General features: G+C 61.4%; 50 protein-coding genes, 8 pseudogenes and 1 other annotated feature (2 of these 59 running past the window's edge). Of the genes and pseudogenes, 26 read left to right on the forward strand and 32 right to left on the reverse strand.

Features of this window, described 5'->3' with window-relative positions:
* The 3 genes in view from NCS58_RS21950 to NCS58_RS21960 are tightly spaced (at most 39 nt apart) and all read right to left on the reverse strand, a layout consistent with a single transcriptional unit that may run on beyond the window.
* Nucleotides 1–705, reverse strand: partial view of an acetamidase/formamidase family protein gene (locus NCS58_RS21950; RefSeq protein ID WP_061119064.1) — the 5' portion only. Its footprint begins 546 nt before the window's first position; only the first 705 of its 1,251 coding nucleotides appear in the window; it begins with the start codon at nt 703–705; its stop codon lies off the left edge, out of view.
* Between the two features lie 39 nt (nt 706–744).
* Nucleotides 745–2,325: an amino acid ABC transporter permease/ATP-binding protein gene (locus NCS58_RS21955; protein WP_061119063.1), complete on the reverse strand. Its 1,581-nt coding sequence runs from the start codon at nt 2,323–2,325 to the stop codon at nt 745–747.
* Between the two features lie 17 nt (nt 2,326–2,342).
* A complete protein-coding gene (locus tag NCS58_RS21960; protein ID WP_061119099.1) occupies nt 2,343–3,224 on the reverse strand; it encodes an ABC transporter substrate-binding protein in 882 nt (293 codons plus the stop codon).
* A gap of 290 nt (nt 3,225–3,514) precedes the next feature.
* Here NCS58_RS21960 and NCS58_RS21965 point away from each other — a divergent pair, with 290 nt between their 5' ends.
* Nucleotides 3,515–5,872, forward strand: a complete 2,358-nt coding sequence (locus NCS58_RS21965; protein ID WP_061119098.1) for an acetamidase/formamidase family protein — start codon at nt 3,515–3,517, stop codon at nt 5,870–5,872.
* A gap of 79 nt (nt 5,873–5,951) precedes the next feature.
* On the opposite strand, the pseudogene NCS58_RS21970 reads toward NCS58_RS21965, so the two are convergent.
* The 3 genes and pseudogenes from NCS58_RS21970 to NCS58_RS21980 all read right to left on the reverse strand — a co-directional run.
* A pseudogene (locus NCS58_RS21970) lies at nt 5,952–6,091 on the reverse strand (diguanylate cyclase); the annotation flags it as partial.
* Between the two features lie 719 nt (nt 6,092–6,810).
* Nucleotides 6,811–7,460, reverse strand: a pseudogene (locus tag NCS58_RS21975) (fumarylacetoacetate hydrolase family protein); the annotation flags it as partial.
* A 286-nt stretch (nt 7,461–7,746) separates the two neighbouring features.
* On the reverse strand, nt 7,747–8,652 hold the full coding sequence (locus NCS58_RS21980; protein WP_061119097.1) for a LysR family transcriptional regulator: 906 nt from the start codon (nt 8,650–8,652) through the stop codon (nt 7,747–7,749).
* 219 nt (nt 8,653–8,871) lie between these two features.
* Here NCS58_RS21980 and NCS58_RS21985 point away from each other — a divergent pair, with 219 nt between their 5' ends.
* The 3 genes and pseudogenes from NCS58_RS21985 to NCS58_RS21995 all read left to right on the forward strand — a co-directional run bounded on the left by NCS58_RS21985 (nt 8,872) and on the right by NCS58_RS21995 (nt 10,817).
* A complete protein-coding gene (locus tag NCS58_RS21985; RefSeq protein WP_061119096.1) occupies nt 8,872–10,272 on the forward strand; it encodes an MFS transporter in 1,401 nt (466 codons plus the stop codon).
* Between the two features lie 49 nt (nt 10,273–10,321).
* Nucleotides 10,322–10,570: pseudogene (locus NCS58_RS21990) on the forward strand (shikimate dehydrogenase); the annotation flags it as partial.
* A 64-nt stretch (nt 10,571–10,634) separates the two neighbouring features.
* Nucleotides 10,635–10,817, forward strand: coding sequence for a hypothetical protein (locus tag NCS58_RS21995; protein WP_061119061.1), 183 nt, complete (start codon nt 10,635–10,637; stop codon nt 10,815–10,817).
* Between the two features lie 130 nt (nt 10,818–10,947).
* Here NCS58_RS21995 and NCS58_RS22000 read toward each other — a convergent pair whose 3' ends face one another.
* The 11 genes and pseudogenes from NCS58_RS22000 to NCS58_RS22050 form a co-directional block, all read right to left on the reverse strand.
* Entirely contained in the window at nt 10,948–11,055 is a 108-nt protein-coding gene (locus NCS58_RS22000) for a tautomerase family protein (protein ID WP_250477566.1), read from the reverse strand.
* 16 nt (nt 11,056–11,071) lie between these two features.
* The gene (locus NCS58_RS22005) at nt 11,072–11,275 is read right to left on the reverse strand and encodes a hypothetical protein (protein ID WP_061119059.1); all 204 of its coding nucleotides are present in this window, start codon (nt 11,273–11,275) and stop codon (nt 11,072–11,074) included.
* Between the two features lie 200 nt (nt 11,276–11,475).
* Complete coding sequence (gene aroQ / locus NCS58_RS22010) at nt 11,476–11,913, reverse strand: type II 3-dehydroquinate dehydratase (protein WP_061119058.1); 438 nt, start codon at nt 11,911–11,913, stop codon at nt 11,476–11,478.
* A gap of 35 nt (nt 11,914–11,948) precedes the next feature.
* A pseudogene (locus tag NCS58_RS22015) lies at nt 11,949–12,377 on the reverse strand (Gfo/Idh/MocA family oxidoreductase); the annotation flags it as partial.
* 59 nt (nt 12,378–12,436) lie between these two features.
* On the reverse strand, nt 12,437–13,756 hold the full coding sequence (locus tag NCS58_RS22020; protein ID WP_061119057.1) for an MFS transporter: 1,320 nt from the start codon (nt 13,754–13,756) through the stop codon (nt 12,437–12,439).
* A gap of 69 nt (nt 13,757–13,825) precedes the next feature.
* Nucleotides 13,826–14,614: an enoyl-CoA hydratase-related protein gene (locus tag NCS58_RS22025; protein ID WP_061119056.1), complete on the reverse strand. Its 789-nt coding sequence runs from the start codon at nt 14,612–14,614 to the stop codon at nt 13,826–13,828.
* 19 nt (nt 14,615–14,633) lie between these two features.
* Nucleotides 14,634–15,479 carry a shikimate dehydrogenase gene (gene aroE / locus NCS58_RS22030; RefSeq protein ID WP_061119055.1) on the reverse strand — a complete coding sequence of 282 codons (846 nt, stop codon included), beginning with the start codon at nt 15,477–15,479 and terminating at the stop codon, nt 14,634–14,636.
* Nucleotides 15,479–16,699, reverse strand: coding sequence for a CaiB/BaiF CoA-transferase family protein (locus NCS58_RS22035; RefSeq protein WP_061119054.1), 1,221 nt, complete (start codon nt 16,697–16,699; stop codon nt 15,479–15,481). Before NCS58_RS22035 ends, aroE begins: the two co-directional genes overlap by 1 nt.
* Entirely contained in the window at nt 16,699–17,160 is a 462-nt protein-coding gene (locus NCS58_RS22040; RefSeq protein ID WP_061119053.1) for a MaoC family dehydratase, read from the reverse strand. Before NCS58_RS22040 ends, NCS58_RS22035 begins: the two co-directional genes overlap by 1 nt.
* Nucleotides 17,161–17,162: 2 nt before the next feature.
* Nucleotides 17,163–17,555: a VOC family protein gene (locus NCS58_RS22045; RefSeq protein WP_061119052.1), complete on the reverse strand. Its 393-nt coding sequence runs from the start codon at nt 17,553–17,555 to the stop codon at nt 17,163–17,165.
* Nucleotides 17,552–18,502, reverse strand: a complete 951-nt coding sequence (locus NCS58_RS22050) for a ketopantoate reductase family protein (protein WP_061119051.1) — start codon at nt 18,500–18,502, stop codon at nt 17,552–17,554. The genes NCS58_RS22045 and NCS58_RS22050 overlap by 4 nt, the downstream gene beginning before the upstream one ends.
* A 529-nt stretch (nt 18,503–19,031) precedes the next feature.
* Between NCS58_RS22050 and NCS58_RS22055 the strand changes: the two genes are divergently transcribed.
* Nucleotides 19,032–19,388: a hypothetical protein gene (locus tag NCS58_RS22055; RefSeq protein ID WP_250538881.1), complete on the forward strand. Its 357-nt coding sequence runs from the start codon at nt 19,032–19,034 to the stop codon at nt 19,386–19,388.
* A 75-nt stretch (nt 19,389–19,463) separates the two neighbouring features.
* Here the strand turns inward: NCS58_RS22055 and NCS58_RS22060 are convergent, their stop codons facing one another.
* The 4 genes and pseudogenes from NCS58_RS22060 to NCS58_RS22075 form a co-directional block, all read right to left on the reverse strand.
* Complete coding sequence (locus tag NCS58_RS22060) at nt 19,464–20,363, reverse strand: DMT family transporter (RefSeq protein ID WP_061119050.1); 900 nt, start codon at nt 20,361–20,363, stop codon at nt 19,464–19,466.
* Between the two features lie 533 nt (nt 20,364–20,896).
* A pseudogene (locus NCS58_RS22065) lies at nt 20,897–21,468 on the reverse strand (tyrosine-type recombinase/integrase); the annotation flags it as partial.
* Between the two features lie 267 nt (nt 21,469–21,735).
* Nucleotides 21,736–22,641 (reverse strand): alpha/beta hydrolase, encoded by a 906-nt coding sequence (locus tag NCS58_RS22070; RefSeq protein ID WP_061119049.1) that lies wholly within the window; start codon nt 22,639–22,641, stop codon nt 21,736–21,738.
* 19 nt (nt 22,642–22,660) lie between these two features.
* Entirely contained in the window at nt 22,661–23,569 is a 909-nt protein-coding gene (locus NCS58_RS22075) for an alpha/beta fold hydrolase (protein ID WP_061119048.1), read from the reverse strand.
* 77 nt (nt 23,570–23,646) lie between these two features.
* Between NCS58_RS22075 and NCS58_RS22080 the strand changes: the two genes are divergently transcribed.
* On the forward strand, nt 23,647–24,042 hold the full coding sequence (locus NCS58_RS22080) for a MerR family transcriptional regulator (protein ID WP_061119047.1): 396 nt from the start codon (nt 23,647–23,649) through the stop codon (nt 24,040–24,042).
* A 28-nt stretch (nt 24,043–24,070) separates the two neighbouring features.
* On the opposite strand, the gene NCS58_RS22085 is transcribed toward NCS58_RS22080, so the two are convergent.
* Nucleotides 24,071–25,471 (reverse strand): MFS transporter, encoded by a 1,401-nt coding sequence (locus tag NCS58_RS22085; RefSeq protein WP_061119046.1) that lies wholly within the window; start codon nt 25,469–25,471, stop codon nt 24,071–24,073.
* A gap of 59 nt (nt 25,472–25,530) precedes the next feature.
* The gene (locus NCS58_RS22090) at nt 25,531–26,280 is read right to left on the reverse strand and encodes an SDR family NAD(P)-dependent oxidoreductase (RefSeq protein ID WP_061119095.1); all 750 of its coding nucleotides are present in this window, start codon (nt 26,278–26,280) and stop codon (nt 25,531–25,533) included.
* A gap of 216 nt (nt 26,281–26,496) precedes the next feature.
* On the opposite strand from NCS58_RS22090, the gene NCS58_RS22095 reads away from it, so the two are divergent.
* The 7 genes and pseudogenes from NCS58_RS22095 to NCS58_RS22125 form a co-directional block, all read left to right on the forward strand.
* Complete coding sequence (locus tag NCS58_RS22095; RefSeq protein WP_409219317.1) at nt 26,497–27,084, forward strand: nuclear transport factor 2 family protein; 588 nt, start codon at nt 26,497–26,499, stop codon at nt 27,082–27,084.
* Entirely contained in the window at nt 27,084–28,169 is a 1,086-nt protein-coding gene (locus NCS58_RS22100; protein WP_061119044.1) for a maleylacetate reductase, read from the forward strand. The genes NCS58_RS22095 and NCS58_RS22100 overlap by 1 nt, the downstream gene beginning before the upstream one ends.
* 10 nt (nt 28,170–28,179) lie before the next feature.
* Nucleotides 28,180–29,046, forward strand: a complete 867-nt coding sequence (locus NCS58_RS22105) for an intradiol ring-cleavage dioxygenase (protein WP_061119043.1) — start codon at nt 28,180–28,182, stop codon at nt 29,044–29,046.
* 45 nt (nt 29,047–29,091) lie between these two features.
* Complete coding sequence (locus NCS58_RS22110; RefSeq protein ID WP_061119042.1) at nt 29,092–29,901, forward strand: sugar phosphate isomerase/epimerase; 810 nt, start codon at nt 29,092–29,094, stop codon at nt 29,899–29,901.
* A 36-nt stretch (nt 29,902–29,937) separates the two neighbouring features.
* Nucleotides 29,938–30,729, forward strand: a complete 792-nt coding sequence (locus NCS58_RS22115; RefSeq protein ID WP_061119041.1) for an IclR family transcriptional regulator — start codon at nt 29,938–29,940, stop codon at nt 30,727–30,729.
* 92 nt (nt 30,730–30,821) lie between these two features.
* Nucleotides 30,822–31,820: an aldo/keto reductase gene (locus NCS58_RS22120; RefSeq protein WP_250477567.1), complete on the forward strand. Its 999-nt coding sequence runs from the start codon at nt 30,822–30,824 to the stop codon at nt 31,818–31,820.
* 460 nt (nt 31,821–32,280) lie between these two features.
* A pseudogene (locus tag NCS58_RS22125) lies at nt 32,281–32,415 on the forward strand (TMEM175 family protein); the annotation flags it as partial.
* A gap of 27 nt (nt 32,416–32,442) precedes the next feature.
* On the opposite strand, the pseudogene NCS58_RS22130 reads toward NCS58_RS22125, so the two are convergent.
* Nucleotides 32,443–32,876 (reverse strand): annotated as a pseudogene (locus NCS58_RS22130) (IS3 family transposase); the annotation flags it as partial.
* Nucleotides 32,655–32,772, reverse strand: a sequence feature (AL1L pseudoknot). Its footprint overlaps the pseudogene before it by 118 nt.
* 379 nt (nt 32,877–33,255) lie before the next feature.
* Here NCS58_RS22130 and NCS58_RS22135 point away from each other — a divergent pair.
* Both NCS58_RS22135 and NCS58_RS22140 read left to right on the forward strand, forming a co-directional pair.
* Nucleotides 33,256–33,948, forward strand: coding sequence for an alpha/beta family hydrolase (locus NCS58_RS22135; RefSeq protein WP_061119038.1), 693 nt, complete (start codon nt 33,256–33,258; stop codon nt 33,946–33,948).
* Nucleotides 33,949–34,729: 781 nt separating this feature from the next.
* Entirely contained in the window at nt 34,730–34,984 is a 255-nt protein-coding gene (locus tag NCS58_RS22140; protein WP_143756355.1) for a hypothetical protein, read from the forward strand.
* Between the two features lie 364 nt (nt 34,985–35,348).
* On the opposite strand, the gene NCS58_RS22145 is transcribed toward NCS58_RS22140, so the two are convergent.
* Nucleotides 35,349–36,140, reverse strand: a complete 792-nt coding sequence (locus tag NCS58_RS22145; protein ID WP_061119036.1) for a DUF2182 domain-containing protein — start codon at nt 36,138–36,140, stop codon at nt 35,349–35,351.
* Nucleotides 36,141–36,142: 2 nt separating this feature from the next.
* Nucleotides 36,143–36,745, reverse strand: a complete 603-nt coding sequence (locus tag NCS58_RS22150) for a DUF1326 domain-containing protein (RefSeq protein WP_061119035.1) — start codon at nt 36,743–36,745, stop codon at nt 36,143–36,145.
* Between the two features lie 598 nt (nt 36,746–37,343).
* Between NCS58_RS22150 and NCS58_RS22155 the strand changes: the two genes are divergently transcribed.
* The 7 genes from NCS58_RS22155 (at nt 37,344) to NCS58_RS22185 (ending at nt 44,411) form a co-directional block, all read left to right on the forward strand.
* Nucleotides 37,344–38,435, forward strand: a complete 1,092-nt coding sequence (locus NCS58_RS22155; protein ID WP_061119033.1) for an ABC transporter ATP-binding protein — start codon at nt 37,344–37,346, stop codon at nt 38,433–38,435.
* On the forward strand, nt 38,422–39,546 hold the full coding sequence (locus NCS58_RS22160) for an ABC transporter ATP-binding protein (RefSeq protein WP_061119032.1): 1,125 nt from the start codon (nt 38,422–38,424) through the stop codon (nt 39,544–39,546). The genes NCS58_RS22155 and NCS58_RS22160 overlap by 14 nt, the downstream gene beginning before the upstream one ends.
* A complete protein-coding gene (locus NCS58_RS22165; RefSeq protein ID WP_061119031.1) occupies nt 39,543–40,439 on the forward strand; it encodes a carbohydrate ABC transporter permease in 897 nt (298 codons plus the stop codon). The genes NCS58_RS22160 and NCS58_RS22165 overlap by 4 nt, the downstream gene beginning before the upstream one ends.
* A complete protein-coding gene (locus NCS58_RS22170; RefSeq protein ID WP_061119094.1) occupies nt 40,429–41,241 on the forward strand; it encodes a carbohydrate ABC transporter permease in 813 nt (270 codons plus the stop codon). Before NCS58_RS22165 ends, NCS58_RS22170 begins: the two co-directional genes overlap by 11 nt.
* Nucleotides 41,241–41,522, forward strand: a complete 282-nt coding sequence (locus tag NCS58_RS22175) for a DUF2160 domain-containing protein (protein WP_061119030.1) — start codon at nt 41,241–41,243, stop codon at nt 41,520–41,522. Before NCS58_RS22170 ends, NCS58_RS22175 begins: the two co-directional genes overlap by 1 nt.
* Before the next feature lie 102 nt (nt 41,523–41,624).
* On the forward strand, nt 41,625–43,364 hold the full coding sequence (locus NCS58_RS22180) for an ABC transporter substrate-binding protein (RefSeq protein ID WP_061119029.1): 1,740 nt from the start codon (nt 41,625–41,627) through the stop codon (nt 43,362–43,364).
* A gap of 411 nt (nt 43,365–43,775) precedes the next feature.
* Nucleotides 43,776–44,411, forward strand: a complete 636-nt coding sequence (locus tag NCS58_RS22185) for an NAD(P)-dependent oxidoreductase (RefSeq protein WP_250477568.1) — start codon at nt 43,776–43,778, stop codon at nt 44,409–44,411.
* 377 nt (nt 44,412–44,788) lie between these two features.
* Here the strand turns inward: NCS58_RS22185 and NCS58_RS22190 are convergent, their stop codons facing one another.
* The 3 genes from NCS58_RS22190 to NCS58_RS22200 form a co-directional block, all read right to left on the reverse strand.
* On the reverse strand, nt 44,789–45,973 hold the full coding sequence (locus tag NCS58_RS22190) for a right-handed parallel beta-helix repeat-containing protein (RefSeq protein ID WP_061119028.1): 1,185 nt from the start codon (nt 45,971–45,973) through the stop codon (nt 44,789–44,791).
* 514 nt (nt 45,974–46,487) lie between these two features.
* The gene (locus tag NCS58_RS22195) at nt 46,488–49,559 is read right to left on the reverse strand and encodes a transglycosylase domain-containing protein (RefSeq protein ID WP_250477569.1); all 3,072 of its coding nucleotides are present in this window, start codon (nt 49,557–49,559) and stop codon (nt 46,488–46,490) included.
* Between the two features lie 651 nt (nt 49,560–50,210).
* The gene (locus tag NCS58_RS22200; protein WP_061119027.1) at nt 50,211–50,666 is read right to left on the reverse strand and encodes a DUF2934 domain-containing protein; all 456 of its coding nucleotides are present in this window, start codon (nt 50,664–50,666) and stop codon (nt 50,211–50,213) included.
* Nucleotides 50,667–51,671: 1,005 nt separating this feature from the next.
* On the opposite strand from NCS58_RS22200, the gene NCS58_RS22205 reads away from it, so the two are divergent.
* From NCS58_RS22205 to NCS58_RS22220, 4 genes are all read left to right on the forward strand, one after another.
* Nucleotides 51,672–51,848: a hypothetical protein gene (locus NCS58_RS22205; RefSeq protein WP_250477653.1), complete on the forward strand. Its 177-nt coding sequence runs from the start codon at nt 51,672–51,674 to the stop codon at nt 51,846–51,848.
* A gap of 142 nt (nt 51,849–51,990) precedes the next feature.
* Nucleotides 51,991–52,566, forward strand: coding sequence for an HdeD family acid-resistance protein (locus NCS58_RS22210; protein ID WP_061119025.1), 576 nt, complete (start codon nt 51,991–51,993; stop codon nt 52,564–52,566).
* A gap of 52 nt (nt 52,567–52,618) precedes the next feature.
* A complete protein-coding gene (locus tag NCS58_RS22215) occupies nt 52,619–53,041 on the forward strand; it encodes a PRC-barrel domain-containing protein (RefSeq protein WP_250477570.1) in 423 nt (140 codons plus the stop codon).
* Nucleotides 53,042–53,119: 78 nt separating this feature from the next.
* A complete protein-coding gene (locus NCS58_RS22220; RefSeq protein WP_061119024.1) occupies nt 53,120–53,719 on the forward strand; it encodes an Hsp20/alpha crystallin family protein in 600 nt (199 codons plus the stop codon).
* A gap of 908 nt (nt 53,720–54,627) precedes the next feature.
* On the opposite strand, the gene NCS58_RS22225 is transcribed toward NCS58_RS22220, so the two are convergent.
* The 3 genes and pseudogenes from NCS58_RS22225 to NCS58_RS22235 form a co-directional block, all read right to left on the reverse strand.
* Complete coding sequence (locus tag NCS58_RS22225) at nt 54,628–54,984, reverse strand: host attachment protein (protein WP_061119091.1); 357 nt, start codon at nt 54,982–54,984, stop codon at nt 54,628–54,630.
* An 84-nt stretch (nt 54,985–55,068) separates the two neighbouring features.
* Entirely contained in the window at nt 55,069–56,283 is a 1,215-nt protein-coding gene (locus NCS58_RS22230) for an alkene reductase (RefSeq protein ID WP_250477571.1), read from the reverse strand.
* A 214-nt stretch (nt 56,284–56,497) separates the two neighbouring features.
* Nucleotides 56,498–56,586, reverse strand: a pseudogene (locus tag NCS58_RS22235) (Lrp/AsnC family transcriptional regulator); its annotated part runs 64 nt beyond the window's last position; the annotation flags it as partial.

Consider the following 56,586-nt stretch of genomic DNA (forward strand, 5'->3'; position numbering starts at 1 on the left):
GACATAGTCCGCTTCGGCGGGCGCGACGCCCATGGTGCCGAAATGCAGTCGCGCCGGCACGCGGATATCCGGCAAGATGTTTTCGCGCTTCGTCACGAGCCGGTGATCCACCTGCACGCCGGGATAATCGATAGTCGCATGCACGATGCCATCCGGGTCGGTCTGCGGCGTCCACACATAGTTGTAGACCGCGCGCGCATACGGTTCGCCGGAAGTATCGAGTTCGAAGATGGTCACCACTTCGCGCGGCTTCGGCTCCTCGATCAGATCGTGATACTGAAAGCCCCACGACGCGGCCACGTTCGAGCCGAAGCACTTGCCTGCATGACACGCGCTGCAACTGGGCCGCGGCCTGACATCGAGGATGCGCACTTCGAGCACGTCGCCAGGTTCGGCGCCTTCGATTGCCACCGGACCGGTCAGCAGATGCACGCCCACGCCTTCGCCAGCGCCCAGGCGGAACGGTCCTTCGGTCGGACCCGCGCCGCGCCGCGAAACGGCCTTGTGCTCGCGCGTCCATTCGAACACGCTTTGCGCGCCCGGATCGCCCGCGATCATGCGCTCGTGGTCGTCGTTGGCGTGATGCGTCAGCGTTTCGATGGTGGCGCGGTCGCCCGACTTGAGCGTGAGGCGCGGTTCTACCCGTTTGCTGAAGTATCCCCAATGCACGGTGGATGATGAAACGGGCAGCGTGTAATGCTTCATTGAATCGTCCTTGGCAAGTGGGTGTCTTATCGATGTGATTCAGTGCACGGTTTCGAGCGTGCTGCCCGCGCCCATCACGTTGAGAAAGCGCGCCGTCAACGGATGATGCGGCTGCGTCAAAACCTGATGCGCGGATCCGTCCTCCACGACGGTCCCGCCGCTCAGGAACACGACGCGGTCGGCCACTTCATCGGCGAAGCGCAACTGATGCGTCGAAATGATCATCGTCAGGCCATCGTCGAGCGCGAGGCGGCGGATCACTTCGAGCACTTCGCCCACGAGTTCAGGATCGAGCGCGGAAGTCGGCTCGTCGAGAAGCAGCACGCGCGGATTCGGCGCCAGCGCACGCGCAATCGCCACGCGTTGTTGCTGGCCGCCGGACAGATGACGCGGCAGAGCATCGGCGCGATGCGCGAGGCCCACGCGTTCGAGCAGGGCATCCGCGCGTCGGTTGGCATCGGCGAGCGTCGCGCCATGCACCCAGACGAGCGGCAATGCAATGTTCTCGCGCGCCGTCAGATGGCCGAAAAGATTGAACTGCTGGAACACCATGGCGACGCCAAGACTCGCGCGCTCCTTCGCAAGCTCGCGCGGATTCATGCGCCGCCCGTCATCGCGAAAGCCGAGACGACGTCCGCCCACGCGTATCTCGCCTTGTTCCCACTGTTCCAGATGATTGATGCAGCGAAGCAGCGTGCTCTTGCCCGAGCCGCTCGGTCCGAGCAACGCGACGACTTCGCCGGAGCGGATGTTTAGATCGAAGCCATTGAGCACCGGCTGCTCGCCGTAATGCTTGTGTACGCCGTTTATCTGCACGGCGGTACTGTTACGAGACAGCGCGTCGTAACGGCGTGCGCGGTCGCCGGGTGTGACGGGCGCCGGGACGAAGACAGGTGGCAGATCGGTCGGGCCTGCGGGCGTCGGTACAGGCGCGCTCCGGCGTCGTCCCCAGAAGCCGCCGCGCGTGCTGGCGCGGTCCAGATCGAGCGCGCGTTCGATCATCAGCTGAATAGCGGCAATCGCGCCCGTCAGACACAAATACAAGAGACCCGACGCAAAGAAGATCGAAAAGAAGTCGAACGTCGACGATGCAAGCTGCGTGCTGCGCAAGGTCAGCTCACCCACAGAGATAACCGAAGCCAGCGAAGAGTTCTTCAACGCGCTGACGGTTTCGTTGCCGAGCGCGGGAATCATCGAGCGAAGGGCCTGCGGCGCGATGATCCGGCGCATCAACACGGAAGGCGTCATGCCGAGCGCCTGCCCCGCGAGCGTCTGTCCGCGATCCACGCCGAGCACGCCCGAGCGGAATATCTCCGCGATGAAAGGCGCTTCGTTCGCGGCGAGCGCGAGGCCCGCCGCGCCGATGGCGCTCAGCTTGATGCCGATATGCGGCAGGGCGTCGTAGGCGAACACGAGTTGCAGAATCAGCGGCGTGCCGCGAAAAATCACCGTATAGCCGCGCGCGATGGCCGCGAGCGGTCCGATTCGGCTCAGTTGCATGGCGGCAAGGACGAGTCCCAGCACGAGCCCGCCCGCGAGTCCGAGCAAGGTGACGGCGATCGTGAAGCGGATGCCGTCGAGCAGATAAGGCAGGCCGAGATAGTGAAGGAACAGGTCCATAGCCGATGCTTCCGCGCTTACTTCGCAACGACGAGTTGCGGCGTCGCGAGATTCTCGACGCCGAGGCTCCACTTCTTGAGTAGCCCGGACTGCGCGCCGCTCTTCTGAATGGCGACGAGCGCGGCCATCACGGCATCGCGGAAATCGGGCTTGTCCTTCGGCACGCCGATGCCCACGAAGTACGGCAAGGTCACGGCGGTCGCTTTCTCCAGCTTGTCCGGATACGCCTTCACCGCCTGGTCGACCGTGTTCACGTCGTTGATGTACGTATCGGCGCGGCCCGCGAGAATGGCCTGGATGCAGTTGGCGTTGTTGTCGTAAAGCTGCACGGTGGCTTCGGGCTTGCCGGCCGCCTTGCATTGCGGCGCCAGCGCCTGAATCAGCGGCACTTCCACATAGCCCGTGTTTTCGGCGGCGGTCGTGCCGCACATCGACGTGTTGATGCCGGTGATCTTCTTCGGATTGCCCTTGGCGACGAGTACGCCGTCGAACACCTTCGAGTACGTGATGAAGTCCGCGGCCTTGGCGCGCTCCTCGGTCGCGTAGATATCGGAGATAACGATATCGGCCTGACCGCTCTGCAAGGTCGTGAGCAGCGCGGCGAAGGTCACGGGCTTGTAGGCAATCGTGAAGCCGAGGCATTGCGCGATCAACTCGCCCAGATCGATATCGAAGCCGATGTACTTGCTCGGATCGTTCGGGTCGAGCGCTTCATAGCCCGGCGTATGTGGGTTGATCGCATTGGTGAGTGTCTTGCCCTTGAACTGCGGGTACTTCGCCTGCAACGCGCTGCATTCTGCGGGCGCGGCGGCGTGCGCCTGTCCCGCGAAGGCGAACAACACCGCGCACAGCGCGCCAAATCCTGCGCGAGATAACCGGCCCACGAGATTCCTTTGCATCGATACGCTCCTGACGGCTGACGACGATTGACTTGCGATGCCCAGAGCGTAGGCGACCGAAATCTCGCGAACTTGACTGGCTGCGCACAACTGCTGGTATTGGCGTGCACGCTCATCCAAGAACGCATGACGCAGCGCGTCGCGTGATGCGCGCAAGTGCAGGCGTGCGCCGCGATGGCGCATGTATGCACTGTCTTTGATACGCGACGCACCCGGCGCCGTAAGCAGCGCGATGGCGTGAAGGTTGCTTTTGGAATGCTTTTCCTGCTTCGCCTATCGTGGAGTTTTCGTTGAACCTGTCGCGCTTCACCACCGAGTCGTATCCCGAGTTCGAACGCCGTCATGAATGGAACGCGGCGCTCGCACGTCTCGGATGGCGCAGCAAGATCGAAGGCGGCGAACGCGGTCTGCACGGCACGCTGACCTCGCGCCTGTCGGCGGGCGGGATCGAATTCACGACCATCGCCTCGGCCGCGCAGACGCTGCAGATGAGCGCGGATCATGCGGACAGTCTCATGCTCGTGCTGCTGATCGATGGCGACGCCACGCTCATCGCCGATGGTCTGCGCGAGCGAGTGAGCCCGCATGACATCGTGTATGCAGCGCCGGGACAGAGCGCGTCACTGGTTTTCGCGGGACGCTTTCGCGCGTTCATCGTGCGGGCGCCTAAGAGCGCCATCAACGCGCGTGTCATCTCGCCGCTCTCGTTGCGCGTGGCGTTGCTGCCGGGCGCGACGGGCATCGGCCACATCTTCTCGGGCTTTCTGCGTTCGGTCGTGGAAAGCCTCGAAACGCTGAGCGCGCAGGAGTTGCGTCCCACCGAACTCGCGCTCGCCGAAATGCTCGTGGCCTGTCTTGCCGGACAGGAACGCAAAGGTTCGTTCAACGGGCTGACGCCGCCGCAGTCGGCGTTGTTCGCGCGCCTGTGCCGCTTTATCGAAACGCATCTCGCCGATTCAGCCCTGAGCGTGACCTCGCTCGCCAAAGACGAACGCGTGTCGCCGCGTTACGTGCAGAAGCTGTTCGAACTCGCCGGACAGAGTTTCTCGACTTATGTGCGCTCGCGCCGCCTCGAACGCTGCCGCGCGGAACTGGCCGATCCGCTCTCGGAGAAAGTCTCCATATCCGACATCTGCTTTCGCTGGGGCTTCAACGATCCGGCGCACTTCAGCCGCGTGTTCCGCGAGCGTTATGGCGCATCGCCCCGCACGTTCCGGCACGAAGCGAACCTGGAACTCGCGCGCCATCTCGTGCATTCGCTATCGCGCGGGCTGCCGGTGAACGCCGCGAGTCTGGTCGCGCAAGCGCGCAGTGAAGAGACGGGCGACACGCTCGTCGCCGTGCGCGAAGAAAGCGATGCCGTGCAAGCGCGGCCCGCGCGGACGGGCGGCAGGCCGCGGCATCATTTGCTGCGGGCAACGGCGAACACGGTGCACTGGGGCTATTTCAGCCACGATCTCAAGCCCGTGCTCGAAGTCGCGAGCGGCGATACGGTGACGGTCGAAGCGCTCACGCAGCATGCGTCGGATGACTGGGACCGCATGATCGCGGGCGATCCCGGCGCGGAGAGCGTGTTCCACTGGACACCCGAACGCAAGAACGTCGACCGTCGCGGCGCGGGCCCGATGAACGCCTCCATCTATGGACGCGGCGCGGGCGAAGGCTTCGGCGTGCATATCTGCACCGGGCCGATTGCGGTGACGGGCGCGGAACCGGGCGATGTGCTCGAAGTGCGCATCGTCGATATTCATCCTCGCCGCTGCACGAATCCGAAGTTCCACGGCCGCGCGTTCGGCAGCAACGTTGCGGCGTGGTGGGGCTTTCATTATCGCGAGCTGCTCACCGAACCGAAGCCGCGCGAAGTCGTAACCATCTACGAGATCCACACGGACGAAGCGCGCGACGACAGCGCCTATGCGCGCGCCGTCTACAACTATCGCTGGACGCCGCAGCGCGATCCCTTCGGCGTGCTGCATCCGATCATCGATTATCCCGGCGTGCCGGTGGACCACGCGAGCGTGGTCGAGAATCACGACGTGCTGAGGAACGTGACCATTCCCGTGCGACCGCACTTCGGCGTGATCGGCGTGGCGCCGCAGCAGAACGGTCTGATCGATTCGATTCCGCCTTCGGCCTTCGGCGGCAATCTCGACAACTGGCGCGTGGGCCCGGGCGCAAGCGTGTTTCTGCCGGTCGGCGTGGCCGGCGCGCTCTTGTCAATCGGTGACCCGCACGCGTCGCAAGGAGATTCCGAGTTGTGCGGCACGGCCATCGAATGCTCGCTCACCGGCGACTTCGAACTGATCCTGCACAAGAAGTCCACGCTTGCCTCGCAGTCGTTCGCGGACCTCACCTATCCGCTTGTCGAAACCGCCGATGAATGGGTGCTGCACGGCTTCAGCCATCCCGACTATCTGGCCGAATTCGGCACCAGCGCGCAAAGCGAGGTCTATCAGAAGTCCACGCTGGATCAGGCCATGCGCGATGCCTTCATCAAGACGCGGCGGTTTCTGATGTCCACCAAGGGACTCACCGAAGACGAAGCCATCTCGCTGATGTCGGTGGCGGTGGACTTCGGCGTCACGCAAGTCGTCGATGGCAACTGGGGCGTGCACGCGATCATCCGCAAGGCGTTGTTCACGGATTAAGCGCGGACTCGCGCTTCTTGCAGGCCCGGCTTCTACCCGACACAGCCACGGTTTCCAGCATGAGACTACGTCACCGCGTTCATCTAACCTCGACACGATTACGCCCCGCCGCCTTCGCGTGATACAACGCCGGTCCGCGCGCCGCATGAGCGCATTCACGTCGCGCTCACCGGCCTCGCGTGTCGCCACGCCGATGCTCACCGTGAAAGGAATCGCCTTCGGTCCCACATCAGCGCTTTCTGGATCTCGGAGTAATAAATTCTCGGTCGCTGCTTGATATGCAACACCTCCGCTGCTCACGCAGATTCTAGGTGTTGCATCGACCGGTTGAATCCGCCCGCCGACTACAGCCAGATACCAGCCGGCGGCAGACCGGGAGCCGGCTACCACATGGCCAACGGCTGTCATTAAGCCCTCGGAAGGCGTTCACGGGTCGTTCTACAACGGAACGCTGTCAACGGCCTTGTCGCTCGACACAGATATCCCAGCTCACCAGCGGGCGAAATGCCGATGCGCAAACGTATCGAACGATACGCGTGCTGGCCCCATTCGCATGCGTGATCGACCACGTGCGCTGCCCGGTGAGCCTAATACTCCGATCCAACGTCGGGTAGCCGACTGCCGACAGTCGGGCGCTCCCCTTCCCGGCGCGACGCCTCATGTGGAGCATCCGCCGCAGCCCGATCGGCGGCTTCTGATGTACTTGTCGATTGCAATTCGATTTCCACGGCGCCTTGTGGCCCGGCGGCTGGCGACGCGGCAAAGGGAGATAGTCGGAGAAGGCCGGCAGTAGTCCAGTACGCGGGACCTTACAAGCAGGCGAGTTTCCAGACCTCTTCGTCACAAGTTGCAAACGGCAAGGCTTGGCAAGGTGCCTGCTTGAGCCGCTATCGACATGCTCGTGCAGGCGGCCAGCGAAAAAACGCGGAGAGTTTTCATCATTTGCTGGCCCCCGTCGCCGCTGCGCCCGCCGACTTCGGCCCCACGCGGAACTCGAACCCAGCTATCCCCTCAACACCGCCCGAACAACATCACCGGGATGCAGCGGACCGACACCAGCGGGAGTGCCCGAGAATATGATGTCGCCCGGTTTCAAAGCTACCGACTGCGAAACGTACCTCACGATGTCAGCGACCGGCCAGACCATTTCGCTTAGATCGCTCTCTTGCTTAACCTCACCATTGACGGCGAGCCAGATCCGACCGGTCGTTGGGTGACCGATTTGACTCACAGGGCGAAGCTGCGTAACCGGAGCGGACGCATCAAACCCTTTCGCCCAGTCCCACGGCCGGCGTTGTGCCTTGGCTTGCGCCTGAAGGTCTCGGCGCGTCAAATCGACGCCGACTGCATAGCCCCATACATGTGTAAGTGCCTGCTCTGTCCTTATCTCGAACCCCTCTTTTCCGATCGCAGTCACCATCTCGATATCGAACTGAAAATCCGACGTGAGCGGTGGGTACGGCACAACACCTGTAGCGTCAATCCCGGCGTCCGCAGGTTTCTGAAAAAAGAACGGCGGCTCTTTGTCCGGGTTGCCACCCATTTCTCTAGCATGCTCCGCGTAGTTCCGTCCTACGCAGAACACGCGGGTTGACTAATGCACGCCCCACGCCCCTTTGCCGGTACAGCCCCAGGCTGCGGGCTGCCGCTTTGTGTGAGGTGATCTGACCGCCGAACCCCGGCCGAAAGAAGTACCGCCCCATGTCGATGCTTTCGCACACGAGCCTACGGGGATGCCCACAGGAGCTCGCAAAAATTGGTGCGCGGTTGAAAGTGTGGTTCTCTTTCGGCTGCGTGGCGCGACGACGGCACCGCGCTAGCGAACCTCTTTCCTAAACCGAATTGCTCTTCGACCGAACCGTTGCGTTCAAAGCCTAATTCATGCTCAGAAATAGATCGGCCACGACCGAGCGCAGCCAGCGATTACCCGCCTCGTGATGGTATTTCGCGTGCCAATGCTGGCGCACTGCGAACTTATCAACCGGAAACGGACACGTATGGGCGGTTAAGTCGTTCACCCTCGCCAGCGTTTCACCAATGTTGCGCGGCAAGGTGGCAATGAGGTCGGTGGACTTGACGATCGATCCAAGCCCGAGCATCCCAGGAAGCTCAAGCACAACATCACGCTCAATGTCCTCGCGCAGAAGGGCCTGCTCTAACAGTTGCGTGCCCGTTCCTGCGGCAATGATGACGTGCCCCTCGCTGCGATACTGTTTGAGAGTCAATCTTGCACGTATACGTGGATGGCTCGGATTGACCAGGCAGACCCAGTCCTGCATGTAGAGCTGTTGTTGAAACATACCGCTTCCGAGCCACGGGACATACCCGATTGCCAGATCGGCTTCGCCCGATTCGAGCGCGCGTTCCGTGTTGCCGTCAATTCGCGCGGCCTCCAGCCGGATGCCCGGCGCTTGTGCACGTACGTGCGCAAGCATTCGCGGAAGCAGCGTGATGTGACTCGCATCGGTCATGCAAATGCGAAACCGCCGCTTCGCTGTCATCGGATCGAACGAAAAATCCCACGCGGAAAACCGACGCAACGACTCCAGGATTTCCCGACATGGCCCGATCAGGGCGTCCGCCTGCGGCGTAGGCGTCATGCCGCCTGGCGTGCGGACAAACAGCGGATCCTGTAGATGATCGCGCAGGCGCGCAAGCCAGATGCTGACTGTTGGCTGAGCCTGTCCCAACTGCTCGGCTGCGCGGGTGACGCTGCGAACGTCGTACAGCAAATCGAAAAGCTGAAGCAACTTGAGATCAGGCAACTCAGAGGTAGTCACGGTGGTCATTGTTCGACGCAATGTCCCTATTGTAATCATTGCATTGCAAGGGCGAAAGCAACTGCGTATCTTGATTTTGGATTTGAGTGGTCGAACGCGTTGCAACCGCCAGACCATGTCACCAGAGACGCAGCCGACGATGCTGCTCCAGTTAAGTCGAATCAGGAGACGTTCATGGAACAAGGACTGCCACGTCAAGGCGGGGTGAACGACGGGCTCATGGATGAGCGAGCCCGAAAGCAGGCACGCAAGGCGAGAGCCAGCGGATGGATCGGGTCCGCCTTGGAGTACTACGATTTCTTCATTTACGCGCAGGCTGCCGCACTGATTTTTCCTCAGATCTTTTTCCCTAAAGGTGATCCCAAGATTGCAATCGTCGCCTCGCTCGCGACGTACGGGGTGGGCTACGTGGCACGCCCCATCGGCGCTTTCGTCCTGGGGCACTGGGGCGACACGCACGGTCGCAAGACTGTGCTGCTGATCTGCATGTTTCTCATGGGCGTTTCCACGATGGCCGTCGGCCTGTTGCCGACCTATCAATCGGTGGGCGTCCTTGCGCCGGCGCTCCTGGTGATTTTGCGGCTCGTTCAAGGCTTCGCGGTGGCAGGTGAAATCTCCGGCGCCAGTTCGATGATCATGGAGCAGGCACCATTCGGTCGGCGCGGCTACTTTGCGAGCTTCACGCTGCAGGGTGTGCAAGCCGGCCAGATTCTCGCGGCCGCCGTTTTCCTGCCGCTCGCTTACTACATGCCTGAGGACGCGTTTGTCGCGTGGGGCTGGCGCATTCCATTTCTGCTGAGTGCGGGCGTTCTGATTGCCGGCTTCGTTATTCGTCGTGAAGTCGATGAGACGGCTGCATTCACGAAGGAAGATGCCAGCGGCCAAGTTGCTCGTGCGCCGGTTCTCGAAGCATTCAAGTACAGCTGGCCCGACATGCTTCGTGTCGTGTGTATGGCTTTCATGAACGTGATCCCGGTCGTCACGACGATCTTCGGTGCCGCATATGCCGTGCAGCCTTCCTACGGAATCAACTTCCATGCAAGTGTGTATCTGTGGATCCCGGTGGTGGGGAACATCGTAGCGGTACTCGTCATCCCATTCGTCGGAAATCTCTCCGATCGCATTGGACGCCGCGTTCCGATCATTTTCGGTGCCCTTGCATCTGGCTTGCTGTCTTACGCGTATCTTTACGCGATCAGCATCCACAATCTTCCGGTCGCCTTCGTCATGTCGATCCTGATGTGGGGCGTGGTCTACCAGGGCTATAACGCGATCTTCCCGGGTTACTATCCGGAGCTGTTCCCAACACGCTTTCGCGTGTCCGCTATGGCAATCGCGCAGAACATCGGCACCACCATCACGGCCCTGCTTCCCGCGCTTTTCGCGGCCGTTGCTCCCCCTGGATCGCATAACGTTCCTATGCTGATCGGCTCCATCACACTCGGCGTCACGGTCATCTCGGCGCTGGCCGCATGGAGCGCACGGGAGACCTATCGCGTGCGTCTCAGCGATCTTGGCAAGAAGGATGCGGTGCCCATTCCAAAAGAGCAGTACGACCAGTTGCGCGAAGAGGCGCTAGACGAGGTGCGACTCGCAAAGGCGGCGATGCAGACCCGCTGACGCGTTGAGCGGGCACCTCAAACGCGGTGCCCGTCGCTGGTTTTGTTGTACATGCATGGGTATGAGCGAAGGCGATCCGCTTTCCTGTCGACGTCGAACGCATTTGACCCGTGACTTTCGTCGGCGAGGGGTGATGAAAACGGAGATGACCGCGTTTCTTAAGGCCGTACAGGGGCGTGGCTGCCGCTTTCAGGTCGGCTCGGACATGTTGTTCGAACAGATCCCTGCCTACCTCGAATTCTTCGGCTTCCCGACGACGACGCCCGACGTCCTGCGCTCGCTCGCCACGCTAAGCTGACCCATCTTCGACCATGATCACACCCCGTTTCGGCTGGTGTGGGCCTCGTCACCAGGCGCCGCTCATGCAGCAGGCGGGGCTTGACTATATCGAGGGTCAACTCGTGCCGCTGCGCATTGAGGACGACGCGGCGAAGGCAGGTGGCTACACCGGTTTGCTCAGCAGCGAGTGCGCTATCAAGGGCGATCCCGTGATCGGAATGCGCGAAAGCACGGCGTTCCTGCGCCGCGCGTGGGCTGCCGCATGAGGCTTCGCCCGCGAGAGGGCTCAGGACTTCGGCGGCGCGGCCGATCCCGCGGCGATCTGATCGGCGACAGTCCGCCCGCCACGGCCCCAAAGCTCCGGCGGGACCTCTTCGGCGACGACGCGAACGGCGTCTATGGGATATCCAGACTTTCTGACATGGCAAGCGATACGCTCTCGATCAGCTTGCGTTTCTTCTCGATGCTACGTCCTTCGAAAATCTTGATCAATGCGATAGGCATGATCCAACTCCTTTAGTCAGCCGGCCGCCTTTCCGGTAATCGGCGGTGCCGGCAGACGCGCTTCGCCGGGCTCGATCACGACGTGATGATCGAGTGAATGCCACGGACCGTCGATATCCGTCGCGGGCGCGGCGCCGGTTTCGTGCAGCAGGTAGCGACCGACGAGCGCATGCGTCACGCCGAACTTGCTGAGTTGCCCGAGTTCGCCACGACGGCGCAAGCCTGATGGAACTCGGCTTCGGTGAGCCGAACTTCCCCGCGCCAGATCGTGCAGATGACGGACCACCACCGACATGATTTCCCGGAAGCGCGCGTCGGGCGCATGCGCCAGATCGTCGAGCAGTGCGCGCGTGACGTCCTGTTCGTTGCCGATGATCAGCGCCGTCTCCGTATTCGACCCGCACCCGACGGCCTACGCTGTCAGGCCGCCGCCGCCACCGCCGCCCGCAGACCGAGGGAATAGCTTTCTATACCGAACCCGCAAATCTGCCCCTTGACGATTTCCGCGAACACCGAATGATGACGGAAAGCCTCACGTGCGTGGATGTTCGACATATGAATCTCCACGACGGGCACGGTCAGAATGGCGAGTGCGTCGCGGATGCCGTAACTGTAGTGCGTCCATGCACCCGCATTGATGAGCACGCCATCGACTTTATCGGTAAACGCCTGATGGATGCGTTCGCACATGTCGCCCTCGCTGTTGGTCTGATAGCTTTCGACCTTTACGCCAAGTTCAGTTCCGAGCGCCTGCAATTTTGCATCAATGTCGGCGAGCGTAGCCGTGCCGTACTGAACGGGATCTCGCTTGCCAAACATGTTGTGGTTGACGCCGTGCAGCATAAGAAACGTTTTCATTCTTCCATCCAATGTGGATTGCAGTCGATTAATGTTCAATCCAACGATGCCGCCTCGACAACTGCGCCTGTTTTCGCGGCTTTGACGATCGCTTCGGTGATGCGCAGATTCTGAAGACCATCGCGTGCAGTGACGATAGGTTTCGCTTCGCCGCGCACGACTCTGCCGAAGTGTTCCATCTGATGTTCAAGCGGGTCGTCTCGGGTCAGTTCGGCCACGCCGACATCGAAGGGCTTCCACCAGGACCGGTCCTCGGCCCGTCCGTATGTCTTGAGGCGCATCGTCGGAATTGAAAGCGAGCCGAACGTACCGGCAATCGCATAGCAGTCTTCATCGGCGTATGACGGATAGGCCTTGTTTTCCTGCGACGTCTGTTCCCAGCTGCGCGCGCTGGCGGCCGTGTCGGAGAGAAGAAACGTGCCGAGGGCGCCGTTTGCGAAACGAAGGTTGATGGCGACGGTATCCAATATGTTCGAGGCCGATATAACCGGCGCCTGCGACAGCAATGCGCGTCTTTGTCATGTCACTCTCCGTGACTTTCCGGGCCGGCATGGATCGCCCACATCGAGATCAGATTGAACACAATGCCGAGCGCGACGATCGGCCAGGTGGCGCCTGCTGTGTGCGCCTGGATCAGAGTCGCGGCGAACGGCGCGCTGCTGCCGATCACGACCGCGAGGTTATACGCCACGGCGGAACCGCGATAACGGAACTCCGTGGGAAACGCTTCGGCGAAATAGGCGGGCTGTACACCGGCGTGAAATTGCGCTGCGCACAGCAGAAACACGATGGCCAGGCCAATCAGCAGAACATGCCCGCTGAGGATCAGCGGGAAGAACACGATGAACGCGACAAGCATCGATCGTGAGCCGAGCAGCATGGCGCGTCGCCGTCCGATGCGGTCGCAAAGCGCGCCGCCGAAGCCCATCGCGACCATCGAGCAAAGATGCGCGACGATCAGAATTGCAAACGCAGTCTGCTTCGATATACCGAGTTTCCCTGTCACATAGGAGAGGATAAATACCGTCGCGATGAAGTACGCGATAGACACGGCGGCCCACACCATCATAAGACGCAGTATCGTGCCGCCATGCTTGCCGAAACCGGCGGTTGACTGCACGCGACCAGAACGCTTCTGCTTCATCTGCGCTTCGAACGCGGGTGTCTCCGAGATCCGCATGCGGATGAACAGGCCAATCGCTACCAGCAGGAAGCTGAAGAGAAACGGAATACGCCAGCCAAATCTCAGGAACTGTTCGTTCGTGACGATCGCGGCGACGCCGAAAAGAACCGCATTCGCCAATACTTGGGCGAGCGGCGAGCCCATCGCGATGAAGGAACTGTAAAAGCCGCGGCGGTTCTTCGGCGCGTGCTCCATCGTGAGCAACTGGCTGCCTGTGACCTCGCCCCCGAGCGCAAAGCCCTGCATGAAGCGCAGTACGACGAGCGCCACAGGAGCGTACACGCCAATCGACGCATAAGTGGGCAGCACGCCGATCAGGAACGAGCAAACGCCCATCAGCAGGAACGTAAACACGAGCATGTTGCGGCGGCCGACGCGATCGCCCAGCGCGCCGCAGATCAGACCGCCCAGCGGCCGAGCGACAAATCCCACCGAGAAAGTCGCAAAGGCGGCGAGCGTGGCCGTGGTCGTGTCGGTTGCGGAAAAGAAGAGCTGTGGCAGGACCGTTGCTGCAATGGCTCCGTAAGCGGCGAAATCCAGCCATTCGAGCGCAGAACCCGCGATGCTGCTCAGCGCTGCGCGGTTCGCCATCTGCTTGTCATCGGTATCCTGGGCCCGAACGGCGGCGTCGCCGTTCAGTGTGTGTTCTTGCGGCGTCAATTGCGTCTCCGGTAGATGTCAGGCCGCTTCTTCGAGCGGTCCGATCGAGGGATGGATGCGTTCGCCCGGCTATTGGCCGGTCCACTTCGGCGGACGCTTTTCGGCGAACGCCTTGGGACCCTCGCGCGCGTCGTCGCTCGCGAGCATGCGCTGCGCGAGCGGATAATCCTCGTGCATCGTCGATGCGAGGTCCGCCTGTGCGAGGCTTCTCAGCATCACCTGCTTCGATGCCTGAATAGCGAGCGGCGCACAGGCCAGAATGTCGTCGGCGAGCGCACGTGCCCGGCTCATCAGTTCGGCTGCCGGCACAATCTCGTTGATCAGGCCGATGCGACGCGCCTCCTCCGCCGGAATGCGTCTGGCGGTGAGCACCAGCGCCATGGCATCCTTCATGCCGACCTGTCTTGGCAGGCGCTGCAGGAGGCCGCCGCCAAGCGCTGCCAGACCGACACGTGGCTCGGGAAGGCCGAACTGCGCATGAGCGGCGGCAACGGCGAGATCGCACGCGGCGAGAATTTCCATGCCGCCGCCGAGACACAGGCCGTTGACTGCGGCGATCAACGGCTTCCACAAGTCGAAGCGATGCGTGATGCCTGCAAAGCCTGTCGATGGCTTGGTGTGGTCGCCGGTAGCATCGAGTGCCTTCAAGTCCGTGCCGACACAGAAGGCGCGCTCGCCCGCACCGGTGACGATGGCCACGCGCAACGCGGGATCTGCCGCATACCGGTCGAAGGCGTCGGCAAGTTCGCGGTGCGCATCGGGGTGAAGCGAGTTCAGAACCTCGGGCCGGTCGATCGTCAATGTAAGAAGCGGCCCGTCGACTTCGTACCTGCAGAAACGATATGGCTCGGCTTGCATGCAAGATGTCCTCTTCGGGTCAATCGAGCGGAACAGTCAGACGGTCGATAAGGGTGCGCGTTTCCGGACGAATGCCCCGCCACCATGCAAACGCCTCCGCCGCCTGCTCGACCAGCATGCCCACGCCGTCAGCGATACCTTGCACACCTGCATTGCGCGCGAGCCGCAAGAAAGGCGTGAGTCCCTTCCCGTAAGCGAGTTCATAGGCGCTTCCGCTGGCGCTGAAGACACTAGGTGGCACCGGCGGCAGTTGCCCTGTCAGGCTCGCCGATGTCGCGTTGATAACCAGGTCGAAGCGCCCCATAGCCTCCAGATCCGCATACCCGCATGCAATGAGCGATCCGGCAGCAGTGAGCGGTCTGGCGACCTGTTCCACAAGTGCCCGCGCCTTGTCCACGTGCCGGTTTGTTACGACGAGTTCGGCGGGCCGTGCCGCGACGAACGGCAGCAGCGCGCCGCGCGCGGCGCCGCCCGCGCCGAGGATCAGCACGCGCTTGCCGGCCATCGGCTGATGCAGATTGACTTCGATGTCGCGCACGAGGCCGACGCCATCGAAGTTCTCCGCGATGATGCGGCCGTTCTCGAACTTCATCGCGTTGACCGCACCTGAGAGCTCGGCTCTTTCGCTGCGCTCATCGGACATTGCAAATGCTTCGAGTTTGAAGGGTGCGGTCACGTTCATGCCGCGGCCGCCCGCAGCAATGAAACTTCTGACGCTGTCAGAGAAGCCGCTGGCAGGTTCCACAGGCCCTTCGATGGCCTTATAGCTCATATCCTGACCGGTCTCTTGCGCGAAGAAGCCGTGGATCAAGGGCGACTTCGTGTGCCCGATCGGATTGCCGATGACCGCATAACGATCGCCCATCACGCGCTCCGCTTCGAGAACAGCACGCCATCGGTCTGCATCGAATCGATTTCGGCCGCGCTGAAGCCCAGCGATCGGGCGACTTCCTCGTTGTGCTGCCCGAGATCCGGGCCAACATCGCGAATCGACGTATCGCAGTCCGAGAAGCGAAATGGCAGGTTCGGCAGACGCAGCGTGCCCAGGCGCGGATGCTCCTGTTCGATCACCATGCCACGCGCGACGATCTGCGGATCGGCCACGACCTCGTCGATGCGTTGTACCTTGGCGCATGGCACATCGACGCTGTCGAGCAGCGCGAGCACATCGGCGACGTTACGCGCAGCGACCCATGGCTTCACAACCGAGAGAATGGCCTCGCGGTTCGCATTGCGCCCGTTTAGGCTATGCAAGCGCGCATCAGTGGCGAAGCCCGCGGGGCCGCCGTTTTGCTCGACGGCCGTCGCGAACCGCTTCCACGAATCATCGACCTGCGCGGCGATGACCAGATCCCCATCGCTTGCCCGGAACACGCCGTATAAAGTTGATGTCGGCATGTCATGGCCGGTCTGTTCGGGGACCACGCCCTGCATCGTGTAGCACTGGACGGCGTATTCGTGCATCGAGAACAGCGTGTCGTACAGCGCCATGTCGATATGCTGGCCGCGTCCGCTCTTTACGCGGCCCAGCAACGCAGCGTTGATCGCGGCGACCGCGTGGATGCCGGTGTACATGTCGCCGAGCGAAATGCGCATGAGCGGTGGCGGTTCGCCGGGGTTGCCGATCATCTGCATGATGCCGCTCTTCGCTTCCGCGATCAGCCCAAAGCCTGCGCGATGCGCGTCCGGACCTGTATGCCCATAGGCCGAGATGGAGCAATAGACGAGACCGGGATTGCGTTCGGACAACGCCCCATAGCCGAGGCCGAGCTTGTCCAGCGCTCCGGGGCGATAGTTCTCAATGAAAACATCCGCCGAATCGCAAAGGCGCTCCATGAAAGCCTTACCTCGCGGCTCTTTCATATTGACGCTCACGCCGCGCTTGCCCATGTTCAACTGGAGGAAGTAGGCGCTTTGCTGGTCGTCGAGAATCGTCGCGTGCTGGCGGCCTGCATCACCGCTGCCGGGACGCTCGACCTTGATGACTTCGGCGCCGAGCGCGGCGAGGCAGCGTCCGACATAGGGACCGGCCAGGAAGTGGCTATAGTCGACGACGCGAATGCCTTCGAGAGGACGGGCTTGCATCAGTAGGCTCCCGGACGGCGCGGGATCATCAGACGATGCTCGCCGCGTTGAACGACTTCGCCGCTCTGGTTGATCAGTTCGGATGGCAACACTACGATGCCCCAGCCCGGGCGGCTCTTGCTCGCCCGCATCGACGTCACGCGAAACTTCACATGCAGCACGTCGTTGACCTTGATGGGCAGCACGAAGTCCCACGTCCAGCCGAGCGACATGCCCGGCAGGAAGCGATAGTCGCTCTGTGTCTTGAGCCCATCGGCAATGGACAGGCCGAATAGACCATGCGCGACGATCGACCCGAAATGGCTCGCATTGGCGTATTCTTCATCCACATGCACCGGCGTGTGGTCGCCCGTGAGATCGGCGTAAGCGAGGATGCGTTCCTTCGTGACCGTGTAGGTCGGGCTGACGCATTCGTCGCCTTCCTGCGCATCGTCCCAGTATTTTTCGGTGGTGGTGCTCATGCTCACGCCTCCGCGCGTGGATTGATCGACAGCGCCTGCGCAACGCATGCGGCGGGTTTTGCCTGAATGAGTTCGACGGCGAGTCCGTCGGGCAGACGCAGCCAGTTGCGGCCCTGCGACATTTCAGTGACGCCGAAGGGCTGCGCGGCGGCGAGCGCGCCTTCGAGGTCCTCACACATCACGCCGAGATGCGCGAGCCGGCCTTCAGGGCCCTCGTGGAGAGGATCGCTGATGAATTGGAGCCCGCCGAGTGTCCAGTACTGACGCGGCTCTTCGCGCGGGCCGTCCACTTCGCGCATGGTCATGCCGAGCACTTGTTCGAAGAAGCGGATGTGCCAGTGGATGTCCTTCACCCAGATCGCCACGTGTTCGAGATAAGCTTTAGGTACGCTCATGCCGCGGCCCCCTCTCTCTTGCGCTCAGTCATGCCACGCTCAATGCCTTTTATGCACGCAACGAGCGTCGAGTTCACCGGCGTCGGCACGCCCAGCCGCTCGCCCCATCGCACGACCGCACCGTTGATGAAGTCGATTTCGGTGACGGAGGAATTTTCCAGGCTTTGCAGCATCGAGGTTTTGAACCCGGCCGGCAGTCCTTCGGCGGCCATGTTCCAGGCGTCTTCGGCATTCGTAATGGACAGCGTAATGCCGGCCGCTTTTGCAGCCGTCATCGCTTCTTCAACGGCAGCGAGCGACGTCGCCTTCAGCACGGGATCGCTGTAAAGCTGCCCATATGTCAGACGGGTGATGCCAGTAATCGCACCGGTGGCGACGTTAATCAGCAGCTTGTCCCACATCGTGCCGAGGATGTTGTCGCTGACCAGGGTCGAGAGACCCGCACTGTTGAACGCATCCGCCACCGCTTGCGCGCGGGGGGTCACGCGGCCGTCGAGCTCGCCGATGATTGTGATCTTTCCGGTAACGCCGGACTGGATGTGGCCGGGTGCGCGCAACACTCCACCGACATAGGTCTTCCCCGCGAGCACTCGCTCGCGTCCGACGATCTCGCTGAGCAGATCCTCGTGACCGAGGCCGTTCTGAAGGGAGAGCACAAGCGTCTCGGGGCCGACGAGGTCGAGCGCGCCGCGCATCGCCGAATCGGTGTGGAAGGATTTGACCAGGACGATCACGAGGTCCACCGGCCCGACGGCGGCGGGATTCATCGTCGCGCGCACCTTGACGCGGCGCGTGCCGCGCTCGTCGTCGACCTGCAGGCCGTCGCGGGACATGGCCTCGACGTGCGCGGCGAACCTGTCGACGAGCCACGTCTCGTGCCCCCCTTCGGTCAGCGCAGCGCCGATGGCGCAGCCCAGCGCGCCTGCGCCCAGAAATGCGATCTTCATCAATGTCTCCTTGAATGGACACGACGATACGATTCCGCGCACATATTGGCAATGCAATGAACGCAATACTGACATTGCGCAGGACAATCTGCGTGAAAACCAGGCTTGGCGGTAAGGGAAAATACTAGGGAGCTTGATGCAGTGAGGAGCTGTTTCGTACTATTTGGTTCAACATGTAATCAGACGTCGGACCCGATACTCCGCAAAAGCGAGATGAACTACTTCGCTTTCGTTTCGTACGCCGACGATGGAGACATAGGCGTATTCAGACTCGACGGCCGGACCCGAAGCCTGACACCGCTAGATCGCTATCCTGCGGCGGACCGTGTCATGCCTTTAGCGCTTTCTGCGGATCAGTCGCCTTTCGTCGCAGGTACGCGTTGGCTCCCGGCGCTCCCCTGCTCACATTTGCAATTGACCGGCACACGGGCAAGCTCACGCAAACGTCGAAAAGAAGTCGACATGGTGGACCTGGATCGCGGCTTCGTTCCGCGTCATTTTGCGCCTGCCTTCCGGGCGCCATCTATACGTGCTCAGCGAGTTCCGGGGTGACATCGCTGTCTTCGAACGCGATCTGGCCAGCGGCACGCTGACGTTTCGCAGTGTTTCCCCGCGCGCAAAGGCATTCGCCGGATTACAACCGGGATTTATCAGGCAACTTGTGACGCAATTGCTCCGTCTACTCCGGGCGCGTCGATGGAACACCGAGGATTTTTCACTTACTGCGGCAGTGCGCGGGAAATTTGCACTTTCCGTGGCACCTGCCGGCCGCTCGGTGCCGCCCTTTCTGAAAAGCGCTTTAACTTCAACGATGCACTTTCTCACTGGTGGTGTCACCCGACAAAAGATGTCGCGTGCCACGGAAAGTGAAAACTGTGCCAGGTAAGTGAAAAACGGCTGTCCCAGTTAGCCAAATCATCGACCGGCCAACGCTTTTGCTCGTGGACTCGGCCGTCCGTCACTAGACCGCTGGGCCTTCCGGCGGCTCTTCCCGAACCGCAACAGCGATTGAGCTCCCGACGATGGTCAATATTCCCAGGACTGAAACGAAGCCTAACGTTTCGCCCCACACGAGAAATCCAAATAACGTTGCCCAAATGATGCTTGTATAGGTGTAGGGGGCTAGCTTCGCAGCACTTTCGCGCCGTACCGCGACCGTAAAAAGTAGCTGGCCTGTCGTGGCGAATAGAGCCAACAACGCCATGATCAGCAGGTCCTTCAGTGTCGGCGTCCTCCACGCAAAGACCAGAGAAACACTCGTAACCACGGTGCCGAAAGCCGTGAAGAAAAGCACTGTGATGCTTGAGTCGTCGTCAACCTTGAGCTTGCGAATTTGAATCATAGAAAGAGCACCGCACAACGCACTCGTAAGGAGCAAACATGGGCCAATGAGATTCGACAAGCTACCTTGAGGCCGGACGACTAGAAGCACGCCGACAAAGCCTACGCACGCGGCGACCGCATTCCGCGCAAACAAGCGCTCCCCGAGGAGCAACGGGGCGAAGACAACGACGAATATCGCCTCCGAGTAGACAATCGCCACGGCCTCGCTTAATGGCAGGTACGGCAAGCCCGCGAAGAATAGGCCGGAAGCCCCGAGAAGCGTGACCGCACGCGTCGTCTGTCCGCGAAAGTCAACCTTCTTAACGCGGGCGAATAACCCTCCGCCTTTAAGGCCGACAACGACCGCAGGCACGATGCCAAACAGCATGCGAAAAAACGTTACTTCGTTCGCTGGATAACCAAGCGCCACTGCCTTGCCTAGCGCATCGACGACAGCGAAGCAGAACATTGATATCAGGATCAGCGCGATTGTTCGATACTGGGCGGTGCGGTCGGAGACTAGAAAGTTGGGGCGCATATCGCTTCCGGCAGCCGTAGGTCATCGTTGCAGGGTCGCTCAATTGTCAGCGATTCGCCAGTGACTGTCCAATGACACCGATTGTGGCCGACTGGCTCCCGCGCGGTCGGCTGGACCGACGCAACGCAGCCAAATAGCATGCGATCAACCATGTCCGACTTAGGGCAGAACGTTTGCGATTTTGTAGACCGATAGCGCTGCGGGTTTCGCAGGGCGAGGGCCTTTAATGATCTGTTGCCGGGTGCAGCCGCTTATAGCGATAGACCGCTTTAACCGTGCCGGCACCTATGGGAAGCCACAACAACGCCATGTGATAGCTGATATGAGTCCACGTGGTAAGCAGAATGTCGCCATTGCTATCGAGCCTGAAGGAACGGCCAAAGAAGGGAGATCAACAGTCACTCGAATATGAACCGACGGCGCCGGACGTCGGAGATTGGCCGCACGGAGCGGTGCACCAAACGCGAAAGCGGCCGCAGCGACAAACAGCCGGTCCAACGGCCGCGACTTTTTAGATTTATGTTTGCTCGGGGAATCTCGAGCGCGTCGTCGACCTCTATGCCGAGGTATCGAACGGTGCTTTCGAGCTTGCTATGTCCAAGCAGAAATTGAACCGCTCTGAGGTTCTTCTTCCGCTTGCAAATCAAAGTCGCCTTCGTCCGACGGATCGAGTGTGCGCCGTAAGCGGTCGGATCAGGGGCGACCTTCCGAGCGTACTGTCGCGCTGAGATATGCGGCGACCGAGAAAAGCGGCTTGGGAAAAGGTACTCCTCGGACCTCAACTTAGCTTTTTCAATCCATGCAGCGACCGCAGGGCGAGCGGGCCCTGTAAACTCGAACTGCACGGGCCGTTTAGTCTTGCGCCGCACTATCATCGCGCGGGGCAATATCTGATTGTCATGCGTCACGTCGCGAACATGCAGGTTGAACCAAGTCGCACCCGCGCAGCTTGCTGTCGATCGCAAGATTGAATAGCGCTAGATCATTAACCCGTGCGCGTTATGAAGGTAATCCGGATTGCCCAGACGTCTTTCGGCTTCAGCGGCGGCTTTTGACCAACCAACTTGCCTTTGTTCCAGGGCTCACGGCTTAGATTGCCTCCCATGACAGACTCCCATTGAGTTGAAGGGAGTTACATTGTCTTCCTCTATCTTTTTCGTCGTGACCGTCCGTGCGGTCTCCTTGCCCCAAGTCGGCCTTTGCGGGCCTTGGAACTGGCCGACTCCTACGACAGCAGTCCGACGAATTGCTGACGTCGGCGGCGTCGCTGGGTCGAACGGCCGCAACCTGCACGGTGAACTCACCCTCACGACCCTTCTCGGCCGTTCTCTGACCGGCCTCCTTATTTACACTGTTGGAGCTAAAGCCAACGCTAAACCTGTCCGACCAAAAAATCCTCAAGGGACATCAAGACCTCATTCGGGGCATCCTCAGGCAACAGATGGCCGCCGGGCAATCCCTTGCCCGTCACGTTCGTTGCCCATCGGGACCACACGTCAAGGGGCAGGATCCTTCTCCCCTTCTGTTCGCTCTCGCTCCACAGAACCAGGACCGGACAGGCGAGTCTTCGGCCCGCAGCTGAATCGCTTGCATCGTGCTCCAGGTCCTCGGAAGCAGCGGCGCGATAGTCTTCGCACATGGCGTGGCGCACGTGCGGATTCCTGAACGCGCTTCGATAGGCGGCGAGTGCCAAAGGATCGATCCGCTCGAGACCGCCCGCCATCTTCGCCAGTGCGGCGTCGAGATAAGCGTCTGGATCAGCCGCAAGCATCCGCTCCGGCAGATCGCCCGGCTGCGCCATGAAGAACCAGTGCCAGGCGTTCAACGCGAACGTCTTGTCGATACCTGCGAATGCATCGAGCGTCGGTATCACCGTCAGCGAGGCATACGCGGCAACGCGTCGAGGATGGTCGAGCGCAAGCCGGTATCCGGCCCGAGCGCCGCGATCATGCCCGACCACTGCGAAGCGCTCGTGCCCGAGTCGGTCCATCAGCGCGACGAGCGCGCTGGCTACGCGACGTTTGGTCCATCGCGGCTGATCGTTGCAAGTCCGGCTGTCGCCGTACCCCGGCAGATCCGGCACGATGACGGTGTGCGACCTCGCAAGCGTCGGCGCAATCAATCGCCACGCAACGTGAGTCTGCGGGTAGCCGTGCAACAGCAAAACCGGCGATCCGCTTCCGCCAATCCTGCCGCGAAACGAGACATCGCCCGCTTCGACGTCGAGCTTCGCGAAGCCCGGAAAGAAGTCTTGCGCAAGTTCATGCACCGTGGTCACCTTCTCGTAAGACGCGACTTCATTGTTGCGACACCGACCTGACGAACTCGGCCAGATCGCGATTGAAACGCTCGGGTTCCTCGATGAACGGCGCGTGACCCGAGTCCGCGTACTCCTTGCTGACGATGCGTGGATTCAGCACGGCCGCGCGAGCCAGCGTCGCACGCCTGTCGACCAGCGCGTCATGGCCGCCGTAGATGAAGAGCAGCGATACGCGCGCCTTGCCGAGCCCCTCCGCAGCGAAGACCGTCATCGTCGGCACTTCCTTTTGCATGTCCCACGAGGCCATCGCGGCGTTCGCGAGCAGCCGGTCGAATGTATCGGCGTCAGGCCGATGGTTGAAACAAAGGCCGACGAACGTGCGTTCACCGTCGAGATGCGTCTTCAGATCGGGCGAATTCATGTCTCGATAAACCTCGGGGTGATCGACGATCTGACCCGGGGCGAGTTCGACCACGCCGTCGACGTACACGGCGCCCGCGATCGCGCGATCGCCATACTTGGCGAGGTAGTTCGATATCACCACGCCGCCCAGCGACCAGCCGACCACGACGGGCTTGCGCGCGTGTGAGCCCTGTATCACGGCTGCGAGGTCGTCCCCCCAACGGTTTCCGTCATGATACGGCTCCGGGCCGGATGGCTTATCCGACAGACCATGACCGCGCAGATCGTACGTAATGATCCGGTATTGGCGCAATTCGGGACTCTGCACCTGCGCGTCCCAGTTCAGGCGGCTGCCGAGTAGTCCGTGCACCAGAATGATGGGAGGGCCATTCGGATTGCCGCTTTCCTGAACCGCCAGCTTCACCCCATCCGTCGATGTAACCGTATAGCTTGCCGGCCGCGCGCTTGTGTCGGGTGCGCACGCGAACAGCGTCGCCGCAGAGAACGCGGAAGTCAAAAAGTGGAGGAACGTTCGTAAGCTCATTGTCTTTCCTGAGAGCGTGTCAGTGCGCCTAGTCTCAACCCTTACACCGATGTGAGAGTCAAGCGAATTGTGCTACCTTGCTTTTCACGAAAAACACGTCTTCTCAGGAACTGCTGACGATCGGACAACTCTCGCAACTCACCGGCGCGAGCGTGCGATCGCTCCGGCATTACGACGAACATGGTCTGCTCGCCTCGGTACGCGCGAGCAATGGCTATCGCATGTTCCCCGAGAAGGCAGTAACGCAGGTCAAGCAGATTCAGCGCATGATCGCGACCGGTTTCACCATCGACGATATTCGCGGCTTTCCGGATTGCATGCTTCTGAGCGAAGGCGCCCGCTCATGCGACCAGATCACCGAGGTCCAGCGGGTAAGGCTCGAAGCTATCGAACGTCAGATCGCGGACCTCGAAAAGCGTCGCGCGCGGCTCGTCAAGACCTTGCTCGAAGGTGCGGTACCGCCCGTCACCTGACGCGGACCGCGGTACACAGAGATCGCCCTCATACGGGAACATTGGACGCAGTTTTCTTCCTGCGAATGTCCGCACGCAGGCTGTCGTACTCCTCCTGACTGATCGGCGATGCATCTCGCTGGCCGAGCGCGCTGACGGGCAGCCGGTAGGTTTCGCGCGCCGTCCATGCACCCAGTGCGCCGACACCGCAGACGATCAGCGTGATCGTCCCGACGATCAACGGAATGTGCTGCGTGCCCGGCGGGACGGCAGCTGCGATGAACGCCGGCAAGATCGCGGTGATGGCCGTGCCGATGTTCTGGCCGATCGCCATGGCGGTAACCCGGATACGCGTCGGGAACAGTTCAGGCATGAAGCTCGGATATACCGCGTTGAAGCACTGATACACCACGCCCCACATTACGATCGCGATGCCGATCGCCAGCATGGCGTTGTGCAGACTGATCGCATAGAGATACCCATACGACAGCAGGCCCGATGCAAGCGCGCCGAATATGATGAGCGGCCGGCGTCCCCATCGATCGGACAGACTGCCTGCGAAGGGAATGAAGAACATCGCGGTCAGATTGGCGAGCAGTGGAATCCAGAGAAAAAAGCCTTTCGAAAGACCGATACCGTAAGCGGGCTGCACCGCATAGGCCGCGCCGAAGATCGAAGTCACCGCGAGGATGATCGCAATCAACGCGATTGCGGCGATGCGCACGATATCTCGCCAGCCATCGCGTAACGCTTCCTTGACGGGCGACGCGGGAATCCGCCGATGTTGCGCTTCATCGACGAAAGCCGGTGTCTCCGACACTTTGCGCCGAATTACATAACCGGCTACGAGCACGAGCACACTCAGCAGGAACGGTACGCGCCAACCCCATGTCAGGAATTCCTTCTCGGGCAGATAGTAGGCGAGCGGCATGAAGATGGCCGCAGCGAACACCTGTCCGGCGGTCACGCCCTGCATCGCGTAACTGGCGAAGTAGCCGCGACGGCCGAGCGGCGCATGCTCCAGCACGAGGGAACTGGAACCGGAGATCTCCCCGGCGACCGCGAAACCCTGGATGAGCCGCAAGATCACGAGCAGGATCGGCGCTACGAAGCCCGCTTGCGCGAATGTCGGCAGAAGACCCACAGCGAGTGTCGACAACCCCATCATGAACATGCACGTGAGAAGCAGGTTCTTGCGTCCATGTGTATCGCCACGACGGCCGAGCACGAATGCGCCGACTGGTCGTGCAAGATAGCCGACGCCATAAGTCGCGAGCGACGCGGCGATCGCAACGCGGCTGTCTCCGGAGGGAAAGAAGAGTTGGGGAAAAACCAGCGCGGCGGCTTGGGCGTAAATGAAATAGTCGTAGTACTCCAGCGCCGAGCCGATCCACGCGCTCGCGGTGGCGGTTCGTGCCTGATTGCTGCTCTGCTGATGCGTCAGTGCCATTTCGTCTCCTGCATGTGTCTTGTCGGTGATCGGAACAAAGCTCGCGTTGGGTTGCGGGCTCAATACGTCGCACGGCCGCCTGACAGGTCGAAGGTGAAACCGGTCGTGAAGCTGCATTCGTCGCTCGCGATCCACGCCACCATGGCGGCGATTTCCGGAACGGTCAAAAACCGCCCCATCGGAATGCGTGCCTTGCTGGTCTCGATGTGCTCCTCCGTCATCTCCCGGAAAAGATCCGTTTCGGTGATCGCAGGCGCGATGCCGTTGACCGTGATGCCCGTGCCGGCCAGCTCGCGCGCGATCGATTTCGTCAGACCGATGACACCCGCCTTCGCCGCGGCATAGGCGCAAATGTTCGGATGTCCTTCCTTGCCGACGATCGACGCCACGTTGACGATGCGTCCCGCCCCGCGTTCGCGCATGTGTGGTACGGCGAGGCGACAGGTGTGGAAGACGCTGTTCAGATCGACGGCGAGAACGCGGTTCCATGCGTCGAGCGGGTAGTCCTCGATAGGCATGACCGGTCCATTGATGCCGGCGTTGTTCACGAGTATGTCTACATGACCGAACGACGCGAGCGTGGCGGCGAACGCTGCGTCGACGGAACGCGCGTCGGCAAGATCGACGGCCTGCACGAGTGCCGCGGGCGAGTGACCGCCTGCTACGAGCGGTGAACAATCGATATCCCAACAGGCGACGCGGCAGCCTTCGTCCGCAAGACGCTCTGCGATGCCGCGCCCGATGCCACGCGCGGCGCCCGTCACGATGGCCGTGCGTGTTTCGAATCTTCGTTGCTTTACCGGTTGCATTTCCATTTCCTTTGTTCCTGTCCATAACCTGGTTCCCATGCTAGAAACACGGATCCGGCCCGTCAACGGTGATGTCGACATTCATTCACATAGGGAAACAAACTAGGGAATGTCCCGGTTTGCGACAAAAACCGCTTGACCTGGCGTGCTCTTAAGCACCACCATGGAAACTCATTCCTATGTGTGAACATCGAGGACCGACAGATGGAGCAGGCGATGATTGATCGATTGACGATCCGTGAGACGATCGAAAACTGGGCGGTGTGGCGAGATGCGGGCGACTGGGAGCGTTTCGCGACACTCTGGCATCCGGACGGCCGTATGATGGCGACGTGGTTTCAGGGAAGCGGTCGCGAGTTCATCGAAGTGACGAAGGCCGGTTGGGCGAATGGCGTGAGCATCCTGCACTTTCTGGGCGGCACGTCGATCGAAGTGAGCGGCTCGCGTGCCATCGCTCAGACCAAGATGACCATTTCGCAGCGTGGAGAAGTCGAAGGCACGTTATGCGACGTCGTGTGCACCGGCCGCTTCTATGACTTCTTCGAGAAGGTCGAAGACCGATGGCTGCTGTTGCTTCGTCAGCCCATCTATGAAAAGGATCGTCTTGATCCGGTCGAGCCGGACGCCCGTCCCGTTCTCGATGGGGCGCTGCTGCGCGAGTTTCCCGCTGGCTACCGGCATCTCGCGTATATGCAGACCCGCATCGGCTACAAGGTCAAACGCGACATGCCGACGCTGACCGGCCCGGAGGTCGAAGCGCTCTATGCGCGCGGCCGCCAGTATCTGCAGAACGGAGCGCTGTGATGGAGGACGTCTCGCCGATGCGCTTCGATTACCACGCGCTGCCGGCACGCGTACTGTTCGGTGCGGGCAGGCGTCGGGAAACGCCTGAAGTCGCCCGGCAACTGGGCTGCACGCGTCCATTGATCATCTCCACGCCGGAACAGAAGGACTTGGCTGACGCCATCGCGTCGTTGTTCTCCGAGGCACAGGTGCATGTCTTCTCCGAGGCCGCGATGCACACGCCGTGGAACGTGACATCGCGTGCGCTCGCCGTCGCCCAAGGGACTGGCGCCGACTCCCTGATCGCTGTTGGCGGCGGCTCGGCGATCGGCCTCGCGAAAGCGCTTGCGCTGCGCACCGGCCTGCCGCAAATCGCGCTGCCCACTACGTACGCCGGCTCTGAAGTCACGCCGATCATCGGCGAAACGCAGGACGGCGAGAAACGTACGCGTCGTACGCTCGACGTGTTGCCGGAAGCCGTGATCTACGATGTCGAACTCACCCTGACGCTGCCCGTGCGCTTGTCGGCGTCGAGCGGTCTGAACGCGATGGCTCACGCGGTGGAAGCGCTCTATGCCGTAGACGCCAATCCGGTCACGTCGATCATGGCTGAACAAGGTATCGCGGCCCTCGCCACCGCGCTGCCCGAGATCCTCGCCAATCCCGCCAGTCGTGACGCGCGCAGCCGCGCCCAGTACGGCGCGTGGTTGTGCGGAACCTGCCTCGGCTCCGTCGGCATGGCGCTGCATCATAAGGTGTGTCACGTACTGGGCGGCACTTTCGATCTGCCGCATGCCGACACGCATGCGATCATGCTTGCGCACATCGTCGCCTACCAGGCTGGCGCGGCGCCGCATGCAATGCGCCGCATCGCATGCGCGCTCGACACCGATGACGCATGGACCGGACTGCACGCGCTCGGCACCAGGCTGCGCGTTCCCCAGTCTCTTGCCGAGATCGGCATGCCGCACGAAGGCATCGGGCGTGCGGCCGAATTGGTGCTGCGAGAAACCTATGCGAATCCGCGCGCGCCGGACCATGACTCGATCAGGGCAATGCTGGAACGGGCATGGCGCGGCGCAGCACCACAACCCGATTCGCTGTGAGGAAAACGCGATGCGCAATTTCAACGAAGACAACATCACCGCAGCGGTCATCGAGCGTCTCGCGGGAAGCAAGAGCGAACGCGTGCACAAAATCAGCGACGCACTGGTTCGTCACCTGCATGCGTTCGTGAAGGAGATCGAGCCAACCGAAAACGAATGGGCCGCTGCGATTCGCTTTCTTACGCAGACTGGGCAGATGTGCACCGACACCCGGCAGGAGTTCATTCTGTTGTCCGACACGCTCGGTGTATCGATGCTCGTGGACGCGATCAATCATCGCTATCCGGGCGACGCGACGCAAACCACGGTGCTCGGTCCGTTCTATGTCGAAGAAGCGGCTACGCTGCCGCTGGGCGCTTCAATCGCGGATGGCGAGCCGGGAGACCCTCTGCTGGTAGAAGGCACCGTACGCGATCTGCGCGGAGATCCGATCGCGGGCGCACGGGTAGAGACGTGGCACGCGGACAGCCATGGCTTCTATGACGTGCAGAAGACGGCGGGCAAGGCGGAGCTACACATGCGCGCGCGCTTCCTGACCGATCCGGACGGCTCGTTCTGGTATCGGTCGATCGTGCCTGCGGCCTATCCGGTTCCGAACGACGGCCCGGTTGGCCGCATGCTCGATGCGCAGGGGCGGCATCCGTACCGCCCGGCTCACGTGCACTTTCGCGTCAGTGCTCCCGGCTTCCAGACGCTCGTTACGCATGTGTTCGTGAGCGGCGACGTCTACCTGGATTCCGACGTCGTGTTCGGCGTGAAGGACGCACTGATCGAGCCGCTGGCGCCGCTCGCACCGGGCCTGAGTCCGGCCGGTCACCGCGTCGAAGTCCCGACCGCCCTGCTTGCCTATGATTTCGTGCTTCCGCCTCGGAAGTGATCGCTGTGCGCCTCGAGCCATTTTTAATGTTACGGACGCGTTCTCATGCATGAACTATCGCTGCATCATCTGACCATCCTCGACGCGCATCCGCTGCAACTCGTCGATGCGGCAGCCGCTGCGGGATTCGAGTATTGCGGCTTGCGGCTGATCGCCCCTACCGCTACGGATGCGATCGTGGACGTCGCGAACAATCCCGCACTCATCCGCGAGCTACACGCGCGACTCGACGCAACCGGCGTCAGGCTACTGGATATCGAAGCCATCTGGCTGAGCCCGCAGACGGATGTCGCGTCACTACTGCCCGCACTCGAAGCGGGTCGTACGCTCGGTGCGCGGCACGTGCTCTGCGTCGGCAACGACACCGAACGCGATCGCCTGCGGGACAACTTCGGCCGTCTCTGCGAGGCGGCGGACGGTTTCGGCCTTTCGGTCGGACTCGAAGCGATCACGTACTGCGCGGTCAGCACGCCGGCCGACGCGCTCGAGCTCGTGCGATCCAGCGGACAGCCGAACGCGCGGATACTGATTGACGCACTGCAATTCTTCCGTTCGGGCGCAACGTGCGAGCAGATCGATGCGATCGACCCGGCGCTGATCGAATACATCCAGATTTGCGATGCACCGAGCGCCGCACCGCAGTCTCTCGAAGCGCGGAGAAAAGAAGCGAGAACGGCCCGGCTGCTACCCGGAGATGGTGAATTACCGCTGCGCGAACTGCTGTGGAAACTGCGGTCTGATCTTCCGCTCGCTGTCGAGGCGCCGACGCTCGCGCTACGTGGCCTGCCGTTCGACGAACAGGCGAGACACATCCAAGCGCGGATGCGGACGTTCCTCGCTGGTCCAGTATCATGACGCCAAGGTGTTTCCATAGGTAAACAGGAGCTGGATATGCTGTTGGAAGACGAATCGAATGGAGTGGTGAAGTCGGCGGATCGGGTGCTCGACGTGATCGAGTTGCTCGCGCGATGGGGACGCGAGATGTCCCATGCGGAAATCGCGGAAGCGCTGGACATACCGAAGAGTTCGCTGACCAAGCTGCTCAAGAACCTTACGGCTCGTGGCTTTGTCGAATTCGTCCCTGTCACCAAGGGTTATCGCCTTGGCGAAGCGCTGATCCGGCTTTCCCAGCAGTCCACCCATAGCCGTTCGCTCGTCAGCTGCGCGCAACCGGTGCTGGCAGAGATTACACAACAGACGCTGGAGTCCTGCGCGCTCAATCAGCTCAAGGGCGACCAGGTGGAAGTCGCCGCGACGGTGACCAGCCCGCAACGGCTGGTGTCGCATCTGCGACTCGGCGATCTTGCGCCGCTTTATGCTGTGTCGGGCGGAAAGGTGATTCTCGCCTTTCTTCCGGATCAGATGCGCAGCGAGTACATCAAGACCGTGAAGATGCAAGCCATCACATCAAAGACGATCACAGCAAAGAAGGCGCTCCTCGCACAGATCGAAACCATCCGACAGACCGGGGTCGCCTATTCGATCGACGAATACACGCAGGGCATCGTCGGCGTGGGCGTGCCGGTGTTGTCATCGTCGGGCTTTCCGCTTGGATCGCTGAACGTCGCGATTCCGTCGGTACGTTATTCGGAACGTGTCGGCGCGCGGGCCGTCGCCGTTCTCAAGGCCTCCGCGGAACGCGTGCGCCGCGATTACATCGCCGCAAACGAACATACCAGGTAAGCTCGCCGACGCATTTTCGGCGGCCAGCGTCTTTGCGGCAGCCACCATATTGATGCCATTCTGTGAATACTTTATAAAGGATGCCGAAATTAATGAACGCGAGAATTGCAACGCCGAATGGAACTGTTCGGTTTCCTCGGGTGGGAGTCGGAGCCGGCAGCCTCGCGAACGCCGCGGGCGAGCAGGCGTTCTCAGACATGATTCATGCCGCGTGGGCCAGCGGCGTCCGATATTTCGATACCTCAGCGGCTTATCTTGGCGGTGAAAGCGAGCAGCGGCTCGGCGCGGCGCTGGCTGAGTATCCGCGAGACGAGCTGTATGTATCGACCAAACTCGGCAGGTACTTGAGCCAGCCTGGCGCAAGCTCCTTGCCAGGTGGTAGCGACTTCTACCTGGACTACACGTACGATACGACGCTGCGATCGGTCGAGCGCAGCCTGTCGCGGCTGAAGGTCGATCGTCTCGATGCCGTTTTTATTCACGATCTCGATCCCGGTTTTGCCCGAACGGCGTATCGCGAGGAACTCATGACGGCCGTCGAAGGTGCGTTTCCCGCCTTACAGCGACTCAAGGATGAAAAAGTGGTTGGCGCGATAGGTGTCGCCAGCATGGACTGGCAGGCCTGTCTGGACTTCGCCGAACTGGCCGGCGTCGATGTCGTCATGCCGGCGGGAGAGTACTCGTTGCTTCGCACCGGCAGCACCGCATTGCTGCAGCACTGCGCCGAGAACGGCATCGCCTGGATCGCGGCGTCGCCATTCAATTCGGGGATTCTCGCGACCGGTTCCCGTCCCGACGCCTTCTACAACATGCGCCCCGCGACGCGACCGGCCCTGTTGCAAACGGAAGAATTGGAACGTATTTGCCAGCGCCATCACGTCTGCCTGGCTACCGCTGCCCTGCTCTTTCCGCTGCGGCATTCGGCGGTAAGCACGATCGTTTTCGGCGCAAAGACCGCTGATGAATTCAGCGAGTCCTTCGCCCGCCTCTTTGAAAACCCTTCCGATGAGTTCTGGCAGGAGATGGACGCATACCTGACCGAGACGAAGGACTGGGAAGGACGGTTAAGCGGGGGTCGACAGGGACCTTAAGCACTTTGACTCGCGAAGGACACCGTCGGGACGCTATTTGCCGCAGCTCCATTGACGGTGGCGCTCGCTAACTTGAGACCAGGACTTTACGGCCTCCTTGTTCTCATGGTCCCGTTGGGACTGGGACAACTCGACAAGCACTGGGTAAGTTGCGGTGGCGGCCAATAATCACCACGCTGGCACGCGTAACCGGGCCCGGTTCTATGACGGACGTTGGTCGTCTTGGCGCATCTTTACTCATCCTCCGTTTGACGATTGACCGAAATGCGAACGCCATCGTTCGATGGCTCGCACGCCACTCGCCTTTCAAACTCTTGATCCTGGCGAGATGTCCGACGCACACGCGTAGAGGGCTTCCGATTGGCTTCGGCCAAAAGCGTCATACTGTAAGTCAGACTGTCCGACAAAGATTACGCGTGCTGTGCCGCGAGGAGCGGCTCCGGCGTGCGAAAGGACTTACATGACGCTACGTAGGCTTAACCAATCTACCGCCGCGGAAACGCACGGTGCCGAGCGGGGACTTGACCGCTTCGAGGGAATCAGCGACGCGGTCTTCGCAATCGCGCTGACCCTGCTGATCGTCGAGATCAAGGTCCCCGGATCTCCCGAGGGCATGCATGGCTACAGCGACCTGCTTCATGAGCCGTTCGACCGTGCAGCGAGCCACCGCGATACGCTCTCGGTTCAGCTGCTTCCAGACTTTATCCGCTCCATAGACACGCATGTTGGCTTGCCAGATACGCTGGATCTCGGGCCGCAGGCGTTCATCGCGTATGGCACGAGCGCAGCGGCGCGACGCCCGCGAAGCTGCGCAGCATGGCGCCGGTAGCCCGACGGAGCAATCCGCAAGACCTTGCAGATCGGCTCGACCCCCGAAGGTGTCGCGATGCTGATCGATGAAGGCCTTCAGGACTTCAGGCGGCGGTCGAGCTCCGCCTGGGCGAAAAACGCACTCGCCAGTTTCAGAATCTCGTTGGGGCGGCGCAGTTCCTTGACTTCACGCTCCAGCGCCTTAAGATGTTCGCGTTCCGACGTGCTCACCCCCTCGCGCTCGCCGCCCGAAAACCCGGTCGTAATCGCGCAATGGCGGCAATGCGGTGGCCTCCGGATTGAGCTTTTGATCACAGCCGAATTCATTGGAGCATCCCGGTGAGACGCGCCTCCTCGATGCACCTGAGCATCTTTTTCGGCGGGGTGCCGTGAACTTCCTTTAACGCTGATTGCAGTGTCGCAACAGCTTGCTGACAATGATGCAGGCGTGCTGATACCCAGATGTCTCAAAGCGCGGATGACGTTGCGGCCCACAGGTCGGGCTTGCGGTCGTCAACCGACACATCGCGACTGCGGCGCCGTTCACGATAGGCGCACGCTCCATCCCCGATGCCTCATTGATGCAGAATCGGCGCAAAGGCCACAACGACACGACCTGAATACGATGGACGACCCAGAATCGCTTTCCCTGGCACTGCCCGACGGCACTAAGGTCTCCGCGCTCCTCCGAGTGCCGGAGGACGCGCGAGCCCTGTATGTCTTCGCGCACGGCGCCGGGGCGGGCATGCAGCACACCGGCATGTCGTCATTGGCCGACGCGCTTGCGGCCGCCAATGTCGCCACATTGCGCTACCAGTTTCCGTACATGGAGCGGGGCTCCAAGCGGGTGGACTCGCCGGCCGTGGCACATGCTGCCGTGCAGGCAGCCGTCGCAGAGGCGCGCCGGAGGCTGCCAGCCCTGCCGCTCTTCGCGGGCGGCAGGTCGTTCGGCGGCCGCATGACGTCCCAGGCCCAAGCCATCTCCCCGCTCGAGGGCGTGCGTGGCCTCGCTTTCGTCGCGTTCCCGCTGCACCCGGCGGGCGCGCCCGGCGTAGAGCGGGCACACCACCTGGCGGACGTCACGGTACCGATTCTCTTCCTGCAAGGCACGCGCGACAAGCTGGCCGAGCTTCACCTGCTGAGGTCGGTCGTTCAGACGCTGGGGCCACGCGCCACGCTGCATGTGGTGGACGACGCAGATCATTCGTTCCACGTGCGCGCGTCCTCCGGCCGGACCGACGCGGAGGTTGTGCTCGAGCTGGCACGGACGATGTCGGCGTGGTTCTTCGCCGAAGGAGAGTTCGTGCGCGTTACCTGAGCAAGCACAGGAATGCTTGTAGCAGAGTCGGGACGGCGAGCCGGCGAACTCGCCGTGCTGGACTCGCCCGCTCAATCCCTTCGCTATCCGGAGACGGTCTGTCGCATAGCCACGATAAGCGACGCCTGTCGCGTCGGCGACGTTTTCCCAGTGGCGAGTGAAAACTAGGGCAATCAATCCTCGTCAACTTATATAGGCCCGCTTGGCGAACCTATGTCGATCTAATCGTCGCGTTCTCTGCTGGTATGGCCCTAATCCTTGGCGCGATCGGATTGGCGTTTCATTGGCTTCCAGGCTGACGACTGCGCTGGTCCTCTGATCTTCTGCCAACAGCGAGTCTCGGTGCTACTTCCAATGTCAGAAGTAGCATCTGGGGCCGATGCCGACCCTGAACTGCCGTTCGAATCTGCGCAGCCGTAACGGTCGGTCCCAAGTTGTAGCCGCCCATCATTCAGCTACGATCCCCAGCCAGCGCTTCCCAGGATCAAGGCAAAACTCTTCGCCCTGAATTTTTCCGACGACGAGTTCAATCCCGACTCGCTACAGGTCCTCGAGAGACTTGTTCCGACGCTTCAGCAGGGCCGGTTCGTCGTGCAGCAGGGCACATCGTCGTCGCCGGGACATTTCACCATGACGCGTCCCGACCTGTGGGCGCAGCATGTGGGCGGATTCTTGCAATGGCTGGGCGATACGCCCTCACAAACAGGCAGTAGCGCTGCCCTATAGGTACGAAAGAACGGTCGCCTTCGACGAGCATCGGCATCGGCATCGGCATCGGCGGATGGAGCAATACTCGCCCCAGTGCCGAATGACCGTGTGCCGGGTTGACCTGTATTCGGAGAGTCCAAGCAACGCCACGGACGAAGGTATCGAGTCGGGCGAACTGATGCGCATTTTGCCAGACTACTGGCGTCCCGCCGACGTGTGGGCCATATCGACGGCGCGTTCGTCAGCATCTGCGAAAGTGCGCGTGGCCGTGGATTTTCTGCGCAATCAACTCAGCGCGGGTTCATTCGCGTTGCGGCGGCTGTCGTGAAACTCGTCAGCCAGCGATTCTTAGCCGGGCAGCTGCATTTGTCGTGCGCGCGACGCAATGTAGGTACCAGGCCAGCTCGAGTCGATCCAGTTCGGTCCGCCAAGCGGAGTCAATGGCCGTCCTGAGTTCCTTCGACCATGCGCCAGGGACGCCTACTTGGGCCGCACACCGGGAGGAAGTCAAAGGTCACGAAGTCTGCTCATGCAGTCTCGCTGCCTGAGGAATCGCGGTGGTAGCGCGTCGTCGACGACGAAATCGTTGGGCTTGATCTTCAACTTTGCGGATCTTCTTTTTCGCTCTTGTGCAGGAAACGGGAAGGCATGCAGAGGAAGCTACGTAAGGTCGAGCCGATGTTGGCATCTACTCAGACGATACGGGCATTCCACACCACGATCCCTGCGGACCACACAAGCAACGCGACACCGAGCGGCTTGCCGATGAACTTTCCCAAGCGCAAATTCTTCTCGGCCGCCATGATCGCACCCAGCGCAAGCATCCAGCCAACGCTTCCTGTGCCGACGGCGAACATCAGCAACATGAGCGCCCAGCAACAGCCGATGCAGAAAACGCCGTGTCTCGCCCCGAGCAGAAAGCTCTCGCGGCACGGATTCCGGCCGTGCCAATGCTCGATGAGGAACATGAGCGGCGAGCGGCATTTGTCAAGACAACGGTGTTTGAACGTGCTGAATTGATAGACGCCAGCCAGCGCGACGATGGCGGCGCCGATCAGCCACCCCTCCGCGAGCAGCGTCGTCGATCGCTCCACGAGCAGATGGAGTGCGGCATCGAAGCCATGCGCGACAAGCCCGAACGCGGCCCATGCAGCCGCGTAACCAGAGATGAGCAACGCGACTAGCGTGCGCCCTTTGGTGCGTGAGAGGGTCATCCGCCTGAAGCAGTCGAACAAAGGAAAAGCGGTCGGCAACATCATCGCCGCGATCATCAGGAGCCATGCGGCGCTGTGCAGCGACGCTACGATCGTGACGCTGGCAGCGGGCACCGCGCGACATATCGGGCCAACGCCCGGCAGTTCGCTCCAGCTCGCATGATGCAGGTAGCGCGCATACGGCCCAGCATCCCACGACCATAGCGCGATCCACGCACTTGCTATCAAAGTGGAAAAGAGCAACGCGAAAAGCCGCGAGCGAAGGCGCATCTTCACGACGTAAAGCTGAACGATCCCTGAATGGCGTTATGCCCCGTCAAGTCGAGATCAAGATTGAGGGCTTCGTGTCGCAGCCGAAACGAGTTCGCCCGGCCGACGAAGGCGGGCGATCCGGGTATCGTCGAGAAGATGCTATCGACAAGTTTCGTTGGCTCTCCCGTTGGACCCCGATAGGGCTCCAGTTCGGCCTCGATGGTTTCGCCGACCTTCATCCTGCCCTTGCCGTCGACGACCGAATATTCAATCACAGCCCGTTCCACCGATACCATCTCGCCGATCAATTTCACGATATCCGCAAGCGGTCCACCGCGTTCGCCACGGTGCGCGCTCACCAGCGCGTTGAATTGCGCCTCGCTTGCTTGCTCGTCGACATACATTGCGACGCGCCAACCGCCTTTCAGCACGTTGCCAGGAATGAACGCGGCGAACGCGACCGTCACCCCGGACACATCGATATCGTCGATCAAGCCTTGCTCGTAGTGGTAGGCGATCGCGCTCCGGCATATGCCGTTGTCGGGATCTTCCCCAATCCAGCACGGACATAGCACGTTGCATTCGCACACTTCAAGAATGCTGCCCCTCACTCGATAGCTCATATGCGCCTCGTTTGCTGGTTGACTTCAGCCACGAAGAACGTCGTGGGACACTTCTTGTTGTAGGTGTTAAGCGGTCGGGAATCAAAGTCTCCCGAGAAGCGTTTGAATTAAGGGGTTTATTCAGTCACTGCCTTTTCCGCACCGCGAAAAAGCGAGCGGCTGCGTGGGGCAAGCTCGAGCCCGGGGGCTACATGCGTTTCGTCCGACTTCCGTGATCCCCTCTCGTTGCCAGCTTCCGTCAATGCGGTTACCGAGACCATCTGCTCAGCTCGAACCTTCAGATCATCGATGATCCCCAGACGCTCATCCTCTCGCTCCAAGTTCATGCTCGCCACTTCGTCCAGCCGCTTTTGGCTCCGAGCATCTTTGCGATACCGAAAATCGTATTGACAAAGCTCGGTGCTGCCATCCTCGATCTCCCCCACCCGCCGACGATGTTCTCTAATTCTTCCTGTCGTAAGGTTTACCCCGATTTAAACAAAAACCAACAAAAGGGACATTTTGGCTGCTGCATGTAATCGATGTGCAACCCAACTGACGCCACCTTAAAGCGCCGGCTTCTGCGACTGGCGTCGCGCACGCCGCAAAGGAGAGCGATTTGGTCCTGGAACTGGAGCGAGTCAGTGTCGTTTCTGGCGGGCAACCGTATCTTTACGGCGTGGATTTGCGCCTCGTCCCCGGCGCCATCAATGTGCTTCTCGGACCCACGCAGGCTGGCAAAACCGCGCTGATGCGCGTCATGGCGGGTCTGGACAGGCCGAACGGCGGCCGAGTGCTCGTCGACGGCCAGGACGTGACAGGCGTCAGCGTGCGCCAGCGCAATCTCGCGATGGTCTATCAGCAGTTCATCAACTACCCGGCGATGACAGTTTCCGAAAACATCGCCTCGCCTTTGCGCCTGCAAAAAACCGACCCTGCCGAAATCCGCCGGCGCGTGCAGGAAGTCGCAGCCAGACTGCATATCGACCATTTGCTGGAGCGGCGGCCAGGTGAACTGTCGGGCGGCCAGCAGCAGCGCTGCGCGCTCGCGCGCGCACTCGTGAAGCGCACGTCGCTGGTGCTGCTCGACGAGCCGCTCGTGAATCTCGATTACAAACTGCGCGAGGAATTGCGCATGGAACTGTCTACGCTCTTCGCTGACGGCAAGACGACCGTCGTCTACGCGACCACCGAACCTCTCGAAGCGCTACTGCTGGGCGGCTATACGGCAATCGTCGATAAAGGCCGGGTTCTGCAGTTCGGTCCCACTCTCGATGTCTATAACGCACCGGTCAACGTCGCGGCCGCGGCCGTTTTCAACGACCCGCCTATGAACATGCTGACGAGCGACTGCGGCAACGGCCGCGCGCGTCTGCCGATCGGCGTGGAGGTTCCAGTCCAGCACGGTCCCGCGGCGAACGGCGCATGCCGCATCGGCATCCGGCCGGGGCACCTGCGTCTTCAGGCGAAGTCCTCTCATGCGATCGCCGTTCCGTGCCGGCTCGAACTCGCTGAACTGAGCGGCTCGGAAACGTATCTGCACTTGCGCACGCTCACCGGCGCGGTCGACCTGGTTGCGCAGTTGCAAGGCGTGCATCAGATCGAGCTCGGCACGCAGCTCGACGTTTTCATCGACCCTGACGAACTGTTTGTGTTCGGCGCGGATACCCAACTGGTGTCCAGCCCGGAGGCGGCTTATGGCGTGCATTGAGTTCCAGAATCTCGCGCACGCGTACAGACCGAGCCCCGCGACTCTCGACGACTACGCGCTTCAACCCATGAGCATGGTCTGGGATGCCGGCGGCGCTTATGCGTTGCTCGGGCCATCGGGTTGCGGCAAGACCACGCTGCTGAATATCGTGTCGGGGCTCGTCAAGCCGTCGGAGGGCAAGGTGCTGTTCGACGGACGCGACGTGACGGCGCTCGGCGCGCGCGAGCGCAACATCGCCCAGGTGTTCCAGTTCCCCGTGGTCTACGACACGATGACCGTGTTCGATAACCTCGCGTTTCCGCTGCGCAATCGCAAGATGTCAGCCGCCGAGGTCACGAAGCGCGTGCACGAAGTCGCGGATATCCTCGATATGACGCGCGACCTGCCGAACAAGGCGAGCAATCTGGCCGCCGACGCCAAGCAGAAAATCTCGCTTGGGCGCGGCCTCGTGCGAAAGGACGTCGCGGCGATTCTCTTTGACGAACCGTTGACTGTGATCGACCCCGCGATGAAGTGGATCCTGCGGCGGCAGTTGAAGAAGATCCACCAGCAACTCAAGCTCACGCTTATCTACGTGACGCATGATCAGGTAGAAGCGCTGACTTTCGCCGATGAAGTCGTGGTGATGACAAATGGCCGCGTCGTTCAGAAGGGCGGAGCCGATGCGCTTTTTCTGCGGCCGGATCACGCGTTTGTTGGCTACTTCATCGGCAGTCCGGGCATGAATCTCTGTCCGATCGAGCTCGACGCCGACGGCGCAAGAATCGGCTCGCAGCGCTTGCCGCTCGACGCCGGTACGCTTGCGACGCTACGTGGCGCGCATCAGCAGGCAAACGGCGCGCTCAAGCTTGGGATTCGCCCGGAATTCGTCCGCCTTTCGCAAGAAGGAGGAGCCGGCGCGGTCAACGCGCGGGTGCTGCGCGCGCAGCAGCTCGGCAACTATCAACTGGTTACCGCGCAATGCGACGGCAATGTGTTCAATGCAAGGCTCGAGCCGCATGTGCGGGTTGTCGACGGACCTGCCTGGCTGCATCTCATTGCGCCCGAAACCGTGTTCTTCTGCAATGACGAAAGAATCGAAACACGCATCTCCGAAGGGGCCGCGCGATGAACAAGCCCGTCAATCAGAAAGCGTGGTTGCTGGTCATTCCGGTGTTCATCTGCGTCGCGTTTTCCGCGATCCTGCCGCTGATGACGGTGGTCAACTATTCGGTGCAGGACATCATCGGCCCGACGCAGCATGTGTTCGTCGGTACGGAGTGGTTTCGCAACATCATGACCGACCCGGATTTGCGCGAAGCGCTCGGCAGACAGGTCATTTTCTCCGCGTGCGTTCTGCTGTTTGAGATTCCATTGGGCGTGGGCCTCGCACTTTCGATGCCGGCTTCGGGATGGCGCGCATCGGCCACGCTCATCGTGCTTGCCATGCCGTTGCTGATTCCATGGAACGTGGTGGGCACGATCTGGCAGATCTTCGGGCGCCCGGATATTGGACTGCTCGGTTACTGGCTCAATGGTCTTGGCTTCGACTACAACTACACGGCGAGTCCCACGGCCGCATGGCTCACCGTGCTGGTGATGGACATCTGGCACTGGACCCCGCTCGTCGCGCTGCTCTGCTATGCGGGCTTGCGGGCGATTCCGGACGCCTTCTATCAGGCCGCGGAAATAGATGGCGCAAGCCGTTTTGCGGTATTCCGCTACATCGAATTGCCGAAGATGCGCGGCGTGCTGATGATCGCCGTGCTGCTCCGCTTCATGGACAGCTTCATGATCTATACCGAGCCGTTCGTGCTGACGGGCGGCGGTCCCGGCGACTCCACAACCTTCCTCAGTCAGTATCTGACACAAAAAGCGGTCGGCCAGTTCGATCTTGGCCCGGCCGCGGCTTTCTCGCTGATCTATTTCCTGATCATCCTGCTTCTGTGCTTCATTCTCTATAACTGGATGAGCCGCGTGGGCAAAGGTGGCCTCGCCGCGCAAGGAGACGACCATGCAGGATAGGCGCCGCTGGACGCGGACGTTGATGCTCGTCGTCTATATGCTGTTTGCGCTGATACCGCTTTACTGGATGTTCTCGATCTCCCTGCGCACAAACGAGGAGACCATGTCGACGTTCGCCACGCTGCCGCAGCACGTGACGTTCGAAAACTACAAGGTGATCTTCACCGATCCTTCGTGGTACTGGGGCTACATCAATTCGATCATCTACGTGCTGATGAACACCGTGATGTCGGTGCTGGTCGCGCTGCCCGCCGCGTACGCGTTCTCACGTTATCGATTTCTCGGCGACAAGCACATGTTCTTCTGGCTGCTCACCAACCGCATGACGCCGCCCGCCGTATTTTTGCTGCCGTTTTTCCAGCTCTATTCGAGCGTCGGCCTGACCGACACGTACATTGCCGTCGCACTTGCGCACATGCTGTTCAACGTGCCGCTTGCGGTGTGGATTCTCGAAGGCTTCATGTCGGGCGTCTCGCGCGAGATCGACGAAACCGCGTACATAGACGGCTATACGTTTCCCGCATTCTTCGTGAAAATCTTTCTGCCGCTCATCAAGTCGGGCGTCGGCGTCACGGCTTTTTTCTGCTTCATGTTCAGCTGGGTCGAACTGCTGCTCGCGCGCACGCTGACTTCGGTCAACGCGAAACCTATCGCTGCCGTGATGACGCGCACCGTGTCGGCGGCCGGCATGGACTGGGGCGTGCTGTCGGCGGCGGGCGTGCTGACCATCGTTCCAGGCGCGCTCGTGATCTACTTCGTGCGCAACTACATCGCGAAGGGTTTCGCGATGGGGAGAGTGTGATGTTCACGTGGATGTACTGGACGCCCGAGGTCGCAATCTTCTTCGGCTGCATCGTCGTTATGCTGGGCGGCATGACGGTATGGGAACTGCGCTCGCCGACTCATGAACGCAAGGGCTTTCTGCCTATCGCGACGACTCGCGGTGATCGCCTGTTCATCGGCCTGCTAGCTGCCGCGTATGTGAATCTCGCGTGGCTCGCAATCAGCGCCGAGGGATCGAGTTCCTGGCCGGGCTTCGCAGCCTCGGTGCTGGTGTTGCTCGCAATCATGTGGAAGGGCTAGAAAGCCGAAGCATGCAATGAAGACTGGCAACTGCCGGTTCCGCTGATGCCCCCAGCGGGCGCCGACAAGATCGAAGGGGCACGGAAGACACAGGAGAAGACCATGCATCAGAGGAGACGGATCGTCGCGCTGGCAGTGGCAAGCATCGTGTCTGGTGCCTTCGCGAACCAGGCTGTGGCGGGCACGCCTGAGGCGCAGAAATGGGTGGATAGCGAGTTTCAACCGAGCACGCTTTCGAAACAGCAACAGATGGACGAGATGAAATGGTTCATCGACACCGCGGCGAAACTCAAATCGCAAGGCGTCAAGGAAGTGCATGTAGTATCGGAAACGATTGATACGCATACCTACGAATCAAAAACGCTTGCCAACGCGTTTAGTGAAATCACCGGCATTAAGGTGAAGCACGACATCATTCAGGAAGGGGACGTCGTCGAGAAATTGCAGACCTCGATGCAATCCGGGCAAAGCATTTACGACGGCTGGATCTCGGACTCGGACCTGATCGGCACGCACTATCGCTATGGCGTGATCGTTCCGCTATCGGATTACATGGCAGGCGAAGGCAAGGAATATACGAACCCCGGTCTTGACCTGAAAGACTTTATCGGCACGAGTTTTACGACCGCGCCGGACAAAAAGCTTTATCAGCTTCCCGACCAGCAGTTCGCGAACCTTTACTGGTTCCGCGCGGACTGGTTCGCACGCAAGGACTTGCAGGACAAGTTCAAGGCGAAATACGGCTACGATCTCGGCGTTCCGGTCAACTGGTCCGCGTATGAAGACATCGCCGAGTTCTTTACGAACGACGTGAAAACTATCGACGGAGAAAAAGTTTACGGCCATATGGATTACGGCAAGAAAGACCCGTCGCTCGGCTGGCGCTTCACGGACGCATGGCTTTCCATGGCGGGCGCAGCCGACAAGGGCATTCCGAACGGCATGCCCGTCGACGAATGGGGCATTCGCGTGACGCCTGACGGCTGTCATCCGGTAGGCGCGTCGGTGTCGCGCGGCGGTGGCACCAACAGCCCGGCAGCAGTCTACGCGACGACCAAATACATCAACTGGCTCAAGAAATACGCGCCGCCAGAAGCGTCCGGCATGACTTTCAGCGAAGCGGGCCCTGTGCCCGCGCAAGGCCGGATCGCGCAACAGGTGTTCTGGTACACCGCGTTCACGGCGTCGATGCTCAAGCCGGGCAACGTTACGAATGCGGACGGCACGCCGAAGTGGCGCATGGCGCCGTCCCCGCACGGCGCTTACTGGAAGGACGGCATGCAAAACGGCTATCAGGACGTCGGCTCGTGGACGTTCTTCAAGTCGACGCCGCCGAATCAGCGCGCCGCCGCGTGGCTGTACGCGCAGTTCGTGACGTCGAAGAGCGTGTCGCTCAAGAAGTCGATTGTCGGTCTCACGTTCATTCGCGACTCCGACATTCATAGCGACTACTTCACGAAAAACGCGGACAAGTACGGCGGCTTGATCGAGTTCTATCGCAGCCCTGCGCGCGTCGCGTGGACGCCGACCGGCAACAACGTGCCCGACTATCCAAAGATGGCGCAACTCTGGTGGAAGAACGTTGGCACCGCCGTCGCCGGCGAAAAAACTCCGCAGGCTGCAATGGATAACCTCGCGAAGGAAATGGACCAGGTGTTGGCCCGTTTGCAGCGGGCCGGCATGAAGGTTTGCGCGCCGGAGCTGAATGCGCAAAGCGATCCGTCCAAGTGGCTGTCGGACCAACACGCGCCGTGGAAGGCGCTCGCCAACGAAAAGCCGAAGGGCGAAACAGTGAAGTATGAGCAACTGCTGTCGGCGTGGAAGGCGGGCAAGGTGCGGTAAGTCTTCTGACGGGGCTCGGTGCTCTTATGAATGGGCGGCACTTGATGGTGCCGCCTTTTATTATCGCGTCCCGTTGAAGAACTGCATCCGCACCAGCGCGGCGCCCACGTCGAGACGCTGCATGCAGTTGCGATCCGCGCCATCCGGTCGCCGATCACGGTATTGCCTGCCAAGCAGCGACGATTTGCGTCGACGCTAGGTCACCATGTTATGAAGATGCGGACAACATCTGGCCGCAGAACTTATGAAATGTGCTTTCGCAACTTCCGGAAAGATCGAGCCGTCAAGCGCTGAGCGAGGCCTCATGCGTCCAGCATCCTGAAAGGCGGCTCGAGTTCTTCGCCATTAAGCCGCGCAATGGCCCAATCGACTGCGAAGTAGGCCGCCGCGCGGTCAGACGCGAAACGACCGATGCCCGAGCACGCCTTCGCGCTGATGATGGCGTTGCGCCGCAATCTCGTGCCGTATTGGCGTGACATTTACGCCGGAGGCGGGAGCGGCTCGCCCACCTTCTATGCGGAACTGCATCCGGTCGTGGATCTCTACGGCTCGACGCTTGGCATCATCGGGTCGGGGCATGGCGGCAAGCGCATCGGCCAACTCGCCGAGGCGTTCGGCATGCGTGTGCTCTTCGCCGACCGCAAGGGCGCAACTGCGGTCCGTCCCGGCTACTCCGCATTCGACGAGGTGCTGCGCGAGTCCGATGTGATCAGCCTGCATTGTCCTCTCACGGAAGAAACGCGGCATCTTTGCGGGATAGGCGAATTCGAGCGGATGAAGCGTACTGCATCGCTCGTGAACACGGCGCGCGGCGGGATCGTCGACGAAGCTGCGCTCGTCGAGGCGCTCGATCGCAAACTGATCGCCAACGCCGCGTTCGACGTGCTGGAGCAGGAGCCGCCTGCGCCCGATCATCCGCTGCTGCGCAATCCCCGAGCCGACTTGATCGTAACGCCGCACGTCGCATGGCGTACGCAGGTAGCGATGAGCCGGCTGGTGACGCAGTTGGCCGCGGGCATCGAGGAGCACTATGCGCAGGTAACGTAAGACGGAAAAGAGCGGTGGGCGTCGAATCGAACGCGCAACTGCGGCATCTGCGAGACACGTGGCGCATGCCGCCACTCGATCAATTGCCCAGGCCTCGGCTTGAGATTGGAAAACGCCATCCCGATCGACGTATCCCGTCGTCCCGGCGGGCAAGAGCTGAAGGCCTTTTTCTGGCTGCCGACCGATGTGGAGGCCAAGTATGCTGAAGACTTTTCACGACGGCGCCGACCGTATTTACGCCGCCGCTCATCGCAGGCTGCTTGCGCCCCCCGGCGCGCCCAGAACTGACAAACGGCTCACTTCCCGTAGCTGATGAGAGCGGTGAGAGCAATCGCATTGGGGGCGTGAATGACGGCGCAACTTCTCGGGTCGCACACTTAGCCGATGGTCGGGTTCACAACCGAGATGGTCGGGCCTGACGGTATCCAGTCACCCAGGTACCAGTTCTCCTTCCACACCGGATTTGTGCTCGTGATCGATCCCGTCACGATGTAGCCACTCGGCTCCAGGCCGCCGACGCTAAATGGGCCATCGTTCTGGCTGTTGTCGATATGGTTCGAGATGTGAATATCGACGGTCTTGGCGACCGGTCCCGCGAGCGATCCCAGATCGACCTGGATGCCCGGCCCCCCGCAGTCCAGCGTCTTCGGGTTGACGATCCTGATAGCCCGGAACACCGCCGAGTTGTCATTCGGCTCTATGTCGAGCCCCGCTTGAGGCGCTGTGCCAGCTATGTTCTGCCAGATAGGGTTGTTGAAAGTGATGGTGTCGCCCGAAGTGATAGTCACACCCTGGCGACGACAGCCGTCCGCGAGATGGTTGTTTATCGTGACGGACTTGCTCGTCACGCCGTCCGCGACGTAGCTGTTGGCGATGTATATGCCGTCACCCCAGCAGTCGATGGTTGTCGGCGAGGTAATCGTGACGTTCGAGCTGCCGGCGATCGAGATGCCCATGCCCCACTCGCCCGACGTGGCCGCATTAAGCGACTTGCTGCCGTCGAGGTACGGCGACTCGATTTTCACGTCGCTCACATCCCAGATGCGCAGCATCTGATACCAGTCAGTATTGTGAGCGAGCATCTTGATCGAAGCGCCCTGCGCAAACCGTATGTGGGTGTTCGAGCGCAGCGTGAGGCCCGTGCTGTCTATCCGGCTTTGCCCGGTGATCAGCAGAATCTGTCCGACTGACCCGTCGATCGCGGCTTGCAGCGCAACGCGGTCGTTCGTGATCCCGTCGCCTTTCACGCCGAAGGACGCGTCAAGCAAGACGCCGTTCAAACTGGCGTTGCTCGCGCTCTGCGAGCTGGTGCCGGAGCCCGTGCCCGGACCGGTCTCGTTCGCGCTCTGAGGACTAGCGGCCGGGCTCGGACTGACGTTGCTCGTGCCCTGCGAGCCGGCGGTCGTGCTCGGGCTTGTGTTGTTTGACGAGCTCGCCGCAGTCGACGAATTCGACCCGCCACCACCACATGCAGTTAGCGCGAGCGAGCCGGCGCCCAGGACGAGCGTCGAAAGGAATCTGCGACGCATCGAGCTGGGAATATCGTAACGTGTCGAGGCCATGAAAAATTCCCCCGCATGGCGAATGCGCGACTCGCTAGGGTTCAATTGATTTGCGCTTCAGAAGGTAAGGCGACAGGCGACGAGGAAATGTCTGGCCGCTTATTTGGTTTACGGCGCGAAACTCGAAGTCCTTAGGAATGCAAGTTCACGACAAGGTATCGCGCGTCTGAAAGTCATCCTGTCGAGGATGAGGCGTCTGGTGCATGAATCTGTTAGCTCGAACACGGCGCTGCTTGCCTTGCTGATTCAGCGCGAGCGTGTGCGCAGCTTCGTGCCTGTCGATTTGAAATGAACGATCGGGACGGTCCGCGCAATCCGGCATCGCTGGATCCCGCAGGCGCCGGATTGCAGGTTCAGGGGATGCCGCGCGTGTATCACGCGAGCACGCAGGATCGACATCGTCGGATGATCGCCCGTTCGCATTGGGCCAGGGCGCAATTCACGCCATACCGGACCCTCGGAAAACACCACTTCCGGCAAGCGGCATCTGCGCCTGGCATCCTGACGCGCGCTTCTACCGGGATTCCGGTTTCGCTTCGCCGGCGGCTCCAGCCGCCTGTCCGTCGGCCAGTAGAGGCTGCAGCGCCGGCCCGAGCGACTTCAGCAACTGCACGGCGAGCGCGCTTGTGAAGTCGTAATGCGCGGCGTAAGGCTCGCGGACGTAGGCCGTGATCGTGCCGAAGAAGCGCTCGCCGATCACGAAGACGAACGTGGCCGTCCTGTTCACCTTGCGCGATTCGATGAGACGCCGGCCGCGGGCATACACGTTGAAGCGCTGGTCGCCGGTGCCCGTCTTGCCGGAGACGTCGAGTGCGCGGCCATCGGGCAATGTCAGGCCATCGGCGAGACGCTTCGCCGTGCCGCCCTCGACCACGTCGCGCAGGAGCCGTTGAACCACCGTTGCGATCTCGGGCGCGAGCAACGGCTTCGCCGGCGCGCTCACCTGGGTGAACCGGGTCTCAAACGGTGTATCTTTCGCGAATTCGAGCGTCGAGATGCGCTGCGTGGCGAGACCCTGGCCACCGTTCTCCACGATACCGACCAGTTGCGCGAGCGCCTCCGGACGGTCGCCCGAAGCCCCGATCGCGGTAGCAAAGGAAGGCGTAACCGATGAGAACGGGTAGCCGAGCGCGCGCCACGCTTTCGTGATCTGCGCATACGCCTGCAACTCGACCATGCGCTTGATGCGTCTGTCCTGCGTCGCGTGATAGCGTGTCTTGAAGAGCCATGAATAGGCGGTGGCGCGCGCATCGCGGCTCGCCTCCTGCAAGTCAGTCAGCGTCGCAAGCGGATGCGATCGCAGATAGTTCAGCGTCCACAGTTCAAGCGGATGCACGCTCGCGATATACCCGCGATCGTTGAGATTGAACTTGTCGACGCCGTATTTGACGTAGAGCTTCGCCAGGTCCTCGTCCGTGATCGACGCGGACGGCGTGCCGCGCAGCGCCGCGCGCATGCGGACATCGAACCACGCCTGCGGCTCGTCGGGTGCGACGCTTCTCAACACCGTTGCGAGCTTCGGCGGCGACTTGCGCACGTCGCGCAACAGCAGCGCAAGAGCCTCGTCTGCAGTCCGGAGCCGGTATCTGGTGTAGAAGCGGTTCATGTACACGCGGCTCTCCGCGTCGGCGAAACGGGTCAGGTAGGCGTGACGCACCACCGGATCGTTGAGCCAGTCCGACGACGGCCCCGCCGCCTCGACCATTTCGTAATGGACGATATCGCGCATCAGGCGCACGAACACGAGATTCACTGAATGCTGGAACGCGCTCTCCACGGTGAGCACGCGCGAGTTGTCGGTCGCCTCGAAGTTGGAGAAGGCCTGTGCGCCGCCACCGGTGTAGAAAGTCTCGCCGGCGCCCGCGGAATACTTGCGCGCGACGGCAGCATCGAGCATCGCGGGGAGCGAGCGGTCCGGGGTCTTCGCGAGATAGTCGAGCGCCCAGCGCGTCAGGACATCCTGGCGGTCGGGCGTCACGACTCGCAACTGCGCTGCGCTCATCGCCCCATAGCGCGCGTGCAGCGCCGCGACGATCTGCAGGTAGGTGATAACCGTGCGCATCTTGGCTGTCGAGCCCAGGTTGAGTCGCCCGCTGCGGCTGATGTCGAAAGGTTCGTTGACGCTGTCGGTCTGCACGCGCACGAGGTTCGAGCCGCCTTTGCGCTCCATCAGCGTGAAGCTGTACGAGATGTTCGAAGGATTATCGCGGGGCCGCAGCATGTGATAGCCGAATAGCCCGGCATCCGCCGCGCCATCGCGGGTGGCCGCGCTCGCGAGCCGCTCGCTCACGGCCCGCTGCACCGCGTCGTCGAGCGTGGCGGTGACGCTGAGGTCGAGACGGTCGAGATCGTAGAGGCTGGAAACGCCCAGCATCGTAAGCAGGTTCGAGCGCAGCGCGGTCACGCCCTTACGCGCGACGAACGACACCGCCGCGCGACGATGCGGCGCCGGATTCAGTTCGAGCGGCACGGCAAGCGCCGTGTCGCGCAGCGCCGGGGCGATAATGCCGTTCGCCCCGAGCAGGCGCAGGTAGCTGTCGGTACGGCGCTCGAGCTCCGGGCTGCCCGGGCGCAGAAAGCGCGATGGCGCGCGCTGCGCAATCATCAGCGATAGCGCCTGTTTGAACGCGAGCGCCTGCGCATCGAGCATGTCGGCCGAAACTGGTGCGTTAAGGATGCGGTTGTATTCGTCGAAGTCGCGTCCGTACCACGCGGCCATGCCGTCTGGAAGCCCGTTGATCTCGCCGATGCCCGGCCGCGCCGCAAGCGGCACTGAGTTCAGATAGCGCACGACGAGCTGGCGGCGCGCGGGCATCGTCTGCGGGCCCTCGAGATACGCACGCACGGAAGCCGATGCGATCTGGCGGAGCTTCTCCGGCGGCGACGCCGTGCGTCCGCCCGACGAGTGGCGGAACTTCTCGATCTGGGTCGCCAGCGTGCTGCCGCCCGGTTGCGGGGCATGCTTGTCGACGACTCGCAGGCCCTGGTCGAAGAGTGCGCGGCCCAAGCGTCCCCAGTCGATTGCCGGATTGCGGTTGGGCAGGCTGTTGTCGAGCAGGCTGCGATCCTCGATGAACAGCAGTGCATTGACGATGACCGGCGGAATGGACTCGAAGCTCTCGTAGGCGAGACCGGGACTCGAAGCGCTGTAAAGCGGGTTGCCGCGCGAATCGAGCAGTGCAAGCCCGGCGCGGTCCTTCTCTTCATAGGGAACGAAAAGGCCCCGATCGGCCATTGACAGCATGGCTGCCGAGCCGCGCGCCTGCGCGGTGACGGCAAACCCGCGCGCAAGGAGCCGCTCCTCGAACGACGGCAGCAACGCATAGCCGAGCCGCACATCATAGGGTCCGGCGGACGCCCGCGGAACGCTGGCGCTGGGTCCCTCGCCGACAGAAAAGCCGATCTCGCGCCCCAACTCCGACAAGTAACGGGCCTGCCGAAGCGAGGTCTGCATTTCGATCTGCGTCATGCGCACCGCCACCGCGCAAATGATCACGCTCGCGATGGCGAAAAACCATGCGATCCAGCGCCTGGCAGGCCTGACGCGCGACGCGCGCAAGAGTTCATCATCCAGCGGCCGGCTCATGACGCCTTCTCCCGTGCGCACGACGTCTTTGTTCTACATCAACGAGTGTAGTGCAGGAAATGCAGACCGCTCAGACAGGAATCTGCACGGAAGCTCTGGGCTCAATGTCGGGCGCCACGCGAGGCAGTGTTTGGCGCTCCAAAGCACTGACGCTCCACTGAACACGCCGTTATCGGTCCTCCTTTGAAAAAGGCTCGTGCTTTCACATGGCAGGTACGTAGGACGCTGCCCACTTCAATATTTTCTTCCGTTATCTGCCCAAGTAAAAAGCATGTATCTGACGCTCGAGAAGTTTTGATGAAATGAAAAGCAATTCTCTCCTCCAAATTGTCGCGCCACAGGCCAGTGCAGGATTCCAGATTGCAGTCGAAATACGTTGATGTCGTCGAGTGGCTCGAAGGCGAGCAATGCCTGGCGCGCAGAGATCGAGATTTGATGGGATCCATCGACCCGTGCGCATGCACTGCGACGCAGCACGCTAAAGAGGCGTCGGCGCTGGCATTCTTCAGTTGGCGGGCTGCCGGCCGCACGAGTAACTCCCAGCTACGTCCGTTTTGTTCGACCCTCAGCTGGGCTGCACTGACCGACCTGAAGATCACACTGCTAGGCGGTTATTTCGCCGTACGGCCCGGACAACCGGGCGCGCGGCACTCACTGAGCCTGGAAATCCACAAGCCGACGCCAATATTCATCTTGCCGCCCCTCGGGACTTCCTTCTTGCTGCCACAAAACGTAGGCCCGCTCCCGAAGATGCTGGTCAAGAGCGCGATGCCAATACTCTTGCGCATACCCTTCAGGGCGCCCGTCCTTCTCCCAGAGCAAATACGCGCGTTCCCGAACCGCCTGTTCTAAACCGAGCTTCGTCTCTGAGTTTTTCTCCAGGTCATCGCCGTAGGGAGCCATCTGCCCGCCCCGACTAATATGCATCCTGGCCGTCAGGGTGCCGAGTTCAGCATCGGGGACAAGCCGGCCGTGGGCGGCTGCTTCGAGCGCCTTGGCTTGGTATTCCGAGTCGTGCGCGGCGTTGCCCGAATCACTTAGGGTAATCGGGTACGTGTGCAGCACCGTGCCGCTGCGGTCTACTACGTCAACCAATCGATCATTCATGACTGCCTTCCTGGTGTTTGTCCGTTTGATGTAAAGGTTCGGACTGGTTCGCCGGGTCGTTTTCGATCCCGACCGTATCGGTGTTGCGGTTATCGTGCCTTTGAGCACACGTGCCCGGTCGAAGAAAAGACGGCTGAGCCAGCAGGGCCAAGCAGCCCGTCCATCGGGACTTGCCGGCGATTTGCCCAAGATTCAGTGACCCCGCCATAGCGCAGCGGTTTCTGGCTCCTTGCGCGTCGACTACTTCCGAGATTAGTGCCGCCTTTGAAAAGTCACGAAAACATGTCAGCGGCGGCCGAATATCGATTTTTCGAACTTCCAGTCAGGCCTGCGTGTGCGTTTCGCCGTCGACTGAAAGATAATTTCCTAGGCATCGACATGTGCCCGGAAACATGTGCGATGCCTGACGGCATCGCAACTGCGGCCCGCATTCGAGAAAATCGAGAGCCACGATCAGATGGTCATACTGTTTGCAGGAAATCGCTACTTTTGCGCCGTCGATCTGCCTGACCCAACAATGAGATTGCCGAGCCGCGCCTGACGAGCCAGTTGGTAGACAGTCTCATTTCCGAAAAGGATGGTATCTCGGAAGCCAATCGCATCACTACCTCTGACGACCGACCGACAAAGTGAGGGCCGTTGCTCACTGTACACCCTATCCACCGCATAAAAGCGGTTTATTAGGTCCCCCTATTGGATGCGCGGTTTCAAGGGGTCGAGCGGCCCGAAACGGGCACTGCCGGCCTCGACGCGAACCATATGTCACGGATCGCCGTATAGGAGCCAATTGGTGATCGGCGCATAGGCGCCAGCGGAGGGTCGGCGTATAGGCGCCACCTGTGCCATGTGGCAGAACGCGGTTCGAACTCTCCCAACTGGGCACGCTTCGCTCTTTTCTGAGAAGCGCCCAGGGCCAACCGGAGGTTCGAATTGTTTGAGTACCGCCAAGTCCTTGTCCGTATGCGGCAAGGCGATTCCGACCGCGACATAGCGCGCGCCGGGCTCATGGGCCGCAAGAAGCTCACTCCGACACTCGAACCCTTTCGCGACCAGATCAGTAGCTGGAGCAAGCCCTCGTTCACCGGCTGCCCGCAACGTCACTGGGCAATGCCGGACCCATATCGATTCGCCTTGCGCATCACCGCCTACGATCTGTCGATGCGCTTTCGACTGGATCGGTGAGCGACCGACAAACGCAGAAGTCCGACACCTTTGGGCAGGAACTCGAAAGAAGAGCGCGCCTGGCGAACGTAGGCTTGACTAAACAAAAACTGCACGCGCTGTATTAGCCGGATACCGGCGATCCGGCTGAGGAACCCAACCGATGGACGAACTGCTCGGACGCGCATGGTGGATGCTCGCGCTGCGGGGCGCCGCGGGAATCCTTTTTGGCCTCCTTGCGCTCTTCTGGCCTGGTCTCACGCTGCTGCTTCTCGTCGCGATGTTCGCGGCGTATGCACTCATCGGAGGCGTCGCGGCGGTCAGCGCGGCGATAGGACATCGTTCGATCCGCACCGACTGGTGGATTCCCTTGCTGCTCGGCCTGTGCGCGATCGCTTCGGGCCTGATCGCCGTCGCGGCGCCGGGCGTCACGGCGCTCGTCTTGATCACCGTGATGGGCGCGAACGCCATTGTCACCGGAGTGCTCGACCTCATCGCCTGGGTTCGGCTGAAAAGGCACGGCCGCACGCAGTGGCTGCTGTTGTGCGTCGGTAGCCTGTCGGTCCTGTTCGGCATCTTCGTGGTGGCCTTCCCGGGTGCTGGAGCCGTTGCCCTCGTCTGGATGATCGGCACGTACGCCATCGTGACCGGCGCGCTTCTGTTCGTCCTGGGCCTCGGCGCACGGAATTGGCGCAGCGCTGTCCTTCGCGACAAGCAAAACACGCCGCAGCACTCATGAGCGCATCCTGCGCCCGGCGTACACGTATCCGTTGCGCGTTTTGGAGAACGCCATGATGACTAACCTCGCATCGGCCGCAAGGCTGTCGACATTTATCCTGGCGCTATCCGCTGGTGGCTTTGTGGCCAGCGGCGCGACCGCGCAGGATGCGCCCATCGCCGGCAAGGCGACGCTCGGAGTGACCGTCACCGAAGCGCAATTGGTCGCAACAGGCTGGCGCGCATCGAAGATGATCCACACTGATGTCTACAACGAAAAGAACGAAAAGATCGGCCGCGTCGACGACCTGATTGTCGCGCCCGATGGCTCGCTCTCGGCCGCGATTATCGACGTCGGCGGCTTTCTCGGGATGGCGGCGCACCGAGTCGCCATCCCCATTCAGCAGTTCAAGCAGATAGCGCCGAAGGCAATCCTGGTCGGCGCTAACAAGGATGCGCTGAAAAAGCTGCCGGAATTCGAATATGCAAAGGGCTGACGTCGGCCGCGAGCGCCAAGGCAGGAGTCACTGAAGATTCGGGCCGCTCTGACGGCTCATCGGACAAGGAGCATAGCGATGCTATTGGACCTCGATAAGTGGAACCCCTTCCGCTTCCTGCGCAAGAGCCCGGAGGAAAAGGCCGCGGGCGCGAAGCTGAACACCCCGCCCTCGCAGCAAGCCCCCGCGCCGTCGACCTCGGATGCGGGCGCGTCCACATGGCCAGCATCGTTCGATGCGGCGCGTTGGCCGCTGCCCGATCCCCTGCATCTTCTCACCGACCTGATACGCGATCCGTTCGGCGGGATGGGACCGATCGGCAACTGGTTCGGCGACTTCAGCCCCAGCCGCTTTCAGCCGCGCCTCGATGTGGTCGACGACGGCGACGCGCTTCGCATCGTGGCCGAGTTGCCAGGACTGTCGCGCGAGGACGTGGAGCTCGAAGTCGTTGAGGACATGCTGGTGCTGACCGGCGAGAAGCGCATCGAATCGAAGGGCGACGAGAAGGGCTGCTACCGGGTGGAGCGGGCGTTCGGACAGTTCCAGCGCGTGATTCCGCTACCCTCCGGCGTCGATCTAGAACGCGCCGAAGCGAATTTCGAGAACGGCGTGCTCACCGTGCGGGTGCCCAAAGCGGCGAATGAACCCGCCGCGAAGCGGCGCCTCGAGATCAAGTAGCGCGGTGCGCACACGGCGACATCGGAAACAGCTCGTCAGCTTCCATGGCCCTCGACGATATCCCGCATGAAGCCGTCAAAGATGGAAAGCGGCCGCGGTAGTGTCCGCACGAAAAGACAAAGCCGCAAATGTACCCACGGCTGGCGAAGCTTGACGCAGTCCACGCAATAGTCGATGGGCGTGTGGAGAATGCGGGCTCGCCTGGATGCGTGCAACCAGGGGTCATGATCGTACTCCTCGGACAGGTGCGCGCACGTGCGGATCAAGGTTGCGCTTACGCTCACACGCTATTCAGATAGCGATGCACCAGCGCCACAGCCCTTGCGCCCTCGCCGACTTCGCAGCTGGCGACGTACGTCACGGATCGATCAAGCGTGTTGCGTCGGCAGGACGCACCGTCATGGCTACAGCCTCAATCCTCGACGAGAACGGGCATGCAACGTCGCTCGGCAAGCTCGGCCTGTTCGCGAACAAGGACGGCGCGCTCGCATTTGCCGTTCGGTGTACAACCGCTTTCATCGACGGCGATGACATGCGCTGCCACCTTTTCAACTGTCTTCGCAGCGAGGCGCGCCGGCTTTCCGCCGTCTCGCCGGGACCCGGGCTACGCTGCCAACCGATGAACGTCGCTTCACCAACGGCGGGCCGAATACCGTGCAGGGACTTCGGCTCGTTATACCGGCGGGCACGTCAGTTGTGCAGGCCGCGGGCTGTGACGACCTCGGTGTGAATCACTCCATGCTCATAAGTGCGCCATTTGTCGCAGTCATTCCGGAGGGCGCGCAGTTGGCCAGGAACGCCGACAACGATTCCAAGGGGTGGGTCATCGCGCTCAGGAGGTGCGTACTTGGACAAGCCTCGCAAGAAGCGTTTGTAGCGGTCCCGAAATGGCATCTGGCAGGTCGCCGTCAATGCCTTTGCAGGTGCGCTTGAATCTCGCGCGCATCGAGGGCCGAGAGATCTTCGTCGATTTGTTCAAAAATCATTTGACGCGTCTCCTCGCTCAGACGCTCGCGCAGCATCCCGAGAAACTTCGGCTCCACGGCAAATCGCAATCGTTGATATCGGTGTTGAAGCCGTCCCTGTTCGACATAGTTGGCGACGGTCTTCGCGAATTTTTCGCGATCCTTCTCGCTGAGCGCCAGTCCACTCGGGACGATATTGACCAGGTCTTCGATTTCCCGCAAATCCAGTTTGAGTCCCGGTGTCTCAAAGAATCGTGCACGGCTGCCGTCGGCAACGACAACCCAGGTAGTGTCAGCCATATGAGCCTCTAAGTGATCGGTGGCCGGCTCGGCGCACATCGCAATCCTTGGGTGACGCATGAGAGCCCGCCGGCCAACGATTGCCTATCTCCAACGTCCGTCGATCACGGACCGTGGGGCCTCCCCACGCTCCTGCGCGAGCGACGGATAGTCGGTATACCCACGCTCGCCGCCTCCGTAGAACGTGGACGGATCCGGCGAATTGAGCGGAGCGCGCGACCGGAAGCGTTCCGGCAGGTCGGGATTAGCGATGAACAGGCGTCCAAACGCAATCAGGTCCGCGTTGCCGTCCTCGAGCCACCTTTCCGCACTGCTGCCGTCGAACCCGCCCGCGACCATCAGCACACCACGATAAGTGCGGCGTATCAGCTCGTTCATGCGTTTCGCGCGCTCCGTGAAGGCGACATCCTCGCCGGTTGCCGCCAGCGCGGGATTGACGATGTGCAGATAAGCCAGCCCGTATCGGTTGAGCTTCTCGATGACGTAAGAGAAGGTCGCCTCGGGATTGTCGTCATGCATGTCGTTGAAGGTGCCGAGAGGCGAGAGCCGTACGCCGACCTTTTCCGGGCCCCACACTTCGCAAACCGTTTCGATCACCTCGAAGAGCAGCTTCGCCCGGCGCTCGCTCGACCCGCCGTATTCGTCCGTGCGGCGGTTCGAGCCGGACAGCAGAAACTGGTCGAGCAGATACCCGTTCGCTCCGTGCACTTCGACGCCGTCCATACCGGCAGCCTTTGCGTTGCGCGCACCCCTGAAGTACTGGCGCACGAGATACGGCATCTCTTCGACCTGCAGCGCGCGAGGCGTGACGCAGGGCGCGACGACACCTTCGCCGCGCTCGTTCTCGATGAACGCCTCCGCTCTTGGCGTGACCGCAGACGGCGCAACGGGAAGCATTTCATCGGGCTGCAACGAGGGGTGCGATATGCGCCCGACGTGCCAGAGCTGCATGAACATCAACCCGCCCGCCTCATGCACGGCGTCCGCCACCAGCCGCCAGCCTTCGACCTGCTCGCGAGTATGAATCCCAGGCGTCCATGCATAGCCCTGCCCTTGCATCGACACCTGCGTCGCCTCGCTGATGATGAGCGCGGACGATGCGCGCTGCGCGTAATAGCAGGCGTTGAGCTGCGACGGTATGTTGCCTGGGCGGCTCGCGCGCGATCGCGTCAGCGGCGCCATTACGACACAATGACGCAGGTTGTGCGGTCCCACCTTTATGGGTTCGAACAGCTTGCGTAGTGCGATTTGCTCGTCGTGCTGCCCGGCTTTTCCCGGCGCGATTTCCGTATCAGGCATATATTTGCTCCTTGCTTTTGACTTGCCCCGAAGAGTGCTGCCATAGATGCATCGAAGCGTCGGCGTCAGATCACATCGGTAGGGATCCCGCTCTCGGCCAGTCTAGCCATCGCCCGCGCGCGCTTCTTTCCGGTTTCTGCTCGGATGTGTCACGATCCTGCGCTCACCCCGGTTCATCGCTCCATTGGGGGGCGGATGCGGCGCTGCCATGCCCTCAGCTAGTCTGCCGCTTTCGAAGATTCACAATCGGGGCGTTCGCCTCGAACTTCGGCCGGTGCGTCGAAAAGAACGTCCGCACATTAC

The organism is Caballeronia sp. INML3B, from assembly GCF_023631305.1.
GTDB lineage: Bacteria > Pseudomonadota > Gammaproteobacteria > Burkholderiales > Burkholderiaceae > Caballeronia > Caballeronia turbans.

What these genes read in the sequence shown, in the direction of transcription:
- NCS58_RS21955 (WP_061119063.1), bottom strand. Translation starts at nt 2,325, where the DNA reads ATGGACCTGTTCCTTCACTATCTCGGCCTGCCTTATCTGCTCGACGGC.
- NCS58_RS21960 (WP_061119099.1), bottom strand. Translation starts at nt 3,224, where the DNA reads ATGCAAAGGAATCTCGTGGGCCGGTTATCTCGCGCAGGATTTGGCGCG.
- NCS58_RS21985 (WP_061119096.1), top strand. Translation starts at nt 8,872, where the DNA reads ATGGATGAGCGAGCCCGAAAGCAGGCACGCAAGGCGAGAGCCAGCGGA.
- NCS58_RS21995 (WP_061119061.1), top strand. Translation starts at nt 10,635, where the DNA reads ATGCAGCAGGCGGGGCTTGACTATATCGAGGGTCAACTCGTGCCGCTG.
- NCS58_RS22000 (WP_250477566.1), bottom strand. Translation starts at nt 11,055, where the DNA reads ATGCCTATCGCATTGATCAAGATTTTCGAAGGACGTAGCATCGAGAAG.
- aroQ (WP_061119058.1), bottom strand. Translation starts at nt 11,913, where the DNA reads ATGAAAACGTTTCTTATGCTGCACGGCGTCAACCACAACATGTTTGGC.
- NCS58_RS22025 (WP_061119056.1), bottom strand. Translation starts at nt 14,614, where the DNA reads ATGCAAGCCGAGCCATATCGTTTCTGCAGGTACGAAGTCGACGGGCCG.
- aroE (WP_061119055.1), bottom strand. Translation starts at nt 15,479, where the DNA reads ATGGGCGATCGTTATGCGGTCATCGGCAATCCGATCGGGCACACGAAG.
- NCS58_RS22035 (WP_061119054.1), bottom strand. Translation starts at nt 16,699, where the DNA reads ATGCAAGCCCGTCCTCTCGAAGGCATTCGCGTCGTCGACTATAGCCAC.
- NCS58_RS22040 (WP_061119053.1), bottom strand. Translation starts at nt 17,160, where the DNA reads ATGAGCACCACCACCGAAAAATACTGGGACGATGCGCAGGAAGGCGAC.
- NCS58_RS22045 (WP_061119052.1), bottom strand. Translation starts at nt 17,555, where the DNA reads ATGAGCGTACCTAAAGCTTATCTCGAACACGTGGCGATCTGGGTGAAG.
- NCS58_RS22050 (WP_061119051.1), bottom strand. Translation starts at nt 18,502, where the DNA reads ATGAAGATCGCATTTCTGGGCGCAGGCGCGCTGGGCTGCGCCATCGGC.
- NCS58_RS22060 (WP_061119050.1), bottom strand. Translation starts at nt 20,363, where the DNA reads ATGCGCCCCAACTTTCTAGTCTCCGACCGCACCGCCCAGTATCGAACA.
- NCS58_RS22075 (WP_061119048.1), bottom strand. Translation starts at nt 23,569, where the DNA reads ATGAGCTTACGAACGTTCCTCCACTTTTTGACTTCCGCGTTCTCTGCG.
- NCS58_RS22085 (WP_061119046.1), bottom strand. Translation starts at nt 25,471, where the DNA reads ATGGCACTGACGCATCAGCAGAGCAGCAATCAGGCACGAACCGCCACC.
- NCS58_RS22090 (WP_061119095.1), bottom strand. Translation starts at nt 26,280, where the DNA reads ATGCAACCGGTAAAGCAACGAAGATTCGAAACACGCACGGCCATCGTG.
- NCS58_RS22095 (WP_409219317.1), top strand. Translation starts at nt 26,497, where the DNA reads ATGATTGATCGATTGACGATCCGTGAGACGATCGAAAACTGGGCGGTG.
- NCS58_RS22100 (WP_061119044.1), top strand. Translation starts at nt 27,084, where the DNA reads ATGGAGGACGTCTCGCCGATGCGCTTCGATTACCACGCGCTGCCGGCA.
- NCS58_RS22105 (WP_061119043.1), top strand. Translation starts at nt 28,180, where the DNA reads ATGCGCAATTTCAACGAAGACAACATCACCGCAGCGGTCATCGAGCGT.
- NCS58_RS22110 (WP_061119042.1), top strand. Translation starts at nt 29,092, where the DNA reads ATGCATGAACTATCGCTGCATCATCTGACCATCCTCGACGCGCATCCG.
- NCS58_RS22115 (WP_061119041.1), top strand. Translation starts at nt 29,938, where the DNA reads ATGCTGTTGGAAGACGAATCGAATGGAGTGGTGAAGTCGGCGGATCGG.
- NCS58_RS22120 (WP_250477567.1), top strand. Translation starts at nt 30,822, where the DNA reads ATGAACGCGAGAATTGCAACGCCGAATGGAACTGTTCGGTTTCCTCGG.
- NCS58_RS22135 (WP_061119038.1), top strand. Translation starts at nt 33,256, where the DNA reads ATGGACGACCCAGAATCGCTTTCCCTGGCACTGCCCGACGGCACTAAG.
- NCS58_RS22140 (WP_143756355.1), top strand. Translation starts at nt 34,730, where the DNA reads ATGGAGCAATACTCGCCCCAGTGCCGAATGACCGTGTGCCGGGTTGAC.
- NCS58_RS22145 (WP_061119036.1), bottom strand. Translation starts at nt 36,140, where the DNA reads ATGCGCCTTCGCTCGCGGCTTTTCGCGTTGCTCTTTTCCACTTTGATA.
- NCS58_RS22150 (WP_061119035.1), bottom strand. Translation starts at nt 36,745, where the DNA reads ATGAGCTATCGAGTGAGGGGCAGCATTCTTGAAGTGTGCGAATGCAAC.
- NCS58_RS22160 (WP_061119032.1), top strand. Translation starts at nt 38,422, where the DNA reads ATGGCGTGCATTGAGTTCCAGAATCTCGCGCACGCGTACAGACCGAGC.
- NCS58_RS22165 (WP_061119031.1), top strand. Translation starts at nt 39,543, where the DNA reads ATGAACAAGCCCGTCAATCAGAAAGCGTGGTTGCTGGTCATTCCGGTG.
- NCS58_RS22170 (WP_061119094.1), top strand. Translation starts at nt 40,429, where the DNA reads ATGCAGGATAGGCGCCGCTGGACGCGGACGTTGATGCTCGTCGTCTAT.
- NCS58_RS22175 (WP_061119030.1), top strand. Translation starts at nt 41,241, where the DNA reads ATGTTCACGTGGATGTACTGGACGCCCGAGGTCGCAATCTTCTTCGGC.
- NCS58_RS22180 (WP_061119029.1), top strand. Translation starts at nt 41,625, where the DNA reads ATGCATCAGAGGAGACGGATCGTCGCGCTGGCAGTGGCAAGCATCGTG.
- NCS58_RS22185 (WP_250477568.1), top strand. Translation starts at nt 43,776, where the DNA reads ATGCCCGAGCACGCCTTCGCGCTGATGATGGCGTTGCGCCGCAATCTC.
- NCS58_RS22190 (WP_061119028.1), bottom strand. Translation starts at nt 45,973, where the DNA reads ATGGCCTCGACACGTTACGATATTCCCAGCTCGATGCGTCGCAGATTC.
- NCS58_RS22195 (WP_250477569.1), bottom strand. Translation starts at nt 49,559, where the DNA reads ATGAGCCGGCCGCTGGATGATGAACTCTTGCGCGCGTCGCGCGTCAGG.
- NCS58_RS22200 (WP_061119027.1), bottom strand. Translation starts at nt 50,666, where the DNA reads ATGAATGATCGATTGGTTGACGTAGTAGACCGCAGCGGCACGGTGCTG.
- NCS58_RS22205 (WP_250477653.1), top strand. Translation starts at nt 51,672, where the DNA reads ATGGGCCGCAAGAAGCTCACTCCGACACTCGAACCCTTTCGCGACCAG.
- NCS58_RS22210 (WP_061119025.1), top strand. Translation starts at nt 51,991, where the DNA reads ATGGACGAACTGCTCGGACGCGCATGGTGGATGCTCGCGCTGCGGGGC.
- NCS58_RS22215 (WP_250477570.1), top strand. Translation starts at nt 52,619, where the DNA reads ATGATGACTAACCTCGCATCGGCCGCAAGGCTGTCGACATTTATCCTG.
- NCS58_RS22220 (WP_061119024.1), top strand. Translation starts at nt 53,120, where the DNA reads ATGCTATTGGACCTCGATAAGTGGAACCCCTTCCGCTTCCTGCGCAAG.
- NCS58_RS22225 (WP_061119091.1), bottom strand. Translation starts at nt 54,984, where the DNA reads ATGGCTGACACTACCTGGGTTGTCGTTGCCGACGGCAGCCGTGCACGA.
- NCS58_RS22230 (WP_250477571.1), bottom strand. Translation starts at nt 56,283, where the DNA reads ATGCCTGATACGGAAATCGCGCCGGGAAAAGCCGGGCAGCACGACGAG.